The organism is Paenibacillus sp. M2 (assembly GCF_046713495.1).
GTDB classification, from domain to species: Bacteria; Bacillota; Bacilli; order Paenibacillales; family Paenibacillaceae; genus Paenibacillus; species Paenibacillus amylolyticus_B.
In genome coordinates, this window is record NZ_CP169648.1 from 1,038,089 (window position 1) to 1,095,759 (window position 57,671).

The following is a 57,671-nucleotide window of genomic DNA, read 5'->3' on the forward strand; positions in this document are numbered from 1 at the left end:
CCGTCAGGAGCGTCAGCCGTTCAAGCAGGTATTCCGAGAGCTATATCTTCCTAACGAGGACGAATTGGCTAATGGTACGGTGTCTCGTCGATACGCTGGGTATCAGATTCAACCGAAAAAAGCAGTAGCTCTGCTTAAAGGGCGCCAATGGACTGTCAGTTATGAGGAAGGACTGCAGAAGGTAAGTTACGAGCACAATCTGATTGCGAATCTTTATGCCATGGCAGATTGGTTCTCACCAGCAGATACCGAGGCGCCTACCTTGGAGACGGTGCAGTTCTACGATCGCAAGAGCTACAAACCTGTAGCGCTGCAAGATGTACCGCAGACGTTCTTCTCGGAAGTTATGCGTGATATCGACCTGGTGGTCAGCGTTGCACATGTGGGAGGCGTAGATCCGGAAGCCAGCCTGACAACAATCGAGATGCGTCACGTCATTGTGAACGAGTCGTTGCGTCTGCTGAAGATCGACAATGTACGTTTGGATGGGAATTACGCAAGAATTGATGGTGAATTGGGTGAGTATGCTGTTCATCTGGGGAGTAGTAATGTGTTCAAACAAGCCACAGGTGCACTTCATATCGTACCGGTGCACAGTCAGCATCGGGGTCGAATCTTCCTGCCATTCCTCGATGAAGATCCGAGAACAGCTGAGATTCTGTCCAAGGTGATGTTGCTCGCCGAAGATAAAAAGATCAAGGACCCGCAGATCCTTGCGCAGTTACAGAATTAGAAGTGAACGAACTAGAAGTGAACCGCCCCGTGGGGCGGTTTTTTTATTTGTTACTCCGATTTCAATGTAACTTCAAATCTCAATATAACAAGTGTAGAACAAGAATCATGGATGGAAAGTGGACAATATGGAGCAATTCCAACATAAAGGCAGCTGAAGAACCTGTTAAAAGGGACCTCAGTTGCTTTTATATTTTTGGATATTTCATTGGACCGGATTGGTTCCGTTTTCAAATAGACTTAGGACCCAGAGTGTATCGAGATATTCCTTAATCTGATAATTAATTGCATTAATTGGTTGATCGGGAGTGGGTCGAACCGACTGTTTTTAAAAGTAAAGAATTTGTTCGAAAGTAGTTACGGAAATGTAAATAATTCGTTTTCTTGTTTTGTTATCTGAATTATTAATATGGTGATTCCAAAGAACTAGACTTGTTCTAATCGGTCATTTACCAAATTTAAGGGGATGTAATTCATGTTCATGTCGGCTATCGTTAGGAAGCGAAATCTGCTGACTTGCTTGCAGGCTGAAGTTTCAGAAGCCATGTGCAGGACGACCTGAATGCTTGAAAGACTGGGATTTAGCCAGTTTGCATTCCCTTGTATACATGTATTCAATATGTGCACAAGAAAAATGATCAAGAGAGAAGGAGAACTTACAACATGAACAGAAGACTCAATCTGATTTTCCTCAAACGATGGTTTATGTTATTAATCATCGTGGCGGTTGCGGCTATGCCGCTACACGCCTTCGCCGCGGAGGCGGAATCTGGGGCCAATCGGCCTTGGATGAACACATCTCTATCAGCGGAGGAACGTACCGAGCTGCTGCTCAAGGAGATGACGCTGGAGGAGAAAGTTGGATTCGTAACCGGTAAAGTAAATAACTATTATGGTTTCTATAATGATGGATTGGAGCGCCTCGGTATTCCAGCATTACAGATGGCAGATGGACCCGCAGGAGTACGTGTGGCTAACCCGGATGTACAGGACAAAAAGTCCACGGCATTGCCTGCACCCATCGCGCTTGCCGCTTCTTGGGATACTAATCTTGCCAAGAAATATGGCGATCTCATCGGTCAGGAAGCACATGATACCACACATAATGTAGTGCTCGGCCCTGGGCTGGATATTGCACGTACACCATGGGGTTCCCGGAACTTTGAATCTCTCGGGGAAGATCCGCTACTGGCTTCGGGCATGGGTGCAGCGTATGTGAACGGGATTCAAAGTAATCCGGTTATCGCTACAGCGAAACACTACATCCTGAACAACCAGGAGACGGAACGTTTCACGACCAATGCTACAGCCAGTGAACGTGCGATTCAGGAAGTCTATGCACGTCCGTTCCAGGCGATGGTCGAAAAAGCGGATCTCGGTTCAGCCATGTGTTCATTTAACCAGGTGAACGGTACATATGCTTGTGAGAACAAGGAGATGCTGACCAATGTCCTTCGGGATCAGTTTGGCTTCGAAGGGTTTGTCATGAGTGACTACGGTGCAAATTTCAGCACAGCCAAATCCGCCAATGCGGGTCTGGATCTGGAGACACCGGGAGAGCCTTACGGCAAATGGGGAGACAAATTGCTGGAAGCCGTGAACAATGGCGAAGTCAGCGAGCAAACCATTGATGAGAAGGTTAGACGCATTTTGCTTCAGATGTTCGATAAAGGGCTGTTCGATAATCCTGTAACGAATACACAAATCAATGCCAAGAAAGACGGCAAACAAGCGCGTGAAATTGCAGAAGAAAGCATGGTTCTTTTGCAAAACAACGATAATGTTCTGCCTCTGTCCAAGAAAAACGTGAAATCCATCGCGGTCATCGGACCGGATGCAGATAACGCATCTGCTGCTGGTGGAGGTAGCAGTCTGGTTAATCCAACGTATACTGTAAGTCCGCTTCAAGGCATTCGTAACCGTGCTGGTAACGGTGTGGATGTAAAATATGCTGCCGGAACGGATCCTATCTCCGCAGGAGATGCATTTAATGGACCATCCGCCGTACCTTCTACTCTTTTATCACCAGCGGATGCTCAGGAAAGCGAAAGAGACTATGGTACAGATCGTGCGGAATATGGTCTGCGTGCTGAATACTGGACGAATAAAGATATGGAGGGTAACCCTTCTCTGGTTCGTACAGATAATCAGGTCAACATGAATCTTGGATTCTACAACTATGAAGGTTTTAACGCACAATCTTCCAAGCTTCCAGTGACACCAACCAAATTCAATGCCAAAATGTCTGCTCGTTGGACAGGGGCGATCACAGCACCTCAAACGGGTGAATATAAACTGTCCCTGACCAGTCTAGGTTCTGCAAAACTGTATGTGGATGATAAGTTACTCGTAGACAATCAAGGTGAAACATTGAGTACAACGAAGAAAGAAATCACATTCAAAGAAGGCGAGTCCCACAATATTCGAATTGAGTATCGTACGGATTTCCCGGTACAGACCAATCATGATATGGGCGCACAGGTTCGTTTTGGCTGGGAAGCTCCAGAAGACGCTGTGGATATCAAAATGCAAAAAGCAGTTGAGCTGGCGAAAAAATCCGATGTTGCCGTCGTGGTAACTCGTACGTATGACAGTGAAGGTTACGTCGACCGTTCCGACCTGGAGCTGCCGAATAACCAGGAGCAGCTGATCCGCAAGGTAGCGGCAGCCAATCCAAAAACGATTGTGGTGCAAATGAGTGGTCGCGCTGTTGAAATGGATTCCTGGCAAAAAGAAGTGCCATCCATCGTTCAGGCTTGGTATGCAGGTCAGGAACAAGGTAATGCAGTGGCACGTGTGCTGTTTGGTGATGTGAATCCATCCGGTAAATTGCCGGTGACGTTCCCGTCAGATGATTCCCAGACCCCGGTATCCACTGCGGAACAATTCCCGGGTGTAAATGGGGTGGGCAACTACTCCGAAGGTATCTTTGTAGGGTACAAAGGATATGACAAAGAAGGCATGACACCGGCGTTTGCCTTTGGACACGGACTGTCTTATACCGATTTTAATTATCGTAATCTGCATGTGAAAAACACTGGCAAAGGCGACAAAGCAACCGTGGAAGTATCTCTGAACCTGCGCAATACCGGTAAAGTTTCCGGTGCAGAAGTGGTACAGGTCTATGTTGGCAATCTGCCAACTAAAGTTGAAACGCCAGAGAAGCAACTTGCTGGTTGGGCGAAGGTAGATCTGAAGGCAGGCAAGCAGCAGCGGGTCAGCATTCAACTGGATCGCAGTGCATTGTCCTATTGGGATGAAGCATCGCATGAATGGGTAATGCCTAAGGGTAAAGTTCAAGTGTATGTCGGCAGTGCATCGGATGATATCCGTCTGACAGGCAGTGTGAATATCGGAAGCAAGTCCGGTAAATAAAAGTGAAATCTGGGGGATCGAAAGGTTGTTCTCCCAGTGAAGTTATTTGCGTCAAATGCAGTTTGTTCTAATTCATATAAATTAGGAAATGGAGTCGTGGCCTAGTGGCCGCGGCTTTTTCCATAATGGAAGGAGAGTGAGCGTGATGAACATAGGCTGGCGAGAGCATCCCAAACGATGGATCATCCTGTTAATTGCTGTTTGTTGTTTCGGTGCAGGAATCTGGCTTATCTTCAACCGAAGTGAACAACCCGCTCCGCCACCGGTTGTGGACAAACAGAGAACGTCCGAAGTCTGGCTAACCACGGGAGATCAGCAAAATCTGCTTACACCACAGAAGCCTATTCCAATTACAGATCACCATGAGGCAGAAACAGGCTCTTCAGTTTTTTCAACGCAGGAGCCAGACATTTCTTCGTCAGCGTTCACCATACAGATTGACCCGCACAAGACGTATCAGACCATGGATGGATTTGGCGCAGCGACGACGGGTTCATCTGCGCATCTAATCAACGAGCTCCCAGAGGAACAGCAAGAGCAACTGCTGAAGGAACTGTTTACAACGGAAGGGCTGAACTTGGATATGGTGCGTCATACGATTGGTGCCTCCGATTATTCGGTAGATGAATCAGGCGCCGCTTCAAGCTATACCTATGATGATATCGAATCCGGCACGGATTATGAGATGGAACACTTTTCGATCGATAAGGATCAGGACGTTGTGAATATGTTGGAGCGTGCAGTTGGGTTGAAACCGGATCTTAAAGTGCTGGGCACACCGTGGACGGCCCCGGCCTGGATGAAGTACGGGGAAGAGAAGACCACTAACGGCTGGTATCTGGATTACAACAAACCCCGGGTGTATGAAGCGTACGCGAGATATTTTGTGAAATATATCAAAGCTTATCAGGCAAAGGGCATTCCCATCTACGGGATCACGTTGCAAAATGAACCGGAGTTCACCTCGGATAAATATCCGAGTATGAGTATGGGTGCCGAAGAACAAGCGATGTTCATACGGGATTATCTCGGCCTGGCGCTACAGGATGCAGAACTGGACACACGAATCATCGCGTATGATCATAACTGGGATCAGGCGGTCGAATATACTGGCAAGGTGCTGGGTGATGAGCAGGCTGGTGCCTATGTCGATGGAACTGCTTTCCACTGTTATGCAGGTGATCCATCTGCCATGTCGGAAGTGCATGAGCGCTTCCCAGACAAACATATCTATTTTACCGAATGTAGTGGTGGGGAGTGGAGTCCTGATTTTGGCGAGAATCTTAGCTGGCAAATGTCCAATCTCATCATTGGTGCACCTCGCAACTGGGCGAAAAATGTGCTGCTCTGGAACATTGCACTTGATCGGCAAGGTGGACCCACGAACGGTGGCTGTGAGAACTGCCGTGGGGTTGTGACGATTGACCCGGAGCGTGATGAAATCACCAGAAATGTCGAGTATTATGCGTTAGGCCACATCAGCCGTTATGTGCGTCCGGGAGCTGTGAGAGTTGAATCCACGCAAGAACAGGGCAAGATCGAGAACGTAACCTTCCGCAATCCGGATGGAACGATGGTGCTGGTTGCAGCTAATACGGGTGAGGCAGAAGTTTCCTTTGATGTAGTCATGGGCGGAGATTCGTTTCAATATACACTGCCTTCCCAGTCGGCAGCAACCTTCCGTTGGAAACCAAAGACGGGGGTAGAACGTTGACTCAAGATTGGAAATTATGGGTACAGATTGAATGATGGACATGGTAAAATAAACATTGAGTTATTTCAAATATGATGTATTAAACATGTCCGATCCCAGGATCGGGCTTTTACATAACCTTTTACTTTTAATAGAAAAGGAGAATACGTTGGACATGTTAGTCGTTGCATATCGGGAACAGGATCATGACAAGTTGGTTGGAATCTGGGAGAGTGCTGTGCGGGCAACCCATACGTTTTTGGAAGAGCATCACATTCAGTTCTACAAAAAAGTGGTGAGTGATGTGTTGCAACAAAAACAAGTTGAGATTTGGGAAGTGCTGAATACGAAGCAACAACCCGTGGGTTTTATTGGTGTGGATGATAACTTTATCGAGATGTTATTTGTAGATCCGAGCCAACACGGACAGGGTCTGGGACGTCTGCTAATAGACCATGCCTTCAAAATCAAAGGCCGTCACCTCAAGGTGGATGTTAATGAGCAGAATACTGGGGCAGCCCGATTCTATGAAAAGATGGGATTTGTACAGATGGGGCGGTCTGAATTGGATAGTTCCGGTAATCCGTTTCCGCTGTTACATCTGGAGATCAAACAGGAAGAGGCCGAGAGATTGCCGTAATGGATAGACCATGAGTTATAGATGACCAGGATGAGGAGTGTGCAGGATGACACAGATCAAGGTGACACCGGAACAACTGGAGACGGTCAGTGGGCAGTTCGCTCAGGCACATCAGCAATTATCGGGCTTCATGTCCACATTGGACGGCAAGATGAGTGTCATGCGCAGCAACTGGGATGGCATGGAGCGTGAGCGTTTTTATAACGATTATTCAACGGCTCAAGGCACGATGAAATCTGTACTGGAACTGGTTCTGTCCATTCAGTCGGAGCTTAAGAAAATTGCCGAGCGTTTCCGCACGACAGATGAGGAGGCGGTGAGCCAGGCAATCATGACGGCGCTGACCGCAGCGCGGGCCTTATCAACCATGGGCAAAAATAAAGGCGATGATCTGGACAAAACACCAGGTCCACCAAAGAACATGGATGAATGGGATGAGAAGGATGCCGAGAAATACCAGAACTATGAGGAAATGCTGAAGAAAGCCAAAGAGATGGGTGACGAAGAACTGGCGCAGCAGATTCAGGCCAGCATGAACATCATTCGGCTTCAGTATGAAGATGTAATCTATCAGACTGACCCCAACACGGGCAAGACGTTAAAAATAACCGAGGATTCCATCGTCGGTACGTATCAGGTGAAAAGCGACAAGGGCGAAACGACCACCATCAGTCTGGATAAACAGGGCAATGTGGTGGACTATACCAAAGATACGGAAAAGTATAAGTATTCGGAGCAAACGCACACCACCAGTCAAGGCGAGCATCTCTTTGGCAAAGCAGCACAAACGGCTACAGCCTACGGCATTGGTCTGCTGCTCACAAGCAAGACGGGCTCTGCCTTCACGGAACATGCGACAGGACTAGGTTCATCCTTCGTCGCGGACAAATTCCTGTTCTCCGTGCCGGAGGAAGGCGAGACACGTACGATGATCTACCGCACCAATAAGGAAACGGGAAAAATGGAAAATATGATCGTGGTCACGCGTGGCGACAACGATATTGAATATACTCCGTGGCGGGATTACTTCTAAGCCACGGATGGGGTTGGCAAGCGGGCAACACAGGGCAACCTGGTTGCGGCCCGCTTGCCGACCCACCGCATGGAGCCATGTGGTTGTGTGACACATGGCTATGCGTGTGGAGGGCAGGCGGCTTATCCATGAGCCTGCGCCTGCCTATAGAGAAACACCCCGGCAACCTTCTCCCTGAGATGGGAAGGATGCCGGGGTGTTTTGGATTCTTCTTACCGATTAGCCACGGTCAACGGACCGGACTGTAAGGAGATCTTTTTTGCCAAAGATTAATGTGTCTCTTCATCCAGAAACGGTTTGTTCACCGCATAATACATAAATCCCATCAGCAGCACACCACCCACCAGATTGCCGAGCGTCACAGGAACCAGGTTATGGATCCCCCCTTCAAACAAGATGATTCCCAAGTGGTTCAGTACACCGAACAAGTCTATGTATCAAGTAGCTGAGGACTTGCAGCAGACAAAGATTATTCTTGCTGAGGGCGTGTTCTACAGCGGTGATATGATGCGGACAGGTCAGCGACAGACTTGATGAACTGAACAACGTGGATCAGCTTAATAAGGTAGGACTGCCTGGCGGGGATAGAGCGGTCTGATCCGGACAATAACGGTAGACACATGCCTTACAACTGCGGCGACTGGATCCATTTACGCGACGGAGGACAGATCTGCATTCCTGAAAATGCGAGAAATACCAGAGTTAAGTTCGCCCGAAGGCAGGTACGATAAATTCTTTTCCGTTGCTGTCCTCTGCTAGTGTTAAAAACACTCCGTAACTCCTTATATTGAAAGGTAATTTAGTATGTGTTTCTATGTTCAGAAAGGTGATCACGTTGAGAAGGACATCCATAGCACCTGTGATCATTGTGACTACTTCCGAGTGAATGTTATCTCAATTGGATTTGAGATGGACTGGTGGACAGTCGAAGTGGTCATCAAACAAATATAAGGAGTGATTGTAATGGCTGACGTTAAAGTGCCAGTGCCATTGGCATCGTGGTACAAGCCGACCAACGGTGATGAAGATCAGCTTACCCGTTGGGATATTGGCGTTGTAGATGCTTCCCAAGCATCTGAGATTGACACTTTCTTGATCTTTAATAACCGTAAGGGTCTTGAAGATGTACCGGACATGCAGAATGCGGCAATCATGACGAAAGACTCGAATGGCGGAAATACCGGAGAATTGGTAGAAGGTCAGTGGATCGAAGTCAGAGTTGACGAGATAGATACTGGATTCAACAAGATTGGGTGGGACTCCATCGAAAACGTTGCAGTTTCTCGGCCAATTAAGACCACCGGTAGCACGACAAATGTAGACGGTACGTTTACACCTAATGTCGGTTCACACACAACAACGAGCGGTGAAGTCAGCTTGCTCGGAGTCAAGAATGACGGAGATCTAATCAACGCCAAAGGTAACTACGTCAAAGTGCAACTCCTCTGCCGAATTCCAGGTAATGCTTCGGCTGGTCTAATTAATTTTCGTACTCGTATAACCTATCAGTACGTGTAAGAAAACATCCAATGCAATGGAGGTTACCCTATGCTGACAAAAATTAATCCATACTCTTTTGTGGATCAAGACTATATTTGGATGGGTGAGTATTCCGATGGTACTCACCTTTCTGAGTACCACTATCAAACGAAAAAACGAGGAGATTTCAACACGATTAGAAAGGAGTCGCTCATTCGCTTCGGTCTTATCGGAAACGGCATGAGACTTTATCACGAAGTGCTTGGAGGTTTCTTCCATCTAAGAGGTCAGATATACGAGATTGTCTACAAGGTAGGCGATAAAGAATACTACCTGACAGGTCAAAGCCAGCTTTATAACGATGTCATTACGTACAAGGATGCGGAAGCGTGGGCGAATTTTAATCAGCGAGATAATACGAATTTCCCAAGCAGGGTTACTGCTTTCAACACTGGATACAAAAAGAGCCTTAAAATTGATGGGATCAACTTCAACTTTAAGGCCATTATTAGTGTCCCGTGCAACAACGTACCAATTAATTTGACGGTAAGGACTGTAGCCGACACGGATCTTGACGGTAGGTTGGTGATTAAGCGTAACGGAACGCAGGTCGCTGAGTTCGATGCTCCCCTGAGAAAGGGTATGGGAGGGCAAGTCATGTGGTATGTGAGGTGGTAACGAATGGCTATTTACTCAGGTAAGTCTACACTCCACGACTACTTGGTGGGGGAAGACATCCCAAATGGTACTCATGTACTTGAAGTCAACGGCGTGAATATAGACATTGAGATGTGCAACTACTTGGATGACTTTGAAGTAGATACTCAGGCGGTCGAAAACATCGTACCCGTGCTAACCAGCAACACTGCCAACGTAAACTTCAAGGCATCTGCAAGTTCAGAATATACCGTATCCCCTGGCTACCTAGCATGGAGAGCATTCGTTAGCGGTGTTAACGGGACAATCTGTTGGGCTACCGCGCAGTTCAATACTACGGGCTGGCTTCAAATGACCATGGTTACAGCAAGACGTGTGTCTCTCTACTATCTGTGTGGGCAGACAGGTAGACCCCTGGGTAGTCCTAAAAACTGGACATTTGAAGCATCTGACGATGGGGAGAAATGGACTGTGATAGACACCCGTGAACATGTTACCGGTTGGGTGGACAATACTTGGAAGGGTTTCGCTGTACCTGTTCAAAATATCGGGCTGTATAAAATGTACAGACTCAATGTGACAGCCAACAATGGGGATACCAATTTCCTGACCATTGGTGCTATGCAACTGATTGACTCATTTGGAGATGAGACCCTTGACTCTAAAATGCTCGTGCTTAAGTTCCATAAAAACCTAACGGTCAATACTGGCGCTACCCTCATACCGAGGGTTAGAAAGAAGGGCATGACCGTTTACGTAGGAGGCAAGCTAACCAACAAAGGGACGATAAGTATGACGGCCAAGGGAGCTATAGCAACCGGACAGAACGTCTACCTTTATCAGAACAATGACGGGTCATTTGAGTACGTTCCAGCTATGGGGGCTGTAGGCGGTACGAGCGTTACAGGTGGAGCACAATCGGTTACTAACGCTGGCCGGACAGGTGTAGCGGGCACGGCAAGAAGAACCGGCGGTGGGGGATCTGGTGGTGGAGGAATGTCAAACCCACATACAGGTACTTTCATTACAGGCAGGGGCGGTACTGGAACATCCTATTCCGGTGGAGCAGGTGGCGGTGGAGCATGGTGTTACCGTGGGAACGCTTGGGCAGGAGCGGGTTCAGACATAGGCGGTGCTGGTGGTAACGCTGCATCAACCTACGGAACTTCTCGTCCTGTTGGTGGCGGAGCAGGTAACGGAGGAGGCACAGCTCTCGGCGGTTTAGTAGGTGGAGCAGGGACGGGAGGCCTCCTAATCATCTACGCAACTATTTTTGATAATACAGGCACCGTTTCTTCTATAGGATCGGTCGGAGGGGCTGGCGGTAACGGGGGCGGTGGTTCGTCAGGAGGTGGCTCGATCAACGTCTTCTACACAACCCTGGTTAACAGGGGAACCACAAATGCTAACGGGGGAGCAGCGGCTACTGCTGGTAGTACAGGTGGAGCAGGGACGATTACCTTCTCTCTCATGGAGAATACAACAAGATTTGATGGCGGTCTGGACGTGACATATACACACACTAATGACGTATTTCTTTCAGGCATCATTAATGACACCATTGGGCTAGATGTACAGTACCGAATCACCGTAAACGATGACCAAGTATTTCCTCAAAGTGGATTTACGGACTTAGCCCCAAGAGATCTGCATGTTAGGTATGACATAGCGAATAGCTTACTCCGTTATGGGATGAATACGGTCAGATTGTTCGTAAGAAATAGCAACGGCAGAGAGTCAGTTTACTTGTATACTGTCGCTCTAGAAAGCGTAGAGCCAAGTATTACGGCTTCAATGATAGGGATGCGTCTGGATGTTGTTGTGGAAGATCCTGAGATGGACAGAGTTAGAATTCAAGTAATTCTAAATGGGGTTATTATCTACCCTGAGCAGGGCGGGTACTCCGAACTTACTGAATCCCCGCTAGGGTACAGCAGAACGCTGTACAGTAATGAAGTTGTAGTTGATGCGGATAATACGATTGAGGTCGTTGCTATGGATTCGTATGGGGCACAGACAAGTACTTCTCTGACATTTACAGGCTCCTACTCAGGAGTTATGTTTTCGGATGAAAACGGAGTCTTTTATTCGGATGACCTGGGCAATGTACTTAACTACCTTAACATCGGATGGCTGGCTTTCGGAGAGACGTCGGCAGTACATGCAATAAATGTCATTAACCGGACAGGAACCGTGCTAGGGGGATTCGCTCTTTCGTCGAATATGGACGAACTACCCGCTGACGCAGCAATTGAGTTCTCACTAAGCAATGAACCATTTACACCTTCCGGATATATCGCTTACTCAGAAGCCTTGTCTCACGAAGACGTTGCAACGTTCTACGTCAGGATGGTCGCAGGGACAGGAGGAGATACGGGCGTTGGGGAATTTGAAATAGCAGTTGACTATTAATAGAAGGTGGCAGCGTAATGGACATCTCTGGAAATTTTGTGTACGACGATAACTACTGGAAGCGGTGGGTATCGGCTATTGAGGGGAATACAATTACTCTCGTTGCTGCGACAGGTGAAGTAGCTATCCAGCCAAACACTTGGGCATTAGTACATGTCCGCTATGGAGCAGCTACGGAAGCAGGTCTTTACGATTTCGTGTACATCACAGCCGTAGAGGATGACGCGAAGTTGACGTTGCTTCGTCCTCCAGTGTCTGTGCAGAATGGGCACATTTTGAATGCCACCTCCGTATCCATTCATGCATGTATTAGCGACAAGCAGGTTAATATCACCCAGGGTAGTATTATAACAAGTAATAATCTTGTCGGCGGGTCTGCCGGAGGAATTATCCCCATTATTTGCGAAGAACTCAACCTTGACGGCGTTGTCAACGTAACGGGAAAAGGTTATCGGGGGGGAGCGGCAGCTACTGCTTTATCTCAGGTCGGTATGCGTGGCGAGTATTACGCAGGAGGATGGAACTCCCGAAGCACAGCACAGCAAGGTAATGGTGGTGGTGGAGGTAGGAACAACTACAATGACGGATACATCGTAGGTACACCTGGAGGTGGTGGCGCGAATGCTGCCGCTGGTGGTGCGGGAACCACTGGCGGTGCAGGTGGATCTGACAATGGTCGTACCAGTTCCGGTAAAGGGGGGAACGGTGGTGGTGTTATTGTTATCCTTACTAAGCAACTGAATGTGGGAGCCGATGGTAAACTCGTCGCCAACGGAGAGAACGGTATCACAGCATTGAGTGAATCGGGGGCAGGTGCTGGAGGTGCCGGCGGGACTATAGTTGTTATCAAGGAGAGCGGAGACACCCCGTCAATGGAAGTCACTGGTGGAGTCAGAGCGTCGAACATTGGATACCCAGGGAAAAATTATTACTCTGGTGCAGGTGGATCTGGTAAAAGTTATGTTGTTCGGCTACGTGACGTTGCAGGAATCACAGGGAGCAGTCTTTACATTGACGGCTTGACCATCTCTCCTACGACTATTAGCGGGGAGGACATCACGATCACCGGAGATATTCCAGATAACTCCCCAATTCGGTACAAGGTCCTTCTTAACAGCGTCGATGTAGACTGGTCGGCATACCGTAATCCTTCCACTTTAAATGAGACAATCTTCTACGATGCTGAGAAGTACCAGCTTGGCAATGGAAACATCGTAGAGGTATTCGCAGAGTCGGCGGATGGGCGATCAGGTTACTTGTTCTCCCCGATCAATGTAATCAACGATCTTCCTGCTATTGAGATCCATGAACAAGGTCTCAATGTCAGAGTCATCATCAATGACCGTGATAAGGTAAAGTACCGAGTGTTAGTGAATGGAGTACAGGAGTACCCATATATGGGGGCTGTTCCGCAGGACATTATCATAGATAACGATAGTGCAGAAGGTTTTTCTTTAGTAAATTCTTGGACTAAAACCTCAGAGGGGGCGGTGGGTCAATCACCTTTCAGTGGTGCATCCTTCCATTACGCTGCCAAAGACACCGGAGCTAGTGCGACATATGTTCCTGGGATTCCAGTGTTCGGCCAGTACAAAGTGTACATGATGTGGCCTAGTCACTATAACCGTGCTACGAATACTCCTATTGACATTAGTTTTGTGGGCGGTAAGGAGACATTGGTCGTCAACCAGCAGGTAAACGGGGGGCTGTGGAACCTAATAGGCACTTACACATTTGACGTAGGAACTGTGGGAAGCGTAAAGATTCGTTCAGATGGTGCTAATGGCTATGTTATCGCTGATGCGATCAGGTTCGAGTATGTTCCTCTGTTTGCAGACATGGGGGAGACTCCAATCGTATGGGAGAAGCAGTACCTGAGCACTCAGGTAAACATTGACGCGGATAATGTAGTAGAGGTATCAGCCATCGACTCCTACGGTGATCAAAGTGTCAAATCGTTTACATTTGTGGGCAAGTATGCGGGACTCATATTTTCGGATGTCAATGGAGAGTACTACTCCGATGACTTTGGTAATGTGCTTAGGTACTTGGAGGTAGGTGTCCTCATTGTTGGTCAGGTTTCGCAGACCTACCCTATTCTGCTTACTAACAAGACATCTAATGCACTAACGAATGTACTTCTGACACCGAACAATAAAACTCTGCCAGAGGGGGTGAACCTGGAGATAAGCAAGATAGAAGATCCCTTCACTCCACAGGATTCACTCTTCTACACTGAGATGCTGAACTACGATGAAGCTGTTCCGTTTTTTGCTCGAATCGTAACGGCTCATACAGCACGAACTGGATACGGGGAGTTCGACATCTTAGTTAAGGGTGATCCGGCATGATAATCTTGATTCCAATACAATGGAATGGTCGTGGTATCTATGGCAAGGAATAGAATGAAGGGTAAGGTCATCCTCAATGTACTTAAAAATGATGATCTTGAGTCAAGTGTATCCCCGCGAATCCACAATGAGTTGCTCTCCAGCGTCTTAGTCAGAACTCATAATAAAATGACTGGACAGGTACTCGTTATCGGGAACACAGATAACGACATGCCTTCAATAGTACAACCTCGACTTTACAATGACTTGTTATCCTCTGTGAAGGTTAGACCACACAGCAAGATGTCAGGTCTCGTGGAAATTATGGAACCTCCTGCAATTACGGTAAGGTTGTCACCGATTGAGGACACATACGCAAGGCAGGACATGCCAAAGCTGAACTATGGATACGATCACGATACGTTTGTGGGCGCGAAATCTAATGGCCAGCTATATCGCACGTTCATGAGGTACGACATTAGTTCGATTCCGAAGGATAAGAAGATCAAGAGCGTGAAGTTGAAGTTACACCTTCTCAACTCGCTACCTGCCATTCCGATAGCCATGTATGACGTGGCTAAGGGGGAAAAGTGGAACGAGTACGGACTGACATGGGATAACCAACCAGCAGTAAAGGACCTCATTAAGACTTATGACGGAGGAACGTATGCAGGTGAGACGGATGTTGATCTCTTGACCTATGTGACCGAATGGTATGAAGGCAAGCGTCAGCATAATGGCTTCTCTTTACGAGCACTCAGCGAAGCAATGCCTGGACGTTTCAAGCAGTATGGAACCCGCGAGAGCGACCTAACACCAGTGCTAGAGATTACATACTTCGATCCAACTGTCTACAGTTACAACCGGAGTGAACTGCGAAGCAGTGTATACGTTGTTGGATTGAAAGACTACGACCTCGTGTCCTCCATAGTCGTTGCAGGATATGCAGGGGAGTATTATCTTGACGGCAGCGTAACTGTCAGAGATCCGAAGACTCCAGTTAGGCATGAGATACCTTCATCGGTGGCTGTCAATAGAAACTACCTTCCATCGTCAGTATTCGTCATGGGCACAGGGGAGAAGGAGATCAACGCTTCCGTATCTGTTCGTGTAGGAGACGGAGATGGTCTCGTTTCATCCGTCATTGTAAATAGACGTTATATTGATGGTGAAGTATACGTTAAGCCTCATGAGGATATAGACTCTACTGTAGTCGTCAAAGGGAAGATGGAGGATGACTCATACGGGTCAGTCATCGTCAATGCCCCTAATCGAGAAGGTAGTGTTTACGTAAGGCCATACAGCGACCTGAGTACCACTTTAACGATCCGTTCGGAAGATTACGATGAATTGTATGGCTCAGTCATTGTGAGTGTCCCTGAGCGTGAAGGATCTGTCTACGTAAGGTCGTACACTGACTTGGATGGTTGTGTTAATCCACGGATTATGGGCGATGACTGGTTGTCTTCAAGCGTCTTCGTAATTTCAGAGATCATTAACTCGGTAGTCATTGTTAGGCAGTCCGATGTGTCAGACATGCTTTCGTTCGTTTTCCCTCGTGTACCAGACAAAACAGATTTGAATGGTATTGTTATCTCAAAGGTTCCGAAAGACAGTGACCTTCCCTCATCCGTGGCAATCCGAAATGACCAATTCTATGACTTAGATGGGTCGGTAATTCCATGTATTTTGACTGCATCGGATATCCCATCCAACGTAGAAGTTGAAATCGCGTCTAACTTGCCATCCAGCGTAACCGTTCGTGCATGGCTGGATTCGGATATCCCTTCTTCCGTTGGGGTCAGGTACGGCGGAGAACACGAGATCAAAAGTTCCGTCTCCATTAGGGCATTAGGCTACCGTGACATAGACTGCTCAGTGACTGTTAGAGTTCAGACAGACACAGACATCCGAGGGTCAGTACAGGTAAGTGGAGAACAACTAAACGACCTGCTTTCCATCGTCAAACCAAGGGTTGCAGGAGCCGAAGATCTCCCTTGTACTGTAGATGTGTCAGGTGATGTAGGGTATGCCTTTATTATGTAAAACAAAGAGCCTATCTTTTATCAGATAGGCTCTCTTTGTATCTATTTATAGAAGTGAGATATGATATTAGTTAATGTAAAATTGACGGGGGACAGGCTGGAAGGAGGGCTTTTTTTGCCAGAGATTAATGTGTCTCTTCATCCAGAAACGGTTTGTTCACCGCATAATACATAAAGCCCATCAGCAGCACACCACCCACCAGATTACCCAAGGTTACGGGTACCAGGTTGTGAAGCACACCTTCAAATGAAATAGTCCCTGGGTGATTCAGCACAAGCGCAATAGCGAACGTACACATATTGGCAATGCTGTGCTCGTATCCCGAGATGAAGAAGCAGAACACAAAGAGCATCATGGCAAACATTTTGGCTCCATTCTCCTTCATGAACATCGGGACAAAGAACGCCATACATACGAGCCAGTTACACAAAATTCCCCGGAAAAAGAGCTGCATGGTTGGAACTTCCATCTTATGCTCCACCACGCTTAACAGAAAACCGTTCACCTGAGACGAGTCGAACAATCCCGTCAGGTAGATTAACAGGGCAAACACAGCTGCGCCCATCAGGTTACCGCTATAACTCGCAATCCATAGCTTGATCACTTCGAACCAGCGCAGTTTTTTGCGCAGCGCCGCATACGTGTAATAAAACGTATTGCCCGTGAACAGGTCACCCCCGCCATAGGCGATCAGAATGATGGCCGCGCCAAACGTAATGGCTGCCATCGGATAGGTAAACGGGGACTGCTCCATATAAAAGAAGTTACCTGTCTTAAACGCCACGATGACGCCGAATCCGATAAACATACTGGCCAGCATGGAGCGTGCAAGGTACCTGATTAAACTTTGTTTGTAAATCTTGTGTTTCTTCAGAGCTAGTTGTTCCACGTTGCGTAAAGCTTCCGTCTCCATAATTCTCCTCCAATATTTAAGTTGAATGATTGCATTAACTTACAAATCTCACCAAGTTCCTTTTATTATAACGATTTTTGAGATAGTAACACGCTTTTTCAGAAAAAGAATATCTTTAACCAATTTAATCTTATTTTGGATGTGAACTTATAATATGTGTTCATATTGTTTGCATTTTTTGAATAGTTATTTGCATATTTTTTTCGTTCCAAAATCCCGAAATTTATATAAAACAATCTGTGCCCATGTTAAGTGAAATGTGTATGGGTTACATCGATATAATCTTCTTTTATCTGGTTTTTTTACTAGTTGTTTTGTTCAGAATTTGTTCAGAGCATCTTGATAAAATTTGTGCGGAAAACGAAGTTTTATTGGGAGGAACAAATATGAATCAGGATTGGAAAAAAGTGTTGCTGACTTCACTGGTAGTAGGCATGCTGTGGGGAACTCAATTTGTCAACGCAGCAGAGCAAACCGGAGAAGCAACAGTCTCCGTATCATCGGTTTTTACAGATCAGAACGATATACGATCGTCCTCTCTTCAAGCAGTAAAGGAAGCAGTAGAGAAAGGGTTGATCTCGGGTTATCCAGATGGATCATTTCACCCGGACAAGCCTTTGACTCGGAGAGAAATGGCTGTGTTGTTGGCCAAAGCATCACAATTAGAGACTGATAAGACTTCCAACACTGGGCTTAACCATTCAGATTGGGCCACTCCTTATATTGAAGCAATCCGTCAAGAGGGATGGATGACCAGTGATGCAACAGGTAATTTCCGTGCTAACGATCCGATTCGTCGTGAAGAGCTTGCTTCCATTTTGGTAAGAGTTACAGGAACACAAGGAGCAAAGGGAGGCCAACAGCAGACGCTTGCAGATGAATCTACGATAAGTGGTTGGGCTAAAGAACAGGTACATACGGCGTTGAAACTGGGTTTATTGGATTCCAATGAGGGGAAATTCGAATCCAAGGCTTTGGTGGAGCGGCAAGATATAGCAAAAGTTCTCGTTGATGTTTTCCAGACGGGTGAGCGGACAGCCTTTTTGACTGCACTGGACGGAGATATTGCTTATGTGGATGGACGTCCATTTGTGATTAGTCAGGCATTGCAAAGAATTTTGAATGACGAGAACAAAGAAGCATTGCAGAACGCAGTAATTACTTATGATGCACGTACACGTAACCTGTCTGCCTTATCAGAAATCCAGATCACCCAAGCAGGCACGCTACAAAATTACGTGAAATTGAATATGGTCGGTACCTCCTATCAAGGTGTGGTCACAGTCTCTTCAAATCATGTTGCTCTCAAGGCTGATACCTTGTCCAAGGTTGTATTAAAGCCAGGCGTAAGTGCGATAACGATTGATGGAGATATCGATGCGGTAACCGTAGATACGACTGACAAAGTCACTGTTCTAGGAAGTGGAACGTGGAAGGAAGTTGTGCTAAAAGACGTGAAATCCATTATTCAATTACCGGCAAGTGTAAAAACAAATACAGTTATTCTTCCAAAAGGCGGCGTAACCTCACAGATCATTCGTAGTGCACCGCCACTAACCGCACCATCCAGCAATACCGTGGCAAGCAACTCCAATACTGGCTCAGGATCATTGACACCAACTCCTACACCGACTCCAGAACCTGAGCCGCCGGTTATTGTACCTCCGTCTCCTCAGAATAAACCGCCTGTTGTTCAGTCTAACATCTCTGACATGATGGTGGTTTTCGGACAAGGCATGCAAGAGGTTGATCTTGGAGCTGTATTTACTGATCCAGATGAGGATGAGCTAAACTATGAAATTACCGAAATCGATCATAACATCGCTACTGCGAATATTCAGCATTCAAAATTAAAAATTGTGGACGTTGCTATAGGGCAAACCACGGTTACGGTGAAAGCTGCAGATGGAAAAGGAGGAAGTGTATCGGCTACATTCATTTATTTGGTAAAACCGGCCTTTGTTCCACCACCATTCCCGCCTTTACCGCCTATCATCATCCCACAACCACCAATCAACCATGCTCCTGAAGTGGTAAAAACACTGCCAACTGTTGTGGTTGAATTGGGTACCGTGAGTAAGACAGTTGATTTGGCTGATGTGTTCGCTGATATGGATGGCGACATTCTATCGTATTCAGCGCAATCTTCTGATCCCGCTGTGGTAGAAGTGAGTGTACAAGGAGATATATTGACTTTAGATCTCAAGAACGTTAATGGTTCTGCCACCGTTAGCGTCAAGGCTACTGATCCCGCTGGTAAAGACGCTGAGACCACATTCACGGTTAAGGTGGAGGACCCGGATGCAGGGAAGGGCCTGTTTATTTCCGAGGTGGTCTGGGGAGAAGGCACTACTCAGGCTATCGAACTGTATAATCCAACGTCCAAACCAATTGAACTCAGTCACTTTGAGATTAAACGTAGTGATATAGACGATCCGATTACGTTTGCTTCTGGAACTATCATTGCACCTTATAAAACAATGGTCATTGCCGATGACTCCACAGATTTCCCGATCAATGAGGACGAAATCTATTATATGTCTTTTAATTTTGATATTGATCAACCCCAAGACATTACTTTGATACTCTATCAGATTAACGATGGGGAACCTATGGATACAGCCATCTTGAAGCCTGCGCAATCTTTAACAAGGACGTCAGGCAATGTTCATGGTGATGCAAATTATGACGGGGCACGATGGATCCAACAAGGAGAGAACTATTACAACGGTCTGGGTAACTACACATCCTCACCTTTGATTCCTTAATTTTGAATATCCCATATGAAGGAGAACATCTATGTCCAAAATAAGAAGGACTGTGCAGCTCGCTTTGATTGCGTTGCTTCTTTCCAACACTGTACCTGTATCTGCACAACATGATAAGTCGGAGGCGCAGACTATGTCTGTGTCTGACATATCCTCAGATGATAATAACAATAGCAAATTAAACGATGTTATGAATAGGGCCGTAACCATGGGGTTCATCAAAGGTGATCCGGATGGGAATGTTCGTGCAGCTGACCCAATCACCCGTCAGGAACTGGCAGTTGTTCTTGCTCAAGCTCTGGGTCTCACACTGGACAAGTCAGTCTCGGCATCTTTTACGGATGTGAAATCTACTAGTTGGTCAGCACCTTCGATTCAGGCGGTCAAGAAGGCGGGGATTTTACAAGGAGATGCAACAGGGCGTTTCCGTCCACAGGCCCAGATTACTGGACAGGAACTGGTGACAGTTCTGGTAAGAGCCACGGCTTTGGCTAAACAAGAAGTTCAGGGAGATTCTCTTCCCTCAGATTGGAAAGAAGCGAGTACATGGGCTGCTCCATATATTCGAACTGCTGAGAAGGCTGAAATTCTAAGCGAATATCAGGGACCTAATAAAGTTAAACAAGGGCTTGTTCGGGGCGAAGCCATAGGCATGTTGTTGTCGACCCTATTCCCGGAAAACCGCTTGTCTGTCATTCAGTCAATCGAAGGAAAGCAGATTCAGATCAACGGTGTTGTCTATCAGATTTCTGAACAAGTGGGGGGCCTTTTGAATAATCGCAATAAGGCTGTACTGGTTCAGGCTGGAATACGGTTTAAGAGTCAAAATCATACACTCACCGAGATCAACGGGTTGGAAATTAGAACGGGGGGTCAGGATGCAGCCCCGGGAAAAGCTGAATTTAGCGGGAATCTGCTATTGGATGGTGGAGACGCCATAATTCATGGGGATCTAACGACGAAGGCAGACTTTGTTTCAGTGGAAGGACTTACAGTCGAGGGCAAGCTGACGATTGCCCCCGAGGTCAAACATGACTTTTATGCCAAAAATATCAGTGTGAAACAGTCTGTCTTCGTTTATGGCGGTGACAGTAATACGGTTGTATTTGACAATTCCACTCTCAATAATGTGGATGTAGATAAAAGCGATGTACATGTGGCACTAACAGGGGATACCCGTACTCGAGAAGTCAACATTAGATCAGACAGTATGCTTGATATCGGGAAAACAGCTAATCTCCCGTTATTAAATATTCTCGAAGGTACAAGCAAAGTGGAGCTACAAGGAGCCGTTGATACGGTTCATATGAATACATCCAAGTCCCTGCAACTCAACGGTAACATCACTTTACAGCAACTCAATGTCGATGGGACAGGCGCTGTCAACATTAATGCATCAGGCTCCATTCAACAGCTTCAAGTGAATAACCCTTCCGCGCAGGTTAATGTGGCGGGCAATGTGAAAGTTTCGGAGATTTCTTTGGCTGCTGGAGTCTCGTCTTCAGTTGTAAGTGGAAATACAGGAACGTCATCTCCAAATCCGGTATCTCCTTCGTTAGGGGGAGCAAGTGGGGGGAGTGGAGGCGGAACATCTCCTGTTGTTGCCAATCGTGCTCCTGAACTACTCAAATCATTCGAAAGTCGCAAGTTTACGCGGAATGGACAAGGAGCAACGTTAAACCTAAACAACTATGTGACTGATCCGGATGGTGACTCGGTAACTTATACGATCAGTTCATCCAAACCTGCCGTTGCAAAGGTTATCCTGAATGGATCGCAATTGGATGTTGTTCCCTTGGAGGATGGCACGGCTACCATAACAGTAACTTCCAATGACGGTCGTGGTAAAAGGCTGAGATCCACATTCGAAGTCTACGTGAATAGACCTCCTCTTGCATCACCAATTCCTGATCAGGAATTGATAGCTGAGTCAGGTAGCAAGGATGTGGATCTCATGGTCTATGTTATGGATGATGTAAAGTATGAATCGGAGTTGCTATACAGTGTAACAAACAGTGTCCCGGAAATCGTGGACACTGAAATCGTGAAATCGAACTATGCTGAATCTGTATTGAGATTAACGCCTAAAAAGGCAGGGGAAGTTGTTCTTAAAATTAAGGTGGATGATGGACAAATTGCAGATGATGGCAGTACGGGAATTACTGAACTCGACATGAAAGTTGTTGTTCTGCCACCACTCAATCGCGCGCCTGTGGGGGAAGCTCCATCGAAAATAGAGGTATACCTGGGGGATGACATCCCTCTAGTAAAGTTGAACGAGGTATATACTGATCCAGACGGTGACCCTTTGACGTATACAGCGACTTCATCCAATCCAGACGGGGTAACAGTAGAGGAGAATGAGGGTGAACTGAAGTTAACATCACTTCAAAATGGGACGTATACGATATCATACACAGTGAATGACGGTAACGGAGGAATTACTACAGACTTCTTTGAAATCGATATTCTACTCGTTCCAAATCATAATCCGGTAGGAAATTCACCAGGATGGATTGAAGCATACCTGGGTTTCCTCACAGATCCTATCCCCTCGGTTGACTTAAATGATTATTATACAGATCCGGATGGTGACCCGCTCACATTCAGTGCATACTCCTCTAACCCTCACTTAATTGTCAAGGAGGAAGCGGGTGTACTGAACTTTACCGCTATAGAATTTGGAGAATACATCATTTATTATTCAGTTGAGGATGGAAAAGGTGGTCTCATTTCAACTGCATTTCAGATAAGGGTTAATCCTAAGCCGAATGCTTCTCCAGTGCTTACTCAGCATCTACCTGCTCAAACGGTGTTTGTAGGTAAGGAAGATGCGGTCATTAATCTCTCGGATTATTTTGATGATCCTGATGGAGATGCATTAGAGTTTAATACACCACTTGATTTCAATAATCTCCTGATCGCAGCGGTGGATATTCAAGAAAATAAGCTGATTATTCATCCAAGACAGGTTGGCAAATTTCAAGCTAACATCAAAGCAAAAGATATGTATGGAAAAGAAGCGTCAGCCTATATTGACATTGAAGTTCTTGAATCTGGGAATATCAGTTCAATTCCGGATCAAACGGTAACGTGGCCTTGGTCTGCTCTGAATCTTGATTTGACGTCGTACCTGATGAATTTTGATACAGCCACGTTAACGGTGGATGCTTCCTCAGCAGATACCAATTTTGCGACAGTCTCTGCCAATGGTTCACTGATAGCTGTTGCTCCAGTTGCTGAAGGAAATACGACAGTGACGTTAACGGTATATGACCAGAAAGGGCGTAGTGAACAAGCGTCCTTTGGCGTGACTATACAAGGAGAGCCTACTGGCCCTAACTTGGCCCCTGAGGTAGTAAGTAGCATTTACGAACAAGTATTGACACCTAATGTAACGAATGAGCGCACGTATGATCTGAGTCAACTATTCAGTGACCCCGATGGAGATGCGTTGCAATTCACGATAAGCAACAGCTCAAATGAAGCGGTGAATGCAAGCATTAATGGTAACCAGATTATACTAAAACCGGGAACAGGGAATGTAGTTGCTCCTTTAACGATAACAGCAAAGGATGGAAAAGGTGGACAGGTAGATTACACCTTCAACGTTCGCACTTCTTCTTTGGTTAACGGTGGAGTTATGCAGATCAACACGAAGTATGGTGTAATAGATCCTCTAACCCTTACAGCTTCCAATTGGTTCCCTGGGCAGACGAGTTTTAAAGTTTATAGCGGTACGCTGGATTCGACGTTTACAGGACCGGATACGATTAATACTTCCCAGATCCCTTTGAGTGTATCTCCGTTATTATTCTGGATTATAGGGGATGACGGTAGGGCCGTGGTCATTCAGGTAAACTCGAAAAATCAGGGCACCTCAGAGTTGTTCTTCTCTCAGTATGCAGATGCAGGGGACGGACGCAGTGTTGTTCAACTTTATTACACAGGTGACGGTGATCCGTCGCATAAAGCAACCGGATATCAGTTGGAAGTTCATCAGTGGATGAAAAAGACATCCACAATGAAAGTGACAACAAAAAACATATCTGATGTTACTTCAGGGTTACCTTATTTAAACATCAATTATACGTTCTACGACTTTTTCGATATAACGTCAGCTTGGTACTACAATGATGAATTGGAATTGTATAATCCGAATGAGTATAATGTCGTTGCGTTCGTTCTGAGAAAAGATGGACGAATCGTAGATGTCCTAGGTGATCCAACTTCGCATGATCAATTCATGCCTGCTGGCGGGACGTTTATTCGAAAACGGGGGATATATACAGGTTCACAACAGTTCTCATTAACCGGTGAATGGAATGAGTTTCCTAAAGGGACTCTACAGTACGTAGACAAACATACACCGTAGACTTGTATTTGCTACAATGATGTTCAGTTTAACAGATGGTACGTCCTAATAACGAAATGAAAATCCTCCATGCTCTGAAAGAGAGTATGGAGGATTTTCATTTAACCGGATACGGATACATGCAGGATCTAAGAATTTCGTTCTTCTGCTCCTCTGTTCGTTCACGCGGTGCCAATTCTTCTGTATATGAACGCCCCACCTTGGCGCGCATGAAACGTTCCGCATATTCGTTTGGACGAGAGTGAAGTTCTTTGGCGTACTCACCAAATGAGCTGACATCCCGTACCTTTTCCAACACACTGTTAAGTAGCGGACTGCCCGCATAGAGTAAGGAGGCCGTCTCTTCAGATTCAAACTTGAGGAACAGAATAGCTTTCTGTAGGGCGTTGATTTCACCTTGGGTGAGGTAAACAGCCTTCGTAGCATGCTCTCCTGATGCTTCTGCTTCTTCTGATGCTCCTGGTGAAAATGGTTCATGGTCCTGATTCATAGATCATCACTTCCTGTTATGGAATGCAGTTCTCGCTTGGCGGAATCGCCGAAATGCGGATGAGATTGAAGAGATTTTAGCGCAAGGACTGCGCCCGGAACATGTTTGTGAGCAGCAAGAATAGCAAAAGCTGCACCTTGAAGTAATATATAGGCATTCCCCGACAATACATCCTGGGCCAACGTAATCTCAGCTTCCGTAGCAGGTAACAAGGTCAGAGTCTGTAAAGCATAAATCTGTACATCCTCATCTTCTTCCGAGTCACGAACAAGTTGTGCGGCAGCATGACGAATTTCATCCAAAAGTGAGGAAGACTCGGCCATGCCCAAAGCTCGCCATGCTTCGATACGGATGAGATCCTCTTCATGTGTATCCGTACCGATAGATAGAACTTGATGTGTAAGTTGGCTATCAGTAAGTTCGATCAGATCACGAAGTGCCTGTATTTTTTCTTCTCCGCTGATTTCGTTAAAATCTGGGTGTCCATTGTTGTTATTATGATTTAAATCAGACATGTCAGACATATCCTACCGTTCACCTCCTGAAGAATATGAAGATGGGGGCGGAAGAATGATCGGACGAGCTGCCAACGCTTCCTCTACAATCTGTTCCGGCGTCAGGTCTCGATCATCCCAGTAAATCAGGTTACTGATCTCAGCGTGAGGCACCTGTTGTTGTAGCTCCGTCAACATGTCATCCAACTCGGCTTCCGTTCCTTCAGAGTCCATCAGTTTTCGAACCAATTCTACCAGATGCGATCGATTGTCCATATGTAATTACACCTCCTGAATAATTAATATCGTGAAACTACTATTCTTTCATGGGCTGATTCAGAGGATCATATATAATGAGCACCGGAAAAAATTTGGGCTCAAGCATCAGACTAATACGTTGTTCGTCTTGATCAGTATAAGAAATGATATAGTTCCCGAAATGAGACTCGTAGTTGAAGTCTTGGAATTGAAAGGAATGTTCGGGATACTTTATCTTCACATATAACGTAGTAACTCCTCGGGCTAAGGTTTCTTTTAACATAGGAATTTGGGCCAAAAGCATAATAGCGACCAGAAAAATTAATATACGTTTAGCGAGACGGGTCAAATGGATTCACCCCAATTATCGTAAATCAATTTTCAACAATTCATGAAGCTCCATCTCAAAACAGATGTCACTCCATACGTATAGCCAGATTACCAAACTGCTCGCCTTTTTCCATGCGTTCGAATGCCTTCGCTACATCCTGCAACGGATACATGCTATCGATTACAGGATGTATGTCATGCTGCTCCACCCATCGCAGCATCTGCACAAACTCCTCACGGCTGCCCATAGAGGTGCCGATCAGACTGATCTGCGGGAAGAAGATGGAGCGAATGGGTACGGTCAGATCATCCCCTGAGCTCGCACCGTACATCACGATACGTCCACCTGGTCTGATTATATCAAAATATTTTGGGAACATGGCTTGTCCGATGCTATCCAAGATGATGTCCACAGGTTCCAGATCGTTCTGCATACACCAATCGGCATGACTATCCAGTGCATGGGTAGCACCCAAGCGCAGCGCCTCATTTCTTTTGGCCTCACTTCTGGAGGTAACATTCACTTTGGCACCAGCAGCGACAGCCATGAGCAGGGCATAGGTCGCTACACCACCACCAATACCGGGAATGAGGATATGTTCACCTTGTTTCAGTTCACCGCGAGTGAACAAAGCACGGTAGGCCGTCAACGCCGAAAGGGACAGCACGCCTGCTTCCTCCCAAGATAGGTGGACTGGCTTAGGCAGGGCATTTTCAGCAGATAACGTGATATATTGAGCCAGCGTTCCATCCGTAGGACCACCAACAATATCGGGCACGATGGGCACGTTACTTGCAACTTCCCAACCGAGTGTAGGATGGATAATGACTTCATCTCCTATCGCGAACCCTCTTACACCTTCGCCAATCGCTACGATAATACCTGCTCCATCGGAACCGGGAATGAGCGGGGTGTCCTGGGTTCCGCGTCCTGCCATGATGAATAGATCCCGATGGTTGATACCAGCGGATTTTAATTGAATCTGCACTTCCCCGGCTTCTGGTACCCGAGATGTTGACTCTGTATATTGAAGACCTGCAAGGCCGCTCTGGCCTGAATGTACGATAGCTTTCATATTCAATATTCCTCCTGTCGATATAATCAGATTTCACTACTGAGCCTCATTGTACAGATGGTGCAGATTCACGTAAAATGAACAAAAATGATTGTCAGTATCATTGAAAATAATAGATAAACACTTTGCATGGATTAGATGATGAAGAATGCCGATATAACGACGAGCAGGTGATCAAGGTATGGATGCAGGTGATTTGAAAATATTTCAGGCGGTTGCCCGCGAAGGTAGTATCAGTAAAGCTGCACTCGCACTTAATTATGTACAATCCAATGTGACCACACGAATAAAACAGTTGGAGACACAGCTACAAGTACCGCTGTTTCATCGTTCCAATCGGGGGATGTCTCTTACACCAGCGGGCGAGAATCTGCTTGTGTATGCGGATAGAATTTTGCAATTATTATATGAAGCAGAGCAGGCCACACAAGTGGGTAACCCGCCGTCCGGCCTGCTTCGTCTGGGTGCCATTGAGACAGCAGCTTCCACTTTCCTCACGCCGCTCTTGGCTGAATACAGTTCATGCTACCCTGAGGTACACCATTCGCTTGTCACGGGTGGGACCCATGAGCTGAACCAGAAGGTCATTCAACATGAATTACATGGCGCTTTAATATATGGCCCAATCGATCATCCTGAGCTGAACTATATGAAGATGTATGACGAGGAATTGGTGTTGATCGCTGAACCTGGAGTGCATGAGATACACGCGTTATTGTCCAGGCCGATGTTGTTTTTTGAGATTGGATGCACTCATCGCACTCAGGCGGAATCCTTTTTGAAAGATCAGGGTATCCACACGCTTAACATCATGGAATATGGAACACTGGACACGATTCTGAATGGAGTATCTGCCGGGCTCGGTGTATCATTGCTGCCGCGGTCTTCAGTTACCAAAGCAGAATTAAGAGGTGAGATCTCAGTGATGTCTTTGCCAGATCCCTATTGCCGGTTGGAAGTAGGATTTGTGTATTCCCGTGGTGAACATATATCAAGTGCGCTAAGCGCTCTGGTTGAGATTATTACAGAACCAGAACTATAAGAGGTTGTTCAAAAGTCTGTTTATGAATATGCACTATAAAGGAGTGAGTGATCTTGAAAGAAACTGCGCTAACGTTGGGTGATGCATTTAATCAGGCAGATTTTATTGTAGGCGGTCATGGCAGTCGCCAAGTGAAGGTACTTCAGAACGTACTGGACCAGATGGATGGGGAGGTGTTCAGTGACCACTACGGCAACGGCTCCATCATCGAAGAATTTCAGCAACAGATGGCCGACGTTCTTGGCAAGGAATCGGCAGTGTTTTTCCCAAGCGGAACGATGGCACAGCAGATTGCATTACGGATCTGGTGTGACCGCAAAGGTGTAAAACGGGTAGCTTACCACCCTCTGTGTCATCTGGAAATCCATGAGGAAGACGGATTGAAAGAGTTACACCAGATTGAATCGATTTTGCTGGCGGACAAGGATCGGTTGATTCGTTTGGAAGATGTACAGGCGCTTGATCAGGACATTGCCTGCCTGCTGTTGGAACTGCCACAACGCGAGATTGGCGGGCAGTTGCCAGCGTATGAAGAACTGGAAGCGATCTCGGCCTATTGCCGTGAACGCGGGATTAAGCTGCATCTGGACGGGGCACGCCTGTTTGAGATTACTCCCTATTACGAGAAAACGCCTGCGGAGATTTGCAGTCTGTTTGATACGGTGTATGTGTCTTTTTACAAAGGGATCGGGGGCATTGCGGGGGCCATATTGGCCGGAGACACGGATGTGATGCAAGAGTCAAAAGTATGGAAACGGCGGCACGGCGGAGATCTGATCGGTCTGTATCCGTACATTCTGAGCTCCCAGTATTATTTCAATGAACGTATTGGAAAAATGGAGCTTTATTATGAGCAGGCTAAAGAACTGGCATCTCTATTGAATGCATGTCACGGGATACATACATTGCCCGAAGTCCCGGTATCCAATATGTTCCATGTACATCTTGCGCTCGGTGCTACCGAAGTTGAACCAATCCTTGTGCAAATGGCTCAGCGGTTTGGTATAGGAATGACTTCATATCTGAACAAGACGAGTGGGAACAGCTGTGCCTTTGAATTGTCTACGGGTGATCGTTATGAGAAACTTCCCCAGGATAAGCTGCGTGCAGCACTGGAATGGCTGGATCAAGAGTTGCGTACACAGGTGAGATAAGAAGTTAATCTTAATGCTCGACTGTATGGTAAGTTGTATGAGAGCGTTTCTTCAACACATGTCTAAGGAGGGAGTTCAAGTGAAGTCGATAGAATTAGAACCGATTCGTGATCTTTTGGTGAAGGCTTACGATACGACAATGGGAGAAGGGTGTACTCCTGAAACACAACAGAGCATTGAGGATTTTGAGCAAAAGCATAACGTGCAACTGCCCGCAGCGTATCGCGCGCTTTTGCTTGAATTCGGTGCATGTAATTTCGGCGATCCTGCCTTGTATTCGGTGAAAGAACTAAGCTGGGCTTATCCCGAGTTTCTGGAAGTCTACCGTGAAGTGGAGAAGGAGTACGAGCTTCCAGCGGATATCCAGCCGTTTCCCATTGGTGGATTTGGTGAAGGAAGTATGGCTATGTTGGATCAGACTTCGGGCAAGATCCTGATGTTGATCCATGATGCAGGAGATACGCCAATTCGAGAGATTGCAGTAGACTTTATTGATTTAATGACGCAGCTGACGGAGTCCGCGATCTGGGTACAGGAACAGATGAATTAACAGGGAGACGGAAGGAAGCGCAACAGACCTATGGATATTCGTAAGTTAAGATATTTTATCACCGTGGCGGAGGAACTTCATTTTCACCGTGCAGCGGAAAAATTAAACATGACGCAACCACCCCTGAGCCAGCAGATTCAAAATCTGGAGGAAGAGCTTGGCGTAAAGTTATTGGAGCGCACGAGAAAAATGGTTCGTTTGACGCCAGCAGGTGCCATATTTCTGGAACAGGCCAGACTCATCATGGCCCAGCTCGAACGATCCATTCAGCTTACGCAAAAGGCAGATCAGGGCATCATTGGACATATATCCGTAGCCTTCGTGGATTCCGCTTCGGGCGGGATCATGGTGGAGGTGCTTAGAAAATTTCGCACTGCGTATCCGCAGATTGAATTGACATTACGTGAGATGACTTCGTCCCAACAATTACAGGCATTGGAAGACGGACAGATCCATGTTGGATTTTTGAGATATCAGGAAGATAATCGTCATGTCTCGTTCCGTCCCTGTCAGATGGAAACGTTGATTGCCGTATTGCCAGATCATCACCCGATGGCTTCTCAGACTCAAGTTTCAATTCGAGAACTGGCGGATGAAGATTTTATTTTATTCCCAAGGCATCTGGGTTCTCCGTTCCATCGTCTCGTTCTGGATTATTGCAGGGAGCATGGTGTAGACCCTCGAATTACGCAGGAAGCGATCCAAATGTATACGATTGTGAATCTCGTTGCAGCGGGCATGGGTATTTCCATTGTTCCCTCCTCGGTGGATGTGTTCCAGCGAAAGGGTGTAGTCTTTCTTCCATTACAAGAAAATCCACCCTCCGTACCGTTGTATACGGCATGGCGGACGGATATGAATCAGGAAGTGGTATCCCGTTTTATGAACTTTGTTGAGGAGGAATATGAGTTGCACTAAAGGTTATTTACACTTACACTGCGATGACAGAACAACCTTCCAATCGCTGTTATCCCCAGATTTTTTCGATCCCTTTTCTCAAGGGGAAATCTGGTGCTAAAGGCGAAGTGTATGCTTCCGAAGTAGCTTTCTTGCAGAAAGCTTTTAGCTCCGCTTTTTCAGGTTTTTTCTGTCCTCTCCGTTTTCGTGTAAATGATTAGTTCAACTTAGTATGTTGTGAGTAGTAAAAAAAGAAACTATCCCGTCTTGGCTGGATCACGTTCAATCCACGGATTCAGTATTTCATCAATACGAGTCATGATCGCAGAGTCCAGTTTCACACCGGAGGCTTTTACATTTTCCAATACCTGCTCCGGTCGGGATGCACCGATAATGACGGAACTAACATACGTATGCTGTAGAACCCACGCCACAGCGAGTTGAGGAAGAGTTAGACCAATCTCTTTAGCGAGTGGAACAAGCTGTTGCACAGCGGTAAGAACTTCTTCACGTAACCACTGTCCGACCAGTTTATTGAAAAATGGTGCTCCTGCCTCAGCAGCTGCACGTGATCCGGTGGGCAATGCTTCGTTAGGTGCATATTTGCCTGATAGTATACCCTGAGCCAGTGGAGACCATGTAATCTGTCCAAGTCCTGCTTGGTCGCTTGCAGGCACCACTTCTTGCTCAATCACACGCCATAACATTGAATATTGGGGCTGACTTGCAATGAAGGGGACGTGAAGTTCCCGCGCCAAAGCGGCTCCTCTTGCAATCTGATCCGCGTTCCATTCACTCACCCCGATGTAATGAACCTTGCCCTGACGCACCAGATCGGAGAATGCCAGAAACGTCTCTTCCAGCGGAGTGTTGTAATCATAACGGTGAGCGTAATAGACATCGATATAATCAGTCTGTAGCCGCCGTAATGAACCATTGCAGGCTTCCATGATGTGCTTACGTGAAAGTCCGCGGTCATTATGACCTGTGCCGGTTGGGTGACAGACTTTGGTGCACAGTTCAATACTCTCTCGTCGTATATCCTTAAGTGCTTGTCCCAGTACGGTTTCTGCCTTGGTATTGGAGTACACGTCTGCGGTATCAAATGTGGTAATACCTGTCTCCAATGCCGTTCGCACACAAGCTTCTGCTATTCCATCCTCGACTTGCGCTCCATGCGTAATCCAGTTGCCGAGTGAAATCTCACTGACGGTTAATCCACTGTTTCCTAATTTACGATATTCCATTCATGTCGCCTCCCTAAGTCATCTGGACTCCATTGTAACAATGGCAGATTAATAGGTGAAATATCTTTTAACCTCATCTTTGATACGAAAAAAGTATCAGTGAATCTACATTTTCTCCTGGAGGTATTTGCGATAGAGAGCAGGCGTAATTTCCTCGAACTTTTTGAATATTTTGATAAAATATCCCGATTCATTGAATCCCAGCTCGTCACTTATCTGTGAGACAGGCATGTCGGTGACCTCCAGCAATTGCTTGGCCCACTTAATCTTGAGTTTTGCAAGGTAGGTTGTGAAGTTCTCACCCGTTTCCTTGGCAAACAGTCTGCTGAAATAACTCGGACTCAGGTGGCATAGATCAGCCATATGTTTGAGCGAAACTTGTTCACTCTTGTGACTGTGAATGTATTCAAAAGCAGGCTGCAGCACCGGACTGGAGCTTTCCGTGTCACTTGGGCTGTTCTTCAGATAGGCATCCGCTATCGCATTGGTCATCTCTTTTTTGATCGACTCGATATTACGAATGGAGTAACCCGGCAGAATGGTGGAGAGGTTCAGAGACTCCTGATTGCCTGAAGCTTTCTCGAACATTTCAACTAATAAATTTTTGTTGAGCGCTTCCTCCACAATGTAGTTGCAGAGCAGGGATAACATGTTGGAGATTTTCACAATCTCTTCATAGGTCATCACAGGCAGCTGGGCGTAATCGTCCTTTAATTCCTCCAGCTTGGCTGCATGCATGGGTACGTTTTTGGACGTGACAATTTGCTCCAAGTCGCTACCCTTTTCGGGGTCGGCGAGTTTCACTTGTCCTGCCATGACAGCGCCGATATATTTGCCATCAATTGTGATCGGAATCGCGATATCTATAATATTGAAATGGCATAAATACACATAAGGCTCGTTCAATCGAACGGCTTCCAGACCACCGCGTGAATCACATTTTTGGCAGTAGGGGAGCAGCTCGGGGTCTTTGCGTACGTTCTGGCAGAAAGCCTGACAGCTGCTGTGACTGGTTACGGGAATGCCTTTATAATCAACGGTGAGGATCGCCAGTTTGGTTACTGTTGCGAGCGAATCTTGTAGACGCTTCCATTTATTAAGGTCGAGAATTTTATTGATATGCAGATATTCTTTGATCATTGGTGCAACCTCCATAGGCTAACCTGATTCATAATTTAGGCCGTTAAAAGTTAGCAAGTTGTACATATTAAGATGTAATGATGACGGGTAATGTATAATGGGAGGTCAAAATTCAACCATCTCATGACAATAAGATACCATGATTGCGCTAAAAAGCAAAAAATTACGATTGTAAATTATAATAATTTGTTATCAAAGTCCACTGTAAACCTGCTGCTCATGCGTTATATTAAGGTCAATTGTAAGAAATTAAAATTTGATTTAATCACTACACGATTTCATATCCTTAGGAGGCATATATTATTATGAGAAAAGCATTTATCAGCCCAACCAAATATGTACAAGGCGAAGACGAGTTGTTGAACCTGGGGTACTTTGTTAAATCCTTCGGAGAATCTGCCTTGCTGATTGCACATCCGGATGATGTACAGCGTGTCAAAGCAAAGCTTGATGCAACAGCGGAGAAATTCAATATTACGTTTGTTGAAAGCGGTTTTAAAGGGGAATGTTCCCGTGAGGAAGTTGCTCGTCTGCAAGCGATCGCGAAGGAAAAAGGATGTGACTCTACCATCGGTCTTGGTGGCGGTAAAGCGATCGATGCTGCGAAATGTGTAGCTGAAGGCGAAGCACTGATCATCTGCCCAACGATTGCGGCAACAGACGCACCGACAAGTCACTCGGCTGTATTGTACACACCGGATGGTTCTTTTGATGACTATGCTTACTTCAAACAAAGCCCAAGTGTGGTACTCGTTGATACAACGGTAATTGCTAATGCACCAACACGTTTCCTCGTATCCGGTATGGGAGATGCGCTCTCTACATACTTCGAAGCAAGAGCAACAGCGAAATCCTATTCCCGTGTAAACGCAAGTTTGCCAATGGGTTCTCGTGAAGGATACACACCATCTGCAGTAGGTACCAATGCTGCACTTGCACTGGCAAAACTGTGTTATGAAATGCTGCTGACTGACGGTGCAAAAGCAAAAGTAGCGAGCGACAGCAACGTTGTGACACAAGCGCTGGAAAACATCGTTGAGACCAACATTCTGTTGTCTGGTCTTGGATTCGAAAGTGGCGGTCTGGCCGCAGCACATGCGATCCACAACGGTTTGACTGTTCTGGAAGGCACACATCATTTCTTCCACGGTGAAAAAGTATCCTTCGGTACGATTGCACAACTTGTACTCGAAAATGCACCAACCGAAGAGCTGGATGAAGTCATGGACTTCTGTCTCGAAGTGGGACTGCCGATCAGCTTGGCGGATATCGGTGTAGACACGATTAGTCAGGAAGAGTTGTTGAAAGTTGCCAAGATCGCTTGTATTCCGGAAGAATCCATTCATGCCATGCCGTTCCCAATCACTGTTCCTGAAGTGGCTGCTGCCATAGCAGCGGCTGACCGCATGGGTCGTGAGTACAAAGCAGCTCGCCGGGAGGTAAAATAATGAAGAAAATTATTAACCAGGCCGAACATGTTGTTATGGAAATGTGCAACGGGATTGCGCTTGCACACCCGGAGCTTGAATTTCTGAAAAAATATAAAGTCATCAAACGCAGAGAGATCCAGGCTGATAAAGTCAGCCTGATCAGTGGCGGCGGCAGTGGACATGAACCGGCTCACGCAGGTTATGTGGGTAAAGGGATGCTGGATGCAGCCGTATGTGGAGATGTGTTCGCATCTCCTTCCCAGATCCAGGTATACCAAGCGATCAAGGCAACAGCGAGCAATAAGGGAACACTTCTGATCATCAAGAACTACAGCGGCGACATGATGAACTTCAAGAATGCAGCGCATCTGGCTGAAGAAGATGGCATCGACGTACAATATGTGCGTGTTGAGGATGACATCGCTGTACAAGACAGCTTGTATACCGTTGGACGTCGTGGCGTTGCCGGCACTGTATTGGTTCACAAGATTGCCGGAGCAGCAGCGGAAGAAGGCCGCAGTCTGGCAGATGTGAAATCCGTTGCCGAGAAAGCAGCTCAGAACGTGCGCAGTATTGGTTTTGGATTCACATCCTGTACCGTACCCGCCAAAGGCACGCCTACATTCGAAATTGCTGAAGATGAGATGGAATTCGGCGTAGGGATTCATGGTGAGCCAGGGATTCGCCGGGAGAAAATCGTATCGGCTGATGAATTGGCAGGACGTATGGTCGAAGCATTGCTCGCAGATATGAAGCTGGATAAGGATACATCCGCTGAGATTGCGGTGCTCGTGAATGGTTTTGGTGCAACGCCACTGCAAGAACTTTACCTGCTCAACAATTCCGTTCAGCGTGAGCTTGCTGGACATGCAGGTCTGAAGGTCGCTACTACGTTTGTAGGCAACTACATGACAAGTATCGATATGGCGGGTGCATCGGTTACGATCCTGAAACTGGATGATGAACTAAAAACGCTGTTGTTCAAGGAAAGTGATACACCTGCATTTAAAGTATCTGGCCCTCCAGTAGCACAAGTGGCGTATTCCGAAGCGCTTGAGGCTGTTGTGGGTGAAGACGCTCCCGTATCTTACGAAGTGGAGACGGATGCATCAGCTGCGGTAATCAAAGGCAATCAATTTTCACTGGACAATGTCGTCTACCTGATCGATAAAATGGGTGAGATCATCATCAAGAACGAAGTACCGTTCTGTGAACTGGATTCCCATGCCGGTGATGGCGATTTTGGTATGAGTGTGGCAAAAGGCTTCCGCCAGTTGAAACGCGAATGGAACCACATCATTAACGAAGATAAAAAAGACATCGGATCGTTCCTGGATGCATGTTCCTTGGTCATCATGGAATATTGTGGCGGCGCATCCGGCCCGATCTGGGGTTCGGCATTCCGTGCAGCTGGCAAAGCTGTAGGGGATAAACAGCAATTAAACGTTGCTGAATTCGCTGAGATGATCCATGCAGCCGTGCAAGGGATTCAGTCTACTGGAGAGCGTTCCTTTGGACGTGGCGCCGTTGTAGGTGATAAAACCTTGATCGATGCACTTGTTCCGTGTGCCGATTCCTGGACACAAAGTGCGGAGTCAGGCGATGACTTCAAAACTGCATTTGCCAAAGGTGCAGCAGCAGCCGTTGAAGGTGCGAAGAAAACCGAAGACATCGTAGCACGTATGGGACGTGCAGGTGCCGTCGGCGATCGTAGTCTGGGCTACCCGGATGCAGGCGCGTATGCGCTGGGTGTTATTTTCACAGAGCTGTCCGAGTCTATGAAGTAAGATTATGAAGTGTTCTCTCAACAAAGTGCAGTATCACATTGTGATACTGCACTTTGTTGTATAATGTCGTTTTCAACTTGGATTTAAGTTATCAGATGTATGAAACGAATTAATCTGAACATCTAGGAAAAGAGAGGGATAGTTAAGGTTCTTAATAATAGTGTGTAGTTTCTTCTTACAAATCGGTGTGGTTTTCAATTTGTATAAAGTCAAACTTGTAATTTCGTATTTTGACTCTAAATCCAGAAGGTGATACATTAATGGAATTGGGAGGAAATGCAATGGTAAAACGTGCAATGACAGACGAAGCGAAGGCATTAAAGGCGCAGCTCATACTGGATCAGGCCGCTTATATGCTTGAAAAATCTGAATATAATCAGATCAAAATGTCCGATATCGCTAAAGAAATGAATATGTCAAAAGGTATTCTTTTTGTCTACTTCAAAACAAAAGAAGCATTATTTTTTAATTTACTCTGCCGAGAATATGAGAAGAGATTGATTCGGCTCACCGAGTTAATTAATTTATATCCCATAAATACTTTCAATGATTTCAAACGTTTGATTATGACCGAGCTGATCGAAATGGTAGATCATAACCCTTTATATATTCGCTTGGAGGCAATGCGCTCGACCGTACTGGAGATCAATGTTGAAGCCGAGATGATGTTGGAACTGAAAACGAAATTATATTTACAGATGATGGAAATGATTGTCTTGATTTGTCGAAATATTTCATTGACAGAGAGTGAAGTAATGAATGTTTTTCAGGCGCAAGCTTCTATTATTATTGGCTGTAAATCATCTACAAGTATTCCTGCAGAAGTTACTGCCATCATAGAAGAGAAAAAACTGGACGGATTCAAACGAGACTTTAGAGCCGATGTCAGCGCTACAATGGAATGTTATTTGGATGGATATATTTATCGGAAAAATATTGGGGAGCTACCTACACGGTAGCTTTTTTTTATGATGTTCGATCTGATTTATGTTTACAGATGACCCTGAGTCAATTATAATTGACTCAGGGTCATTTGAATGATATGGAGGAAAACATCATGAGTAAAAAAGTTGCACTCGTTACCGGAGCTTCAGCGGGAATTGGAAAAGAGACAGCTATTGAATTGAAAAATAAAGGATTCATTGTATACGCTGCGGCTCGCCGTATAGAGCTGATGAAAGACTTGGCCTCTCAGGGAATTCAACCAATTACCTTAGACGTTACTGATGAGGAGTCGATGGTTCACTGTGTGGACCACATCATGAGTATAGAGGGACGAATTGACGTCCTGGTCAATAATGCGGGGTACGGCTCTTACGGTGCAATCGAAGATGTCCCAATGGAAGAGGCTCGCCGGCAAGTTGAAGTGAATGTATTCGGCCTGGCGCGAATGACGCAGTTGGTAGTACCCAGCATGCGAAAACACCGATTCGGTAAAATTGTTAATATCTCCTCCATGGGTGGGAAAGTATGGACTACCTTTGGAGGCTGGTATCATGCAACTAAATTCGCAGTTGAAGGATTTTCAGACTGTTTGCGTCTAGAGCTTATGCCATTTGGAATAGACGTTATAGTGATTGAACCTGGGGCTATTGCAACAGATTGGGGAGTGATTGCAGCCGAGAACCTTCGCAAGGCTTCCTCGGATGGGGCATATGCTCAAGCTGCTAACAAAACAGCAGACAACATGGTGAAAACCTATAGCGGGAAACAACCAACACAGTCATCCGTTATTGGTCGTTGTATTGGTAGAGCAGTAACCGTCAAACGTCCCAAAACAAGGTATTTGATCGGATTTAGTGCTAAGCCTATGGTCTTGATCAAAAGAATCTTTGGAGATCGGGCGTTTGACCGACTTGTTGCTCGCTTCTTCTAAATAAATATCTGTAACACAAAGTCGCTTATCTTAGCGACTTTTTTTAATTTTACTCTTGATATATTAAACTACTTTTAGGGTAGCAACGGAAAATAAAGCAGATATTATATACGTCACATCATTGAAACATTAAAGGCACAAAAAAGGGATGTTCCTGTCATATTTATGACCTAGGGAACATCCTCTTCAGTTCATAACATCTTAGTCTTGGTAATCCGCATTTATGGTTGTCTCTTTCCATTCCTCCATGCTCACAAGCAGATTAGTGAATTTGTGGTGGGCTGCTTGATAAGCTTGTTTTCCCAACAATAACCGAAGAGGAGGTTCCGGTGTTTCAACAAGGTTAACGATTGCTTCAGCTAATTTGATAGGATCACCAGCTTCTTGACCCGCCCCAAGTTGAATCCCTTGCAACATCTGGCCTACAATGGATGCTTTGTATTCGGGAATAGAAGTATCCGTTTTTGCAGAAGAGCGTCCGCCCCAATCTGTGCGGAAGCTGCTCGGCTCTATCAAAGATACACGAATATTGAAAGGAGCCAATTCTTGAGCAAGGCTCTCTGAGATACCTTCAACGGCGTATTTTGTAGCGTGATAATAACCAAGAGTCGGGAATGAAGTCAGACCACCAATGGAAGAAAAGTTGATAATGTGTCCGTTCTTTTGATTTCGCATGTAAGGGAGTACGGTATTGGTTACATGCATGAGTCCCCAGAAGTTGATTTCAAACATACGGCGAGTCTCTTCTTCCAAGCTTTCCTCTACTGAACTGAAATATCCGATGCCTGCGTTGTTTACCAAGACATCAATACGACTAAATTTTTCAATCGTTTGATCTATAGCCAGACGAATCTGATCTGGATTGGTCACATCCAATGGGAGCGTGAGTGTATTTTCTTCATGACCTGCAGTTAGATCTGAAATTTGTTCCACATCTCGTGCTGTCACAACCACTTTGTATCCAGCATGAATTGCTTGTTCCGCGATATGGCGCCCAAATCCTGTTGAGCATCCTGTAATGAACCATACTTTATCTTGTTGAGACAATATAATCACTCCTTCAAGTTGATATCTATACTTTAGTTCTTAAAGTTAACTTGAAGTCAATACTTTTCTTGATGTACCTCTATTTCATCTTTTTATACATCAGAATTTCATAGATCGCGATCTTGCGAATAATCTTTTCTAAATGAAATTGTGTTTGTGAAACGGTACGCTCAACCTTGACTTTATGCTCTAATAAGAATTCTTTTCTCGCGTCAAGGGATACATCACCCTGACGAATTAGTTCTGTGTATGCCTTAATATCCTCGATAGACATTCCAGTGTCTTTTAGAGCAATGACCAATTCAAGCCATTCGAGTACCTCATCCGAATATTCTCTTCTTCCTGAAATGTTTCGCTGTACGTGAGGCAATATTCCTTCCTGCTCATAATATCGGAGGGTAGAAGGGCGAATACCCGTAATCTTTTCAATTTCGCTAATACTGTACATAAGCATGTCCTTTCAAAGTTAAAGTTTACTTTAAGTATATCTGACGGAATCAAGGTATACACACTATCCTCAAAGTTGTTCATACCAACAAACGTTAATTAATTATGGAAAGATCACTATTCCTGATTTCCGATTCTGTTTTAATCGATCCCAGAAGAAATTTCAAATATTGAAGTGCTTGGGTTTTAGTGCCCCCCTTTTGCTTTAAAAAATACCATTCCAATATAAGAAGTGCTGTATTGCAGTAGTGATCAACTACCAGTTCATAGGGAATATTGTATTGATATCTGCAGTCCTCCATAACAAAGAAATCACGAATTTTAGCGTTCAAGTGCATCCTAAAATGATGGTATAAGAAGTCTCTCTCGCTGTGGTGTCGCAGTATGCTTTTTAAGATGTCCTGATTGGCTGAAGCCAAATCAAAAGCGCGGTCAAATAAGATATATAAACGTTCCTCTGAATCCAAGTTACTATAATCATCAAGCTCTACCATCTTATACAGACAGAACCAAATATAACTCAGCAAATCAAACTTATCATCAAAATAATTATAGAATGTTGCTCGAGGATAACTACTTCGTTCGCATAATTCATTCACCGTTATTTCATGAAATGGTTTTTCAGTGAGCAGTTCAAGCATTGTAGAGGTAAATGCATCTAATGTGCGTTGCGCTCCTTTTGTCACCTTTTTAGCAAGGTCATACTTCATCCCAGATATGCCTCCTTTGACACATTTTAATTTATGTCTAAACCTGGACGAATCACAGGTTTTGATTCTTGATGGAGATTGGAATGTAGTTTATCGTACTAAACATAGATTTACAAGTGTCCAATATTTTGCGATTGCACTAAACCAGCACAAAGCACAGAAGGAGATTAAATAGATGAGTAATTTATACGTATCAGAAAATCTAATCCTGCCCAATGGAAAAACAATTAAAAATCGCTTCTTTAAGTCAGCGATGAGCGAAACAATGGCGAAGCGCGATAACAGCCCCAACATGATGCATGTTAACTTATACAGTCAGTGGGCAAAAGGCGGAGCAGGTATCGTTATGACTGGAAACGTGATGGTAGACCGGACAGCTCTTGGTGAACCTGGTAATGTTGTAGTTGAAGATGAACGTGATTTGGATATGTTAAAAAAATGGGCAAAGGCGGGGACAGTCAATAATACACATTTGTGGATGCAAATTAATCATCCCGGGAAACAATCCCCAAAATCGATTTCCAAGCACCCTGTAGCACCTAGCGCCGTATCCGTAGAAGGCAGCTATGGTAGTGCATTTTATCCACCCAGAGCACTGACTACAGAAGAAGTTCAAGGTTTGATTCAACGTTTTGTTAATACAGCCAGAATTGCAAAAAAAGCTGGTTTCACTGGGGTTCAAATACACGGAGCCCACGGATATTTAGTAAACCAGTTCCTGTCTCCAGCAGAAAACCAAAGAACAGACCATTACGGTGGTACTCTAGGAAATCGGATGCGATTCTTGGTGGACATCTACCAAGGCATGCGTAAAGCACTCGGAAATAATTTTTCAATAGGGCTTAAATTAAATTCCTCCGATTTCAAGGAAGGTGGATTTAGTGAAGAAGACTCTATTGAAGTCGTGAAAAAGATGGCTGAGCTCGGCATAGACTTAATAGAGATATCAGGCGGAAGTTATGAGAACCCTAAAATGTCGTCTGGAACTGGAAAAGGTAGTGATGATGTCTTTTTCCTTCAATATGCACAAAAATTAAAATCTTTAGTCGACGTGCCCATTGTAGTCACTGGCGGTTTTAGATCCTTGGAGATTATGGAAGAAGCGTTAAAACATCAAAAAACGTCGATGATTGGAATCGCGCGTCCGTTAGCTATGGTTCCAGACATTCCTAATCGTATATTTCAAGGTCGATATGAGACAGTGAAGACGCAAAGGCTGACTACAGGCTTTAAAATTTTGGACAAGAAGTTTGGTGCTGCAATAGGCAATAGTTATTACGAACAGCAAATGAAGCGACTGGCTAAAGGAAAAGAATCAAAAAGAACAACCAATGCCTGTAGTCCTCTCTTGCATACCATGATGTTACATGGCCCACATGTATTGATGCCGCGTCGTTCCAAATAAGGACTAAAACTTAACTATAAAATGTTTTATGGATACAGATTTTAAACGAGCTGTGAAAAGAGAGGTGGATTACTTTTGAAAACCATTGCTATTATTGGTGCCGGGCCCGGCTCAGGTTTCTACAACGGTATCCAGTTCCCGGTGCCAAAACGTTTCACGGGTACGAACCTCTTTACGACGCTCCTCATAAGCGCTCTGAGCCTGCTCTGCAGGTGTAGGAAGCTTCATTGTACACGAATCCGGCCATGGGCCCTTTTATATTAACAAAATAATAGAATTAACAATAAAAATAGGACACTCCTAAAAAGGGATGTCCTATTTTTTATGAATATAAATACATAGAATATTATATTTGGTTCATCATTTCGTCATGAATTAAAACAAATAGGTTGTTGAAAATGCCTGCTAACTTGCTATAATATAACCTATTGATATTGATAATCAATATCATTTATTATTTATTGTCACTCATCACTACAGTGAATAGGGGATAAGATTTTTTTCTAAATTTATGTCTGAGGAGGTAAATGACACTGAATTTATCCAACACAGTACGCTGCGTGGGAATCCAAATTTTCTAAATCTAGGGGGATATCAATTAAATGAGAAAGTCTATTTCTTCAAAATTAATGTTTATCATGGTTGCAGCTTTAACTTTGGTGTTGGCAGCATGTTCAAGTAATGAACCTGCTACGACGGATACTGCGAATACAGAGGCTGTAACTTCCGACACTGCAACTACAGCAGCAGCAACAACAGTTGAAATTACGGATGCGCATGGAACGGTAACTGTGCCTGTAAATCCAACGAAGGTCGTTGCTCTGGATAACAGAACATTTGAGACGCTGTCCACTTGGGGTGTCAAATTGGCAGCAGCGCCGAAGGATGTAATGCCTGCGGATTCACCATATGTGGCGGATGAATCGGTACAAAATATTGGGAATCATCGCGAACCGAATATTGAACTATTGGCATCTATTCAGCCTGACCTTGTCATTGTTGGTCAACGATTCGCTGGCTACTATGAAGACATCAAAAAATTAGTGCCTAATGCAGCAGTGATTGATCTTAATATTGAGCTTGAAGAAACGGCATCGCCTGGAGAAAACTTTGTTAATGGCCTTAAAGATGCAACAACCAATTTGGGGAAAATTTTCGAGAAGCAAGAAGAAGCTAGCCAACTGATTGCTGATTTTGATAAAGCTATTGAAGAAGCCAAGGCCGCTTATAACGGAGAAGATAAGATTATGAGTGTTGTCGTTTCTGGTGGAAACATTGGTTTCTCGGCTCCTCTTACTGGACGTGTATGGGGACCATTGTATGATATTTTCGGCTGGGTTCCGGCTCTAGAAGTGGACAAATCTTCTTCTGATCATCAAGGTGATGATATTTCTGTTGAAGCGATCGCCCAAAGCAATCCGGATTGGATTTTCGTACTGGATCGGGATGCAGCTGTATCTGCTGAAGAAGGTGCCGTTCCAGCTCAGGACGTTATTGATAACTCACCTGCTCTGAAAAACACCACTGCTATTACTCAAAAACAAATCGTATATGCTCCAAACGATACGTACACCAATGAATCCATCGAAACTTTCCTGGAGTTGATTAACAACCTTACGAAAGCTTTAGCTAAACAGTAAAAAGGAGTATGCTGCAGTGCAGAAAAATTTAATACCCAAAATAGCTGGGGTTGAGAATTCTCAACCCCAGCGTCATAATCCCAAAAAGCTATGGACCATACCTTTTATCATTGCGATTATAGCCACTATAATTTTAGGCATTACATCACTGCTTATTGGAGTCTATGACATACGAGGACAAGCGGATGGAATGGAGATGTTCTTCATTACTCGTGTCCCAAGAACTGTTGCATTAATGCTTACCGGTGCCGCCATGGCAATGGCAGGACTGGTCATGCAGCTTATTACACAGAATCGTTTGGTAGAACCTACGACAACAGGAACAATGGAATGGTCAGGTCTGGGGATCATGTTTATTTATTTGGTCTTTCCTGCCCCGAGTTTAACGCTAAGAATGACTGGCGCAATCATTTTTTCTTTTATAGGAACGATGATTTTTTTTATGTTTCTAAAGAAAGTTAAACTCCGTTCGTCTTTGGTTGTCCCCATTATTGGAATGATGCTCGGAGCAGTCATTTCTGCATTTTCAACTTTTGTAGGGCTTGTGTTCCAAATGACTCAAAATATTGAAAGCTGGTTTGCGGGCTCCTTTTCATCTGTGCAAATTGGCAGGTATGAATATTTATGGCTTATTGTATTGGTGACTATTCTTATTTTTGTTTTTGCTGATCGGCTAACATTAGCCGGACTAGGGGAGGATGTCGCTACCAGTCTTGGCGTAAATTATGACAGGATCATTCTTTTGGGTACTGCGCTTATTTCACTAGCCGTTGGGATCGTTGCAGCTGTCATTGGGAACTTGCCTTTTCTAGGGTTAATTGTCCCCAATATTGTTTCCATGTTTAGGGGTGACGACCTCAGGAGCAATCTGCCTTGGGTGTGCTTATTAGGGATGGGCAGCATCATTGTATGTGATATCCTGTCTCGTGTCATTATCATGCCGTTTGAAATACCTGTCTCGATGATCCTTGGAACAGTGGGAGCCGTCGTATTCATTGTCATTTTGTTAAGACAAAGGCGGTCAACAAGGAGGATAAGATGAGCGACTTAGCAAGTAGAAATCCACTAAATATCGAAATCGATCCTAGCCGTCGCCCTAAAAAAAGATCAGCTAGAGCCTTCCGTACCAAGAAGGAAGAAAAGCGTTATTGGATTTTGCTGATAACATTGATTGTTCTGGGCATTTTTGCATCCGTGGGATTACTGGTTTACAACAATCCGGTGCCGGTGTCTTCGCCTTCTTTTATACCTGTCGTTACAAGAAGGGTAGTTGCTGTGGTTTCCATGCTGATCGCTGCAATTTGCCAAAGTTTATCAACAGTTGCTTTTCAATCGATTACGAATAACAAAATTATCACTCCGTCCCTTTTAGGATTTGATGCTATTTATTCAACCATTCATACGAGCACCATATTTTTCCTTGGTGCGACGGTATTTGTGAATTTTAGCGGTGTTGATTCCTTTTTATATCAGATTGCTGCAATGGTCATCATGTGTCTGATCCTTTATGGATGGCTGCTTTCCGGAAAATACGGCAATTTACAACTTTTGCTTCTGGTCGGTATTATCATTGGGACCGGGCTGAGGTCCGTATCTTCTTTTATGAGAAGACTTCTTGCACCGTCCGAGTTTGATATTTTGCAGGCAAGAATGTTTGCTTCCGTGAATAATGCGGACTCGGCCTACTTCCCGATTGCGATTCCTATCGTCATCATTGCAGCGATCCTGCTGCTTGCTAATGCCAAGAGGTTAAATGTATTGTCGCTGGGTAAGGATGTCTCGACTTCCTTGGGAACTAAACATCAACGTGGTGTGATTTATACGCTGGTCCTGGTTTCCATTTTGATGGCCATTTCGACGGCTTTGGTTGGACCCCTTACATTCTATGGATTTTTAGTTGCGATTTTGAGTTATCAGGCTGCGCAAACCTATGATCACAGATATGTTTTCCCAATGGCTCTTGCGATAGGGTTTGTGATCTTAACCGGTGCATACTTTATTATGAATCATGTTTTCAATGCCCAAGGTGTTGTCTCCATCATTATAGAATTGGTTGGTGGACTAACATTTTTAATTGTGATATTAAGGAAGGGTTCTTTATGATACAGATCAATAATGTCAAAAAGTCCTATGCAGCCGAGGTAGAGATCGGCCCTTTGAATATTCATATACCCAAAGCTGGTCTTACTTCTTTAATCGGACCCAACGGTGCGGGGAAGTCGACGACACTGCTGATGATCGGAAGACTTTTGGATTTGGATGAAGGTCAGATTAAGGTTGCCAATATGGATGTTTCCACATCCAAATCAAAGGACCTGGCCAAGATTGTAACGGTTTTACGACAAGAGAATCACTTTGTCACAAGGCTTACCGTTAGACAACTTGCCGGGTTTGGACGGTTTCCATATTCCAAGGGAAGATTAACGAATGAGGATGAAGCTATTATTTCTAAATATATTGATTTTTTAGACTTAACTGATCTGGAAAATAGATATTTGAATGAGCTTTCTGGTGGTCAAAGGCAAAGAGCCTATGTCGCAATGGTTTTGTGTCAGGAGACGGAATATGTACTTTTGGACGAGCCTCTGAATAATCTGGATGTTGCCCGTTCTGTGCGGATGATGGAGCATTTGAGATATGCTGCTAATGAATTCGGAAGAACCATTCTGACGGTTATGCATGATATCAATTTTGCAGCCAAATACTCGGATCGAATATGTGCGATGAAAGATGGTCAAATTGCCGCTTTTGGAACCGTACAAGAAGTGATGGACCCCGAAATTTTAACAGATATTTTTGAAACGAAAATTGAAATTATTGATGGTCCTTATGGACCGATAGCGATCTATTAGCTACAAGTGTTTAATGAAAATTTGTTTGTTAAAATGGCTTTCAGAAAGTAGAGTGATTATTCACTCTGCTTTTTTTTTATTCAATGCCGAGAATCCTCCTGCAAAATTTTCTTTCTTGTTCAAAAGGTATTTCGCTCACAGAGCGTTATTTTGGATATGGAAAGCGATTTTGTATGCCATAAATTGGCTTGATGGTTCCAGATAGTGTAATCTGGAGATTATGAAAACCCATTTGAACGAGAAGGGATCGGGATGATTCAATGACACAAAAAATCTATTATGACTCTGCTTATACAAGAGAGTGGCATACAACAATTACAGGCAAAGTAGATAAGGAAGACGGTGTATATGTCACGCTGGCGGAGACAGCTTTTTACCCGCATGGGGGTGGACAACCTTGTGATCTGGGACAGATTGGTGGCATCGCTGTTCTGGATGTGAACATCGAAGATGGTGAAGTATGGCATAAGCTGGAACGCACCCCTGAACAGACTGAGGTACATTGTGAGATTGACTGGGAGCGCAGATTCGATCATATGCAGCAGCATACGGGTCAGCATTTGTTATCGGCAATCACGCTAAAGCTGACTGAAGCGATGACGCTCAGTTTCCATCTTGGCACGGAGTATGACACGATTGATGTGGCTGCGCCTGAACTGGGAGCGAATCAATTGACCGCCATTGAACAAGAAGTGAATCGCCAGATCTATCGTAACGCTCGCATCAACACGTCCTGGGTTACAGCAGAAGAGGCAGCACAATTGCCACTGGTGAAGCAGCCTACGGTAACGGAAGACATTCGTATAGTCGAGATCGAGGGTGTGGAGTATAACGCCTGCGGCGGAACGCATGTATCGGCGACAGGTGAGATCGGCATCATCAAACTGTTGAAAACCGAAAAAGTGAAGGGCGGCACCCGCATTTATTTCAAATGTGGAACAAGAGCGCTGAATGAATTCACATCCACACAAAACGTGCTCAATAGCATCATGGTTAAATTAAAGACCAGCAAGGATGAATTGTTGGAGCGCATTGAGAAAATGGAACTGGAGCAAAAGCAGCTGCAAACCGAGCTGAATGCAGTGAAAACAACCAATGATGCCTATTATGCGGAGGAACTTCTAGCTGCTCGCGAAGGGCTGGTGATTGCCCAGGTCTTTGAAGACAAATCGCTCAAGGATATGCAGAGCCTGGCTACCAAGCTGACGGCAGATCATGAAGGTCTTGTGCTGTTCGCCAGCATATCAGAGGCCAAAGTTGTTCTGGCACAGAACGGACAGCCGCCTGAATGGGCTTGTGGACCTTTCTTCAAAGGCAATCTTGGAGCCTACAATGGCAAAGGTGGCGGCAGTGAAAAGATGGCTCAGGCGGGGTTTGCCAGCAGTGAAGATGCGCTTGCCTTTTACGAATTCACCAAGGATCAGCTGGGACATCACTGATTCGCATTTTCCTTTATGAGACACGCAGGTATTTAAATATAAGTAGGGGACAAGCACGTCACATTGTGGCGTGTTTTCCATTGCCAATAGTTGAAGGAGGTTGGAACATGACAGAACGAATTCCGTGTATACGTGAAGGGTGTCCAAATACCATTTTGCCAGCAACGGCTGCCAGAACAAGTGGGTATTGCATGCCTTGCAAGCAAGAGATGGAGCGCGAGGAACGCCAGAGATACATTGAAGCGAATCGACGTGACGTGAACTTGTATGCAGGTATCACAGACCCGGTCGAAGTACTGAAAATCATGCATGAACCTCAGGTACGCGATCCACTAATTCGTTATACACCCTATGAACAATCCGAGGAACAGGTATATCTATCTTTGTCTGTTGAGCAACAAGATCAGATGAAGGATTATGCGATGCAACGGATTCGTACAGGTGATGAAGATATGGGCAAAGACATTCTGGTATATCTGGTCTGCTACCATGATATATCGTTAACCGCCGAAATTCCTGAGCTGCTGGAACAGGAGATCTATTATCCTGCCATTTTGTATAAAAGTGCCTCGGGTGAGGATCGTGATCGTCTCTTGCAGCAGGTGAACACCGATGATGAGAATCGGAATCACATATTGCTCATGCTGGCCCATATCGGAGATGATGTTGTCGTGCAGCAGTTCCGGCAGTGGAGACAGTCTCCTCCATCTTGGGCGAGTGAATTGTACGTGGCACCAGAGCACTACACTACTGAAGCGGGTTGGGAGCTTACAAAAGACGGGCAGCGCAGGGAGTTATTCATCACCCCAAGTTATTCACTCTATAAAGTAAAAGAGAATGAAGCGCCTAACGTGGAGTCAACCGGAAATTCACTCTCGATTCTGAACCCTAGCGTTAATTGTTGTCCATGGTGTGGCAATGCGTTAACCACCTTAATTAATCTGGATGTTAAACATCCCGCTTTGAAGGAGGTGTCTTGGCATGCCGAGCGACTTCAGATACAGACTTGCGTGATATGCAGCAGTTACGGTGTGGTTTACATGGAGCTCGACGCAGCGGGGGAACCGTTATGGAGTTCACATAACGTCATGTCTGTGGGAATGGACGAGATTGACCAGGACGACTATGGTAAACTTGCGCCGGATGTTGGCCAGCAGTTTCGGATTGCGAATGCATCGCGTCATGCTTTCCATGCCAGTGAGTGGGGGATGGAGCCATCGTTATCTCAGGTCGGCGGCCATCCAGGATGGGTTCAGGATGCAGAGTATCCAACATGTCCAAGCTGTTCCGTGAGAATGAAGGCTGTCGCACAACTAGATTGGGGAGAGGTTGAGGAATACGGTGAGGGTATGTATTACATGTTCATATGTGAGCCGTGTCAGATGACCGCCGTATCGTACCAGCAATCTTGATGGTGGAAGCTATGATTAAAAGCTATTATTAGCAATCATCTTATTAGTAATATTACACCGCTGTTAGGGTTGGAATGACAGTCGTAGCAGACAATAGCAAAGAGGCATCCCGTAAGTTCTTGAACTTCAGGGGATGCCTCTTTGCTTGCCCTGCGCAGGATGGCTGGGAGATATCTGCTACAGTTAGCCGGTTATGTTATTTAGTCACCAGAGTGACAATGGGGTGTTTTTTCTACGTGCTTAGGCAGCTTTATCGTACGCACACAATCTAACGAACCTAGCACGTCTAATTGGGCGAATTAGCAGCTCGGTAGAATTCTAACGAATCGTAGCTACGTTATTGCTTCTTATCCCAGGTTTTTTCGAAGCAAATCAGAGGTTTTGTCTGTAATAAGAATGCTGAGATTCGTTAAAATTTCATATGCCTGTATAACTGCGATATAAGGTGTATCCGATTCGTTAGCGCTTGGCCCAAACCCGAACCTAAACTTACCCCATACACACGACCTGTTCATTACCGCGCCCACATTGTACCACCTGAGTTACTACTGCTTCATATGCGTCTCCTGACTACATCCTCTACAAGTCCGCAGATGCCTGCTTCAGCAGTCCAGCCAACCATTCATAATCGGGCGTATCTTTTTCTTTGAGCTTGATCGTTTTGCGTTCTTCCGGGCCTTCAAATATCCCATCGGGTAGATCAAGTCCGGTTGCATGAAAGATGGTGAAGGATACGGCTTGTTTGGATGGAGAGATGACCGCAGCGTACTTACCGTTTTTCAAAAAATGAGGTTTCTTGTATTGCACACGTTCCTGTACGTCAGGGATGGTATCATGGACCAACTGTCGCAATTGTTCAGCGACTTGTATTTGCCAGGGGATCTGAATCTGTTCAATAAACCCAGTAACTTCTACATTCTTGGTCATGCATGTTCACCCTCCGTATGGATCTGATTGTGTATTTCCCATTCTGGTCTCAGGATTCCCATCATTAAGCGGTCGTAACGTTTACCATCACGATATACAGCTGAACGTGCCCGTCCTTCCAACTGAAAACCAGCCTTCTCATAGGAGCGAATCGCTTTGGCGTTGTAGGCGATGACATCGAGACCAACCCGGTCCAGATTCATCTCATGGAATGCATATCGTAAAATAAGATTCAACGCTTCCGTGCCATATCCCTTGTTGCGATGTTTGGCAAGTCCGATGCCAATGGCAAGTTGTCCGCAGCGGTTGTTCCATTCAATGCTATGAATGACGACAAAACCAATCAGCGTATCCTCTTCAAGCGTGCGCAGTCTGAAGTAAACTTCCTTGTTCTTCGTTTCGCCCTCATCTTCCAACTGTTTCTCTGAATAGGGAATGGCAAGATCAGTATCCACATTCCGAAGGTACTCCGGGTCTTCGTTCCATTGCAGCATGGTCTGCACGTCTTCAGGACGTGGGGGAGTCATTTTTAATCGTTTGCTATAAAACAGGTTGTCCGTAGTTAGTGTCATAGGGGTCTCCTTTAAATTAAGTTAAGCTAGCTTCACCTTAGTTTCACATTTAACTCTATGTATAATTCGCAATAGACCTCGCCCCTTTGGCATCTGATAGCCTCATCATACTGGAAATTATAGGTGAATCACAATAGCGTATTTCAGTGGATATAAGTAACCTCTTGTCATAAAACCTAACACGGTAGTAATATGAGTTAATCGATATACATTCAGTGATAGAACCAATAAAAATGTCGGCAGGAGTGATACGTTTTGGAGATCAAAGTGGATGATTTAACTGGAGTACAAGTGAAGACATTAATTGCAGAGCACTTGCAAGGGATGGCAGCGGATTCGCCTCCTGAGAGTATTCATGCGTTGAATCTGGATGGGCTTAAGAAACCTGAAATTACATTCTGGTGTGCGTGGGAAGGGGAAGACTTGCTCGGTTGCGGGGCTATCAAAGAACTTGATCCAGCGCATGCAGAATTGAAATCGATGCGTACCGCTTCGGCTCATCTGAGAAAAGGCGTAGCAAGAAAAATTTTGGCCCACATTATGGACGTTGCTGTAGAACGTGGTTATAAGCGAGTCAGTCTGGAGACGGGCTCCATGGATTCGTTTATTCCGGCACGGAAGTTGTACGAAGACTTCGGATTCGAATATTGCGAACCATTCGCGGATTATACATTGGACCCAAACAGCGCATTTATGACGAAAACAATCTAAATGGATTTACGTGAGAAACCAGTATTCTGTTTTTTACAGGATACTGGTTTTTTATTTTTGCAACATATCGTACATTTTTAAAGTTGGAAAAGGAGTAGAATACACGCAATGATGTAACATGGACCATGCTATGAAAAGGGTGGAGGGAGCCGTGGATGATATATTGGTGGTTGGATCAGATGAATCCGCTGTTTGCCGTCTTGGTGTTATGTCCTATAATTGCTGTGGTGCTTGGAGTAGGCAGTTATTTTGCCAAATGGTTTAGACTCTGGGTAGCGCTAGTTATTTCTTTTATGTTGCCTTTGTTGTATATCGCGAGTGATCTTTCAACATTGGGTAGTAACATAGGCGCTTGGTTCATCTATGGGGCAGGGTATAGTTTGATCAGCTGGGTTGTATACAGATTGCTTCATGCCATTGTGGGGTATAAAAAATAGATTATGTCCGTATGCTTGGGATGAATTGGCCATAAGGAACTACTGGGCTGATTGATGAACAATAGGGTATACTGGACATTATGTCTATGAAACAAGACAGCAGTACAGACGTTTTTTACATCAGGAGGATTTGAATTGGCTCAGACAGAAGGAACACTACAGAAGAAGCTTAAACCAAGACACATCAGTTTTATGGCTATGGGTGGTGTCATTGGAACAGGGATTTTCAAAGGCAGTGCAGAGACGATCGGACTCGCAGGTCCGGGCGTTATTGTCACGTACATTTTTGCTGGATTATTGCTGCTGGTTGTTATGGCCGCGATGGCAGAGATGGCTACGGTGTACAAGAACAAAAATATGAAAGATTTCGTGCAGGAGGCATTTGGTAGCCGAGTATCCTTTGTTATGGGATGGATGTATTGCTTTCTGTGGTTATCGGTATGTGTCATTGAGGTGATTGCTGCCGGGAGCTTTTTGCAGTATTGGTTCACGGAAGTACCGCTGTGGATGCTGAGTCTGGCTTGTGCGGCGTTCATTATACTCGTTAATCTGTTAAGTGTAGGTGTGTTCGGGGAATTTGAGTTTTGGCTGGCCGGAATCAAAATTGCCATGATCATTATTTTTATCTTCCTGGGTGCCGGGTTGATCTTTGGCATTATCCCAAGTGATAACACTCCATATCTGCAAAATTATACGCAAGCAGGCGGGTTCTTCCCGAACGGATGGTCATCGATTTTCTCGGCACTGCTTGTGGTCATGTTCTCTTATGGGGGATCGGAGCTGATTGGTCTGACCCTGACCGAGACGGAGAATGCAGAAAAAGTGATGCCCAAAATCGTGGGCAATTTCATGCTCAGAATTATTCTGTTCTTCACCTTGCCAATTCTCATCATCTGTGGTCTTATCCCATGGAATGAAATTGGGCCGGAGAGCAGTCCGTTTGTACAGGTGCTCGCCTCCACGGGACTGCCGGGAGCAGCACACATAATGAACTTCATTTTGGTGACGGCAGTTCTGTCTGCTGCAAATTCAGGGATCTATGGTGCATCCCGGATGATGCACTCCATGGCAGTGGGCGGGGAAGCTCCGAAGGCATTGTCAAAGACGAATCGCAACGGTAGCCCTATTAACACACTTCTGGTGTGCTCAGTAGTTTTGCTCGGAGGTTCCTTGCTTGGCCTGTTCGCGCAGGATCAACTGTTCCGTGTATTGCTCGCAGTTCCGGGGTTTGTCGTGATTCTTGTGTGGATCTGTATTGCCTCATCCCAGTTGAAACTGCGGAAGAAATATCCGGTTCAACCGACCTTCAAAGTTTGGGGATTCCCTTATATAACCGGAGTCGTGGTACTATGTCTCAGTGTGATTGCGGTGATGTTTGTGTTTGATGAGGGTAATCGGTTCAGCATTAGCATCTGTCTTGCCGTGCTCGCGGTGCTGATCATCTGGTCCCTGATTCGATTCAGAAAGATGAATGGACGGACCGTTTAGTATTTGTAATATATAGATGTACGATAATACGTAACAAAGAACATCCCGGCGGTGGTATTCGAGCCGGGATGTTCTTTGTGTTAATAGTCTTTTGGTATTCAATTTATTGTCCTACATACTTATCCATAAAGTGATCTACTCTTTGGAAATAATCAGTAGGATAATGATTAATCGCATCAATGTGTTCCGTATTTTGAGGATACCATACTTCTGCATTGGGATTATTTTTTAAGGACTCATAGATCTTTTCTGTATTTTTATAACTTATTTGCTGATCCCCAGTACCGTGAATGAGCATAACGGGCTTGTCTTGCATCTTTTTAACCGCGTCCATGGGTGATACGGAATCGAGATCAACGTTAAAGACCCAATCCGCCATCCATGTCGATGTATAACTGAAAGGGAATGCAGGTAAACCTGAGAAGAATGGCAGGCCCTCTCTCAGAAATAAACCGGCATTACGAAATGGACTATCTGCAATTACAGCCTGGATATCATCACTTTCACTTGTGGCCAGTAGAGAAGTAGCAGCCCCCATAGAGAAGCCGATAACTCCAATATGGTCTCCCGCATGATCTCTGGATTTTAGATAGTCTACAGCCCCAAGTAAATCGTATTTCTCATGTAGTCCCAGCGTAATCAAATTCCCATCGGACTTACCCTGTGAGCTGAGATCAAAGGCCAGTACGTTATACCCCTTTGGAACGAAATGTTCTACCAACTTGGGAGTACGACCTTTGACTAAACGATTACTCGTATATCCATGCACGACAATAATTGTTTTGTTACTTGCTGTGCCTGAAGATATACTCGCTGGAAAGAAAGTTCCTCGAATCGTATTATCATTTTTCATACTCTTGAATTCGACTTCTTCGTAAGGTGTTTTCTCCATATTCAACTCGTAGCTGACATTGGTATCTCGTGGATGGTGTAATAACGTGTCTACTACTTTATAGGATACAAAGAATACAAGAGAGACAATAAGCACAAGTGCTATCCCCAGGCCCCATAATAGTTTCTTGTGTTTCTTCATACGACCTTTAAAGGTCAGAACAGGGGGTAAAGATGATTGACTCATTGAGATTCCTCCAGTGTTTCTTCGTGTTGTATGGGTGCAAACAGATAAAAGGCATGTCCCTTCAGATTCTCCCACTCAGGATGATGAAGGATGTCATCTCCGAGAGTTAAAGCTACTCCATTCAAAAAAGAGATATAACTTCGAGAGATCATCGCTGGAGAGAAGTTTTTGTTGAACTCCCCCATGGCTTGTCCCTTTGTATAGACAGATTCAATCGTATCGGTCATTATTTTAATGCTTTCAAGAACCTTCTGTGTAAGTTCGGGAAATCGGGTTCGTTGCCCCAAGACAGATTGAACAAGTCGCAGCTCATTGGTATAGAAGTAAATATGACTGAATTGTTCTTCTACCATGTTTTTTATCAGCGTACCTGGTGTTCCTTTTTGTTGTAGAGAAGCAAGTGATTTCTTCTGAATATCATCAAGCGGTTCAAGTACAGCGGCATGGAACAGAGCTTCTTTGCTTGGGAAGTATTGAAAGATGGTTCCGGAAGTTACTCCTGCAGTTTTTGCAATAATAGCCGTTGTGGTATTGGAATATCCGCCTTCGGCAAACAGGATCACGGCTTCTTTTAGGATTCGTTTACGCCGCTCGAGTCTCTTTTCCTCATTAACCGGTCTGGCCAAATGAATTCTCCTCTCATCATTACAATTAATTAATTAACTGATCAATTAATTAATAATATAACTGAATTAATTCCTTATGGCAATAGTAAGTTGTCCATTCATTTGCTGAAAGGATTTTAACTAGAAGTGGTTACAAGACAAAGGTATATATTGCAGGTTCTGTTGGGAAAAAAACTAAAATTATGCCTAGATGTAGTTTCTGCTAACAAATCTACCACATCCATGATAGCGTTTTTATGATAACCCAATATTTTCTTGCCTAATTCGACATATTCGTTTACTATTTTCCCATACTTAGTGCTTCAAGCATGTGTTTTTTGGGTATCGCCTAGTCAAAAAGGCTTGGGTTCACGGGAGAGGAAGAGGAGCGGATGATCGGTTTTTTTAGGAAACGTTTGGTTGTACGCATTGTTGCAGTCGTTACACTGGCCATGACGATTATAGCTGTTGGCAGCATGCTGTTACAGGTGGCCAATATGAAGCTGGCTGCGCAGGAGGCCATATCGAGTTACAATATCCAGATTGCTCAGAGTTATGTGAATCAGCTGGATACCGCATCTTATGCCGAGTTTGCCAAGAATCCCAAGGAGAATGACGCGTTCTTGAAGATTCGTGATGAGCTGGATGATTTTCGCGTAAGTATCGGGGCCATGTATGTGTATTTCGTCAAAATAGATGACAAAGGTACGCCACTTATTATGGTGGACGGCATGAAGGATGCAGATAAAGCCTCACCGATTAATGAAGTGACGGATGTCCCTCAGGAGGCTGTACAGAAGCTGTTGCAGGGGCAAACAGCCAGTTCTTCAATCATTAACAACGAGGAGTATGGCGACTATATTTCCTCTTATGCTCCTTTGCTCGATAGTAACGGCGCTGTAACAGGTGTCATTGGTATCGATACGGCGGTATCGGTGATCGGAAGCATTGAGTCAGATATTATGAAGTCGAGTATTCCTTTTTATGCTTTGCTGCTTTTAATTACACTTATAGGCATTGCCGTTGTCATGTGGTTTATCGTGAGGGGACTGCGGCCACTTCAACCGCTTAAGGCGAGTGTGGAAAAAATGGCACAGGGTGAGCTTGCAGAAGCCAACAAAATTTTGACGTCGTATCGTCTGAAAAGCAAAGATGAGATTGGAACCACATATCAAGCGATGATACATATGTCCGGCAACTTGAACAAGATCGTGAGTAACATGGTTGAAGGCGTGGCGGTAACCACCAATATTTTATCGGAATCAACGAAGGAATTTAATCGCAGTACCGAAGAGATGCTTGAGATGGGCAAGACGGTTGACCAATCTGTCGAACAGATTAGACAAGGGGCACATACGCAGAAGCAGGGTGCGAGCGATAGCGCGCATGCGATGGAAGAGATTGCAAAAGGTATTACGGATATCTCCGAATCCTCGATGGTTGTATCGGATGCGGCAACAAGTGCGCTTTCTACGGCGGAGTCAGGTAAACAGAGCATGACACTGATGAAAACACAGATGGAGAGCATCTCACATGTCTCAAGTGAAGTTGTAGCGATGGTTCAGGTGCTGAACAACTACTCCCAGGAAATTGGTGGTGCCCTGCACACGGTTCGTGATTTTGCGAGTCAGACGAAGCTGCTTGCGCTTAATGCATCCATAGAGGCAGCACATGCAGGAGAACATGGCAAAGGTTTTGCGGTTGTGGCGGATGAAGTTCGGAAGCTTGCTGAGGCCTCAAGCACATCCATGGAACGGATTTCCGACTTGCTGCTTCGTATTCAACAAGAATCACAGCAGATTGGCTCACAGATGGGGGTTACTGCAACCGAGATTGGACAAGGGGTTACAATTACCGCAGAAGCGGAGCAAGCTTTCGCCCATGTGGTTGATGCGTTCCAACTGGTGACCAGTCGCATTCAGGAAGTCTCCGCTGCGGCAGAGGAAATCTCGGCAGGTTCGGAAGAGGCTGCAGCCTCTGTCAATACGATCTCGCAGATCTCAGCCGGAGTATCGGATCATTCGGATGAAATCTATCGCTTAATGCGTGAACAATCGGCCATGTTCAACAGGGTGGCGCAGACCTCCACCATACTGGAGCAGCAGACGAACGAGATGAGCGAAGCCGTACGCAAAGTTAAAGTATAGTTTGAGTAAGGTGTAGTAATAGTAACGCAAGAGGTAGTCAGAAAAGTGTTCCGCTCTTGGAGAAGTTGGTGTTCATCCCAAACTTCCTTCAAAGGGAGGAGCACTTTTTTAGATTTAAACTTTTAAATGATCCAGCTCTATCGCCTGTCTGAAGCGTTGGGCGAATCGTTCTGCAGCTACGGCGGACTCCTTGGACTCCGTCTGTACGAAGCCAATTTGCATTTTCGGTTGATCGATTCCAGTGATCTCTACCATCTTCACCAGACCTTCCTTCCATAATGGATTTTGGTAAAAGGAAAAGTCGTGACCAATCGTGGCGGCAATATCGTTTCGTAACACCATGTTGATGGCTTCTGAATTATTTGTTTTAAACAGAATGGACAGAGATCCATGATCATAAGTGAATTCCCTGATGAAGTCTTCGATGAAACCATCTCGATAGAGTGCCAGCTTGTGTTCTTTTAATTGATCAGGTGAAACACGGCTGTGTTTGGCAAGTTCAGACAGGTGATGAGTACCAACTACCAGCT

48 protein-coding genes and 1 pseudogene (2 of these 49 running past the window's edge) are annotated in these 57,671 nt (G+C 45.2%); 33 read left to right on the forward strand and 16 right to left on the reverse strand.

All coding sequences use genetic code 11. The features are described from left to right. From ACETMN_RS04745 to ACETMN_RS04770, 6 genes are all read left to right on the forward strand, one after another. A protein-coding gene (locus ACETMN_RS04745; protein ID WP_411735838.1) for a DUF4132 domain-containing protein crosses the window boundary here: on the forward strand, positions 1-733 show its 3' end. It extends 4,238 nt beyond the left edge of the window; only the last 733 of its 4,971 coding nucleotides appear in the window; its start codon lies beyond the left edge, outside the window; the stop codon is at positions 731-733. A 662-nt stretch (positions 734-1,395) separates the two neighbouring features. Then, positions 1,396-4,107, forward strand: a complete 2,712-nt coding sequence (locus ACETMN_RS04750; protein ID WP_411735839.1) for a glycoside hydrolase family 3 C-terminal domain-containing protein — start codon at positions 1,396-1,398, stop codon at positions 4,105-4,107. A 145-nt stretch (positions 4,108-4,252) separates the two neighbouring features. After that, positions 4,253-5,821, forward strand: a complete 1,569-nt coding sequence (locus ACETMN_RS04755; RefSeq protein ID WP_091015976.1) for a glycoside hydrolase family 30 protein — start codon at positions 4,253-4,255, stop codon at positions 5,819-5,821. Between the two features lie 154 nt (positions 5,822-5,975). Beyond that, the gene (locus ACETMN_RS04760) at positions 5,976-6,440 is read left to right on the forward strand and encodes an acetyltransferase (RefSeq protein WP_373419830.1); all 465 of its coding nucleotides are present in this window, start codon (positions 5,976-5,978) and stop codon (positions 6,438-6,440) included. 46 nt (positions 6,441-6,486) lie between these two features. After that, the gene (locus ACETMN_RS04765) at positions 6,487-7,473 is read left to right on the forward strand and encodes a WXG100 family type VII secretion target (RefSeq protein WP_091015973.1); all 987 of its coding nucleotides are present in this window, start codon (positions 6,487-6,489) and stop codon (positions 7,471-7,473) included. After that, a complete protein-coding gene (locus tag ACETMN_RS04770) occupies positions 7,455-7,721 on the forward strand; it encodes a hypothetical protein (RefSeq protein ID WP_143786515.1) in 267 nt (88 codons plus the stop codon). Before ACETMN_RS04765 ends, ACETMN_RS04770 begins: the two co-directional genes overlap by 19 nt. A 21-nt stretch (positions 7,722-7,742) precedes the next feature. Here ACETMN_RS04770 and ACETMN_RS04775 read toward each other — a convergent pair. After that, a pseudogene (locus tag ACETMN_RS04775) lies at positions 7,743-7,859 on the reverse strand (transporter); the annotation flags it as partial. Positions 7,860-7,869: 10 nt separating this feature from the next. Between ACETMN_RS04775 and ACETMN_RS04780 the strand changes: the two are divergent. The 6 genes from ACETMN_RS04780 (at position 7,870) to ACETMN_RS04805 (ending at position 16,397) form a co-directional block, all read left to right on the forward strand. Next, positions 7,870-8,007 (forward strand): hypothetical protein, encoded by a 138-nt coding sequence (locus tag ACETMN_RS04780; protein ID WP_411735840.1) that lies wholly within the window; start codon positions 7,870-7,872, stop codon positions 8,005-8,007. Positions 8,008-8,436: 429 nt separating this feature from the next. Beyond that, positions 8,437-8,991, forward strand: coding sequence for a hypothetical protein (locus ACETMN_RS04785; protein ID WP_053061450.1), 555 nt, complete (start codon positions 8,437-8,439; stop codon positions 8,989-8,991). Positions 8,992-9,021: 30 nt separating this feature from the next. Further along, the gene (locus ACETMN_RS04790) at positions 9,022-9,630 is read left to right on the forward strand and encodes a hypothetical protein (protein WP_091015971.1); all 609 of its coding nucleotides are present in this window, start codon (positions 9,022-9,024) and stop codon (positions 9,628-9,630) included. Between the two features lie 3 nt (positions 9,631-9,633). Further along, the gene (locus ACETMN_RS04795) at positions 9,634-12,021 is read left to right on the forward strand and encodes a hypothetical protein (protein WP_091015969.1); all 2,388 of its coding nucleotides are present in this window, start codon (positions 9,634-9,636) and stop codon (positions 12,019-12,021) included. A gap of 17 nt (positions 12,022-12,038) precedes the next feature. Continuing rightward, a complete protein-coding gene (locus ACETMN_RS04800) occupies positions 12,039-14,372 on the forward strand; it encodes a hypothetical protein (protein ID WP_411735841.1) in 2,334 nt (777 codons plus the stop codon). A gap of 54 nt (positions 14,373-14,426) precedes the next feature. Then, a complete protein-coding gene (locus tag ACETMN_RS04805) occupies positions 14,427-16,397 on the forward strand; it encodes a DNRLRE domain-containing protein (RefSeq protein ID WP_091015966.1) in 1,971 nt (656 codons plus the stop codon). Positions 16,398-16,521: 124 nt separating this feature from the next. On the opposite strand, the gene ACETMN_RS04810 is transcribed toward ACETMN_RS04805, so the two are convergent. Further along, a complete protein-coding gene (locus ACETMN_RS04810) occupies positions 16,522-17,310 on the reverse strand; it encodes a formate/nitrite transporter family protein (protein WP_017690511.1) in 789 nt (262 codons plus the stop codon). 386 nt (positions 17,311-17,696) lie between these two features. Between ACETMN_RS04810 and ACETMN_RS04815 the strand changes: the two genes are divergently transcribed. Together ACETMN_RS04815 and ACETMN_RS04820 are read left to right on the forward strand one after the other, a co-directional pair. After that, positions 17,697-20,078, forward strand: a complete 2,382-nt coding sequence (locus ACETMN_RS04815) for an S-layer homology domain-containing protein (protein WP_179198499.1) — start codon at positions 17,697-17,699, stop codon at positions 20,076-20,078. Positions 20,079-20,109: 31 nt separating this feature from the next. Continuing rightward, positions 20,110-24,453 (forward strand): S-layer homology domain-containing protein, encoded by a 4,344-nt coding sequence (locus ACETMN_RS04820; protein WP_091015963.1) that lies wholly within the window; start codon positions 20,110-20,112, stop codon positions 24,451-24,453. A gap of 97 nt (positions 24,454-24,550) precedes the next feature. Here ACETMN_RS04820 and ACETMN_RS04825 read toward each other — a convergent pair whose 3' ends face one another. The 4 genes from ACETMN_RS04825 to ACETMN_RS04840 all read right to left on the reverse strand — a co-directional run bounded on the left by ACETMN_RS04825 (position 24,551) and on the right by ACETMN_RS04840 (position 27,101). Then, entirely contained in the window at positions 24,551-24,943 is a 393-nt protein-coding gene (locus ACETMN_RS04825) for a hypothetical protein (RefSeq protein ID WP_091015962.1), read from the reverse strand. Further along, positions 24,940-25,458 (reverse strand): hypothetical protein, encoded by a 519-nt coding sequence (locus tag ACETMN_RS04830; RefSeq protein WP_143786513.1) that lies wholly within the window; start codon positions 25,456-25,458, stop codon positions 24,940-24,942. The genes ACETMN_RS04825 and ACETMN_RS04830 overlap by 4 nt, the downstream gene beginning before the upstream one ends. A gap of 12 nt (positions 25,459-25,470) precedes the next feature. Continuing rightward, a complete protein-coding gene (locus ACETMN_RS04835; protein ID WP_091015960.1) occupies positions 25,471-25,713 on the reverse strand; it encodes a bacteriocin immunity protein in 243 nt (80 codons plus the stop codon). 398 nt (positions 25,714-26,111) lie between these two features. Then, on the reverse strand, positions 26,112-27,101 hold the full coding sequence (locus tag ACETMN_RS04840; protein ID WP_091015958.1) for a zinc-binding alcohol dehydrogenase family protein: 990 nt from the start codon (positions 27,099-27,101) through the stop codon (positions 26,112-26,114). Between the two features lie 181 nt (positions 27,102-27,282). Here ACETMN_RS04840 and ACETMN_RS04845 point away from each other — a divergent pair, with 181 nt between their 5' ends. The 4 genes from ACETMN_RS04845 (at position 27,283) to ACETMN_RS04860 (ending at position 30,765) form a co-directional block, all read left to right on the forward strand. Beyond that, on the forward strand, positions 27,283-28,143 hold the full coding sequence (locus ACETMN_RS04845) for a LysR family transcriptional regulator (RefSeq protein WP_091015957.1): 861 nt from the start codon (positions 27,283-27,285) through the stop codon (positions 28,141-28,143). Between the two features lie 53 nt (positions 28,144-28,196). After that, positions 28,197-29,297: a threonine aldolase family protein gene (locus ACETMN_RS04850; protein WP_091015955.1), complete on the forward strand. Its 1,101-nt coding sequence runs from the start codon at positions 28,197-28,199 to the stop codon at positions 29,295-29,297. Between the two features lie 79 nt (positions 29,298-29,376). Further along, positions 29,377-29,847: an SMI1/KNR4 family protein gene (locus ACETMN_RS04855; RefSeq protein WP_091015953.1), complete on the forward strand. Its 471-nt coding sequence runs from the start codon at positions 29,377-29,379 to the stop codon at positions 29,845-29,847. Between the two features lie 30 nt (positions 29,848-29,877). Then, positions 29,878-30,765: a LysR family transcriptional regulator gene (locus tag ACETMN_RS04860; protein WP_091015952.1), complete on the forward strand. Its 888-nt coding sequence runs from the start codon at positions 29,878-29,880 to the stop codon at positions 30,763-30,765. A gap of 236 nt (positions 30,766-31,001) precedes the next feature. Here the strand turns inward: ACETMN_RS04860 and ACETMN_RS04865 are convergent, their stop codons facing one another. Both ACETMN_RS04865 and ACETMN_RS04870 read right to left on the reverse strand, forming a co-directional pair. Continuing rightward, entirely contained in the window at positions 31,002-31,991 is a 990-nt protein-coding gene (locus ACETMN_RS04865) for an aldo/keto reductase family protein (RefSeq protein WP_091015950.1), read from the reverse strand. Positions 31,992-32,096: 105 nt separating this feature from the next. Further along, positions 32,097-33,131: a PocR ligand-binding domain-containing protein gene (locus ACETMN_RS04870; RefSeq protein ID WP_091015948.1), complete on the reverse strand. Its 1,035-nt coding sequence runs from the start codon at positions 33,129-33,131 to the stop codon at positions 32,097-32,099. Positions 33,132-33,436: 305 nt separating this feature from the next. On the opposite strand from ACETMN_RS04870, the gene ACETMN_RS04875 reads away from it, so the two are divergent. From ACETMN_RS04875 to ACETMN_RS04890, 4 genes are all read left to right on the forward strand, one after another. Beyond that, positions 33,437-34,579 (forward strand): glycerol dehydrogenase, encoded by a 1,143-nt coding sequence (locus tag ACETMN_RS04875; RefSeq protein ID WP_091015946.1) that lies wholly within the window; start codon positions 33,437-33,439, stop codon positions 34,577-34,579. Then, positions 34,579-36,348 carry a dihydroxyacetone kinase subunit DhaK gene (dhaK, locus tag ACETMN_RS04880; protein ID WP_091015945.1) on the forward strand — a complete coding sequence of 590 codons (1,770 nt, stop codon included), beginning with the start codon at positions 34,579-34,581 and terminating at the stop codon, positions 36,346-36,348. The genes ACETMN_RS04875 and dhaK overlap by 1 nt, the downstream gene beginning before the upstream one ends. A gap of 281 nt (positions 36,349-36,629) precedes the next feature. Beyond that, positions 36,630-37,307, forward strand: a complete 678-nt coding sequence (locus tag ACETMN_RS04885) for a TetR family transcriptional regulator (RefSeq protein WP_091015943.1) — start codon at positions 36,630-36,632, stop codon at positions 37,305-37,307. A gap of 98 nt (positions 37,308-37,405) precedes the next feature. Next, on the forward strand, positions 37,406-38,224 hold the full coding sequence (locus tag ACETMN_RS04890; protein ID WP_091015941.1) for an oxidoreductase: 819 nt from the start codon (positions 37,406-37,408) through the stop codon (positions 38,222-38,224). Between the two features lie 201 nt (positions 38,225-38,425). Here the strand turns inward: ACETMN_RS04890 and ACETMN_RS04895 are convergent, their stop codons facing one another. From ACETMN_RS04895 to ACETMN_RS04905, 3 genes are all read right to left on the reverse strand, one after another. Further along, positions 38,426-39,271, reverse strand: a complete 846-nt coding sequence (locus tag ACETMN_RS04895) for an oxidoreductase (RefSeq protein WP_091015940.1) — start codon at positions 39,269-39,271, stop codon at positions 38,426-38,428. A 79-nt stretch (positions 39,272-39,350) separates the two neighbouring features. Beyond that, positions 39,351-39,719, reverse strand: coding sequence for a MerR family transcriptional regulator (locus tag ACETMN_RS04900; protein ID WP_091015938.1), 369 nt, complete (start codon positions 39,717-39,719; stop codon positions 39,351-39,353). Between the two features lie 94 nt (positions 39,720-39,813). Next, positions 39,814-40,428 (reverse strand): TetR/AcrR family transcriptional regulator, encoded by a 615-nt coding sequence (locus tag ACETMN_RS04905; protein ID WP_091015937.1) that lies wholly within the window; start codon positions 40,426-40,428, stop codon positions 39,814-39,816. 175 nt (positions 40,429-40,603) lie between these two features. Between ACETMN_RS04905 and ACETMN_RS04910 the strand changes: the two genes are divergently transcribed. The 7 genes from ACETMN_RS04910 to ACETMN_RS04940 all read left to right on the forward strand — a co-directional run bounded on the left by ACETMN_RS04910 (position 40,604) and on the right by ACETMN_RS04940 (position 49,176). Continuing rightward, a complete protein-coding gene (locus ACETMN_RS04910; RefSeq protein WP_091015935.1) occupies positions 40,604-41,833 on the forward strand; it encodes an NADH:flavin oxidoreductase/NADH oxidase family protein in 1,230 nt (409 codons plus the stop codon). Between the two features lie 602 nt (positions 41,834-42,435). Further along, the gene (locus ACETMN_RS04915) at positions 42,436-43,473 is read left to right on the forward strand and encodes a siderophore ABC transporter substrate-binding protein (protein WP_091015933.1); all 1,038 of its coding nucleotides are present in this window, start codon (positions 42,436-42,438) and stop codon (positions 43,471-43,473) included. A gap of 31 nt (positions 43,474-43,504) precedes the next feature. After that, a complete protein-coding gene (locus ACETMN_RS04920) occupies positions 43,505-44,515 on the forward strand; it encodes an ABC transporter permease (protein ID WP_373419835.1) in 1,011 nt (336 codons plus the stop codon). Then, a complete protein-coding gene (locus tag ACETMN_RS04925; protein ID WP_091015929.1) occupies positions 44,512-45,576 on the forward strand; it encodes an iron chelate uptake ABC transporter family permease subunit in 1,065 nt (354 codons plus the stop codon). The genes ACETMN_RS04920 and ACETMN_RS04925 overlap by 4 nt, the downstream gene beginning before the upstream one ends. After that, entirely contained in the window at positions 45,573-46,325 is a 753-nt protein-coding gene (locus ACETMN_RS04930) for an ABC transporter ATP-binding protein (RefSeq protein WP_091015928.1), read from the forward strand. Before ACETMN_RS04925 ends, ACETMN_RS04930 begins: the two co-directional genes overlap by 4 nt. Before the next feature lie 260 nt (positions 46,326-46,585). Then, complete coding sequence (locus ACETMN_RS04935) at positions 46,586-47,764, forward strand: alanyl-tRNA editing protein (protein WP_091015926.1); 1,179 nt, start codon at positions 46,586-46,588, stop codon at positions 47,762-47,764. Positions 47,765-47,871: 107 nt separating this feature from the next. Continuing rightward, complete coding sequence (locus ACETMN_RS04940; RefSeq protein ID WP_091015924.1) at positions 47,872-49,176, forward strand: DUF1963 domain-containing protein; 1,305 nt, start codon at positions 47,872-47,874, stop codon at positions 49,174-49,176. A 579-nt stretch (positions 49,177-49,755) separates the two neighbouring features. Here ACETMN_RS04940 and ACETMN_RS04945 read toward each other — a convergent pair. Together ACETMN_RS04945 and ACETMN_RS04950 are read right to left on the reverse strand one after the other, a co-directional pair. After that, complete coding sequence (locus ACETMN_RS04945; RefSeq protein ID WP_091015920.1) at positions 49,756-50,103, reverse strand: DUF1801 domain-containing protein; 348 nt, start codon at positions 50,101-50,103, stop codon at positions 49,756-49,758. Continuing rightward, complete coding sequence (locus tag ACETMN_RS04950; RefSeq protein WP_411735842.1) at positions 50,100-50,675, reverse strand: GNAT family N-acetyltransferase; 576 nt, start codon at positions 50,673-50,675, stop codon at positions 50,100-50,102. The genes ACETMN_RS04945 and ACETMN_RS04950 overlap by 4 nt, the downstream gene beginning before the upstream one ends. A 255-nt stretch (positions 50,676-50,930) precedes the next feature. Between ACETMN_RS04950 and ACETMN_RS04955 the strand changes: the two genes are divergently transcribed. The 3 genes from ACETMN_RS04955 (at position 50,931) to ACETMN_RS04965 (ending at position 53,311) form a co-directional block, all read left to right on the forward strand. After that, the gene (locus tag ACETMN_RS04955) at positions 50,931-51,386 is read left to right on the forward strand and encodes a GNAT family N-acetyltransferase (protein WP_091015919.1); all 456 of its coding nucleotides are present in this window, start codon (positions 50,931-50,933) and stop codon (positions 51,384-51,386) included. A 155-nt stretch (positions 51,387-51,541) separates the two neighbouring features. Then, positions 51,542-51,823, forward strand: a complete 282-nt coding sequence (locus tag ACETMN_RS04960) for a hypothetical protein (RefSeq protein ID WP_091015917.1) — start codon at positions 51,542-51,544, stop codon at positions 51,821-51,823. A gap of 135 nt (positions 51,824-51,958) precedes the next feature. After that, positions 51,959-53,311: an amino acid permease gene (locus tag ACETMN_RS04965; RefSeq protein WP_143786512.1), complete on the forward strand. Its 1,353-nt coding sequence runs from the start codon at positions 51,959-51,961 to the stop codon at positions 53,309-53,311. Between the two features lie 103 nt (positions 53,312-53,414). Here ACETMN_RS04965 and ACETMN_RS04970 read toward each other — a convergent pair whose 3' ends face one another. Both ACETMN_RS04970 and ACETMN_RS04975 read right to left on the reverse strand, forming a co-directional pair. Beyond that, positions 53,415-54,389 carry an alpha/beta hydrolase gene (locus ACETMN_RS04970; RefSeq protein WP_091015915.1) on the reverse strand — a complete coding sequence of 325 codons (975 nt, stop codon included), beginning with the start codon at positions 54,387-54,389 and terminating at the stop codon, positions 53,415-53,417. Beyond that, on the reverse strand, positions 54,386-55,015 hold the full coding sequence (locus tag ACETMN_RS04975) for a TetR/AcrR family transcriptional regulator (RefSeq protein WP_091015914.1): 630 nt from the start codon (positions 55,013-55,015) through the stop codon (positions 54,386-54,388). The genes ACETMN_RS04970 and ACETMN_RS04975 overlap by 4 nt, the downstream gene beginning before the upstream one ends. 371 nt (positions 55,016-55,386) lie before the next feature. Here ACETMN_RS04975 and ACETMN_RS04980 point away from each other — a divergent pair, with 371 nt between their 5' ends. Beyond that, the gene (locus ACETMN_RS04980; protein ID WP_091015912.1) at positions 55,387-57,141 is read left to right on the forward strand and encodes a methyl-accepting chemotaxis protein; all 1,755 of its coding nucleotides are present in this window, start codon (positions 55,387-55,389) and stop codon (positions 57,139-57,141) included. Positions 57,142-57,255: 114 nt separating this feature from the next. On the opposite strand, the gene ACETMN_RS04985 is transcribed toward ACETMN_RS04980, so the two are convergent. Then, a protein-coding gene (locus ACETMN_RS04985) for a LysR family transcriptional regulator (RefSeq protein ID WP_091015910.1) crosses the window boundary here: on the reverse strand, positions 57,256-57,671 show its end. The gene runs 496 nt beyond the window's last position; the window shows 416 of its 912 coding nt (coding positions 497-912); its start codon lies beyond the right edge, outside the window; the stop codon is at positions 57,256-57,258.

Bases quoted from the DNA above. Each gene is read 5' to 3' on its own strand.
- ACETMN_RS04915 (WP_091015933.1), top strand. From the start codon at position 42,436: ATGAGAAAGTCTATTTCTTCAAAATTAATGTTTATCATGGTTGCAGCT.
- ACETMN_RS04790 (WP_091015971.1), top strand. From the start codon at position 9,022: ATGCTGACAAAAATTAATCCATACTCTTTTGTGGATCAAGACTATATT.
- ACETMN_RS04910 (WP_091015935.1), top strand. From the start codon at position 40,604: ATGAGTAATTTATACGTATCAGAAAATCTAATCCTGCCCAATGGAAAA.
- ACETMN_RS04780 (WP_411735840.1), top strand. From the start codon at position 7,870: ATGATTCCCAAGTGGTTCAGTACACCGAACAAGTCTATGTATCAAGTA.
- ACETMN_RS04795 (WP_091015969.1), top strand. From the start codon at position 9,634: ATGGCTATTTACTCAGGTAAGTCTACACTCCACGACTACTTGGTGGGG.
- dhaK (WP_091015945.1), top strand. From the start codon at position 34,579: ATGAAGAAAATTATTAACCAGGCCGAACATGTTGTTATGGAAATGTGC.
- ACETMN_RS04785 (WP_053061450.1), top strand. From the start codon at position 8,437: ATGGCTGACGTTAAAGTGCCAGTGCCATTGGCATCGTGGTACAAGCCG.
- ACETMN_RS04870 (WP_091015948.1), bottom strand. From the start codon at position 33,131: ATGATCAAAGAATATCTGCATATCAATAAAATTCTCGACCTTAATAAA.
- ACETMN_RS04760 (WP_373419830.1), top strand. From the start codon at position 5,976: ATGTTAGTCGTTGCATATCGGGAACAGGATCATGACAAGTTGGTTGGA.
- ACETMN_RS04900 (WP_091015938.1), bottom strand. From the start codon at position 39,719: ATGTACAGTATTAGCGAAATTGAAAAGATTACGGGTATTCGCCCTTCT.
- ACETMN_RS04830 (WP_143786513.1), bottom strand. From the start codon at position 25,458: ATGTCTGATTTAAATCATAATAACAACAATGGACACCCAGATTTTAAC.
- ACETMN_RS04805 (WP_091015966.1), top strand. From the start codon at position 14,427: ATGAAGGGTAAGGTCATCCTCAATGTACTTAAAAATGATGATCTTGAG.
- ACETMN_RS04810 (WP_017690511.1), bottom strand. From the start codon at position 17,310: ATGGAGACGGAAGCTTTACGCAACGTGGAACAACTAGCTCTGAAGAAA.
- ACETMN_RS04925 (WP_091015929.1), top strand. From the start codon at position 44,512: ATGAGCGACTTAGCAAGTAGAAATCCACTAAATATCGAAATCGATCCT.
- ACETMN_RS04815 (WP_179198499.1), top strand. From the start codon at position 17,697: ATGAATCAGGATTGGAAAAAAGTGTTGCTGACTTCACTGGTAGTAGGC.
- ACETMN_RS04765 (WP_091015973.1), top strand. From the start codon at position 6,487: ATGACACAGATCAAGGTGACACCGGAACAACTGGAGACGGTCAGTGGG.
- ACETMN_RS04825 (WP_091015962.1), bottom strand. From the start codon at position 24,943: ATGAATCAGGACCATGAACCATTTTCACCAGGAGCATCAGAAGAAGCA.
- ACETMN_RS04755 (WP_091015976.1), top strand. From the start codon at position 4,253: ATGAACATAGGCTGGCGAGAGCATCCCAAACGATGGATCATCCTGTTA.
- ACETMN_RS04930 (WP_091015928.1), top strand. From the start codon at position 45,573: ATGATACAGATCAATAATGTCAAAAAGTCCTATGCAGCCGAGGTAGAG.
- ACETMN_RS04820 (WP_091015963.1), top strand. From the start codon at position 20,110: ATGTCCAAAATAAGAAGGACTGTGCAGCTCGCTTTGATTGCGTTGCTT.
- ACETMN_RS04875 (WP_091015946.1), top strand. From the start codon at position 33,437: ATGAGAAAAGCATTTATCAGCCCAACCAAATATGTACAAGGCGAAGAC.
- ACETMN_RS04890 (WP_091015941.1), top strand. From the start codon at position 37,406: ATGAGTAAAAAAGTTGCACTCGTTACCGGAGCTTCAGCGGGAATTGGA.
- ACETMN_RS04940 (WP_091015924.1), top strand. From the start codon at position 47,872: ATGACAGAACGAATTCCGTGTATACGTGAAGGGTGTCCAAATACCATT.
- ACETMN_RS04750 (WP_411735839.1), top strand. From the start codon at position 1,396: ATGAACAGAAGACTCAATCTGATTTTCCTCAAACGATGGTTTATGTTA.
- ACETMN_RS04950 (WP_411735842.1), bottom strand. From the start codon at position 50,675: ATGACACTAACTACGGACAACCTGTTTTATAGCAAACGATTAAAAATG.
- ACETMN_RS04945 (WP_091015920.1), bottom strand. From the start codon at position 50,103: ATGACCAAGAATGTAGAAGTTACTGGGTTTATTGAACAGATTCAGATC.
- ACETMN_RS04885 (WP_091015943.1), top strand. From the start codon at position 36,630: ATGGTAAAACGTGCAATGACAGACGAAGCGAAGGCATTAAAGGCGCAG.
- ACETMN_RS04840 (WP_091015958.1), bottom strand. From the start codon at position 27,101: ATGAAAGCTATCGTACATTCAGGCCAGAGCGGCCTTGCAGGTCTTCAA.
- ACETMN_RS04980 (WP_091015912.1), top strand. From the start codon at position 55,387: ATGATCGGTTTTTTTAGGAAACGTTTGGTTGTACGCATTGTTGCAGTC.
- ACETMN_RS04860 (WP_091015952.1), top strand. From the start codon at position 29,878: ATGGATATTCGTAAGTTAAGATATTTTATCACCGTGGCGGAGGAACTT.
- ACETMN_RS04960 (WP_091015917.1), top strand. From the start codon at position 51,542: ATGATATATTGGTGGTTGGATCAGATGAATCCGCTGTTTGCCGTCTTG.
- ACETMN_RS04970 (WP_091015915.1), bottom strand. From the start codon at position 54,389: ATGAGTCAATCATCTTTACCCCCTGTTCTGACCTTTAAAGGTCGTATG.
- ACETMN_RS04800 (WP_411735841.1), top strand. From the start codon at position 12,039: ATGGACATCTCTGGAAATTTTGTGTACGACGATAACTACTGGAAGCGG.
- ACETMN_RS04905 (WP_091015937.1), bottom strand. From the start codon at position 40,428: ATGAAGTATGACCTTGCTAAAAAGGTGACAAAAGGAGCGCAACGCACA.
- ACETMN_RS04935 (WP_091015926.1), top strand. From the start codon at position 46,586: ATGACACAAAAAATCTATTATGACTCTGCTTATACAAGAGAGTGGCAT.
- ACETMN_RS04835 (WP_091015960.1), bottom strand. From the start codon at position 25,713: ATGGACAATCGATCGCATCTGGTAGAATTGGTTCGAAAACTGATGGAC.
- ACETMN_RS04865 (WP_091015950.1), bottom strand. From the start codon at position 31,991: ATGGAATATCGTAAATTAGGAAACAGTGGATTAACCGTCAGTGAGATT.
- ACETMN_RS04845 (WP_091015957.1), top strand. From the start codon at position 27,283: ATGGATGCAGGTGATTTGAAAATATTTCAGGCGGTTGCCCGCGAAGGT.